The sequence below is a fragment of the Caballeronia hypogeia genome (assembly GCF_001544875.2).
In the GTDB taxonomy this organism is placed as follows: domain Bacteria; phylum Pseudomonadota; class Gammaproteobacteria; order Burkholderiales; family Burkholderiaceae; genus Caballeronia; species Caballeronia hypogeia.
In genome coordinates this window covers 1-56,976 of sequence record NZ_FCOA02000017.1, presented here as the reverse complement: position 1 = coordinate 56,976, position 56,976 = coordinate 1, and the positions used below count along the sequence as shown (strand labels likewise).

Sequence of the window (56,976 nt, the reverse complement as noted above, 5' to 3'; positions counted from 1 at the left end):
GGCACGCCCACGTGCGGCGAGCGGCGCATGCCGCCCCAGCTCACGAAGGCCCACACGGCGAGCGGCCACGCGGGCCACGTGAAGAGCGGCAGGTTCTTGACCGCGTAACCGAAGATCGAGCCGGGCGTGCCGGAGAAGAACGAGAAGCTGTTGCGCCACCATTGGCGCAGCCACCATTGGCCGTCGTCGGGGAAGTAGTGCAGCGTCGGCAGTACCCACGCGGCGATCAGCAGGACGGCGACCGGCAGACCGTAGATCAGGAGCGGCGCGGCGCGCACCTGCTTGACGATGATCGTCATCGCGAGCGTGCACAGCAGCAGCGCGAACACCAGCACCGGCGAGCTGGACAACCCGACCACGCCGATCGCCGCGCCCCACACGAGGCCGCCGTGGATCGGCTTGTCCAGGCTGCGCACGAGTCCGTAGATGAGCATCGCGGTGCCGGCGAACTGTGCGAGCTGCGGTGTGGTTTCGTGGCCGCGCTCCGCGAGGCCGAAGCACGCGAGCAGGATCAGCAGGGCGCCGTCAGCCAGCGTGCGGCCGTAGTCGCGCGGCTCGGGCTCGCCGCCGAATGCGTACTTGAACGGTTGCGCTTCGTCGCGACGGCCGAGCAGATAGGTCGAATACCAGACGAACGCGCAGGCGAGGCAGAAGAGCAGGCCCGTGACCACGCGCGAGGCATTGCTCGCATCGACCCAAGGACTCAGGATTCGAATCGCCGATGCGCCGAGCCAGTACATCAGCGGGCCGTCTGCGGTCGGCGCCTTGCCGACGAGATTCGGCAGCAGCCAGTCGCGGGCGTCGCCGTTGGCCATCGTCCACATGACGCCGAAGCCCGCCGCATCCTCGTTCTTCCACGGATCGCGGCCGAACAGGCCGAACGACGCGTAGGTAATGCAGATGGCGAGCAGCAGCCAGCGCGGCAGGGCGCTGGTGGCGGAGGCGGTCAGACGAACGACAGATCGCATGCGTTAGGACTTGATGGAAAAACGGTCCGCTGATTCGCGCCGGATGCGCGGCGGGGCCGGAGCAACCGGCATTGTAGTCGCGTCGCGACGATCGGGCGCGTCCGGCAGCGCCCGCTGTAACAGTGCGCTACAACCCTTACCAGATTGAGCAAGGGCGATGCCGGTGCGCTTGTTAGCGCGGACAAACGAACGGCGACAAAAAAGGGCAGCCAAAGCTGCCCTTTTTTCATGAAGCCTGAAGCCCGACTTACTTCTTGGTGGAGAAGCGTGCGAACTTGTTGTTGAACTTCTCGACGCGGCCGGCCGTGTCCATGATCTTCTGCTGGCCGGTGTAGAACGGGTGCGATTCCGACGACACTTCGATCTTTGCGAGCGGGTAGGTCTTGCCTTCGAATTCGGCCGTTTCGCGCGTCTGGATGGTCGAGCGGGTCACGAACTTGAAGTCGTTCGACATGTCGATGAACAGAACTTCGCGGTAATCCGGGTGAATGCCTTGTTTCATGGTCTTTCCTGAGATCTGGCGGTAGCCAACCCGTTGCACTTGTTTGCAGTGCCGCGCGAGTCACTTGCCTAGGGTCGAAAAGCGGCGATTATGCCAGAAAATCAGTCGGTTGACATCTTTTTTGGAGGTTCCGGCGCAGCTTACGCGCGGAGCGCGCCGACGCCCGCCGGGTCCTGCCGGTAATAGCGCGCGAGCAGCCGGTACAGCTCTGGATATTCCGCCTCGAACGGCTTTGGCGTGACGAACAGCGCCTCGCTGCATACCGCGAAAAACTCCGACGGATGATCGGTCGCGTAAGGATCGATCAGCGATTCGCGCTCGAAACGGCGAAAGCGCGACTGCGGCACCGCGTCCACGCGCGCGCAGAACTGGTCGTAGGCGTTGTCGAAAATATCGGCCCACGCGGTCGAATCGAGCGGTGCGTGCCAGCGGCGATAAAGCGGCGGATGGCCGTCGGCTTCGCCCGTCACCATGTCGATCTTGTGCGCGAACTCGTGGATCACGACGTTGTAGGCGTCGGAGCCGTCTGCCATCTGGGCATCTTCCCACGAAAGCACCACCGGACCGCCTTCCCACGCTTCGCCGCTTGCGTCGTGTTCGACTTCGTGCACGATGCCGTCCTCGTCTTCCACGGTTTTCCTGATGATGAACTCGCCCGGATAGACGATCACGCCGACCCAGCCGCGATACAGATCGAGATCCAGATTGAGCACCGGCAGACAGGCCTGCGCGGCGATGGACACAATCATCTGGTTGGTCAGTTCGAGATCGTGCGCGGTCGAGAATTCCTTTTGCGCGATGAACAGGCTCGCGCTCTCGCGCAGCCGCAGCAGGTCTTCCGCGCTCAGATGACCGAAGCACGGATACGCGCCGAGCGTGCGCTGCCAGAGCGCGTCGTCGATCGCGTATTTGCGCAGCGCGCGCTCGCGGCGTTGCGCGCCGAACCAGCGGGAGAAGAGGTTGGCCATGCGTCGAATCGGAAGACGGGAACAGTTGCGGATTGTACGCACGGCGCCAACAAAAAACCGCCTGACGAAGCAGACGGTTTTTTGTGTTCAGGCAACGAAGCGGGATCAGCCTCCGCCGCGACGCATCATGTCGAAGAACTCGGCGTTGTTCTTCGTCTGACGGATCTTGTCGAGCAGGAATTCCATGGCTTCGACCTCATCCATGTCGTGGATGAATTTGCGCAGCACCCAGACCTTTTGCAGCAGATCCGGCTTGATGAGCAGTTCTTCGCGACGCGTACCCGACTTGTTCAGATTGATCGACGGATAGACGCGCTTTTCCGCGAGACGGCGCTCGAGGTGCACTTCCATATTGCCGGTGCCCTTGAACTCTTCGTAGATCACGTCGTCCATGCGGCTGCCGGTTTCGATCAGCGCCGTGCCGATGATGGTGAGCGACCCGCCTTCCTCGATGTTCCGTGCCGCGCCGAAGAAGCGCTTCGGACGTTGCAGCGCGTTGGCGTCGACGCCGCCCGTCAGCACCTTGCCCGAGGCCGGCACCACCGTGTTGTAGGCGCGTGCGAGACGCGTGATGGAGTCGAGCAGAATCACGACGTCGTGCTTCATTTCGACCAGACGCTTCGCCTTTTCGATGACCATTTCGGCCACCTGCACGTGACGCGCGGCGGGTTCGTCGAAGGTCGAAGCGATGACTTCGCCGCGCACCGAGCGCTGCATTTCCGTCACTTCTTCCGGACGCTCGTCGATGAGCAGCACGAACAGGATGACGTCCGGGTGATTCGCTTTCACCGCATGCGCGATGTGCTGGAGCATCACGGTTTTACCCGACTTCGGCGACGCGACCAGCAGACCGCGCTGACCTTTGCCGATCGGCGAGATCATGTCGATGATCCGGCCCGTGACGTTTTCCTCGCCGCGCATTTCGCGCTCGAGCGGCAGCGGCTTGTTCGGATGCAGCGGCGTGAGGTTCTCGAACATGATCTTGTGTTTCGAGGCCTCGGGCGGCTGCCCGTTGACTTTATCGACTTTTACCAGCGCGAAATAACGCTCGCCGTCCTTCGGCGTGCGCACTTCGCCTTCGATCGTGTCGCCGGTGTGCAGATTGAAGCGGCGGATTTGCGACGGGCTGATATAGATATCGTCCGTGCTCGCGAGATACGAGGTCTCGGGCGAGCGCAAAAAGCCGAAGCCATCGGGCAGCACTTCGAGGGTGCCGTCGCCGAAAATCGTGTCGCCAGCCTTGGCGCGCTTTTTAAGAATCGCGAACATCAATTCCTGCTTGCGCAGGCGGTTCGCATTTTCGATCTCGAGGCCATTGGCCATCTCGATCAGTGCAGACACGTGCTGAGACTTGAGCTCGGATAAATGCATACGGATTTCCCGCCAGGGAGAGAGGTGCGACAGAAAGATTTGGGAGAAGAGGTGAGCGGAACCGCTCGAGACTTAATACTTCTTGAACTCTTGTGATTCTAGCATAGCACACGCCGCAGCAGCCTCGGGTGGGCTTTGGGCGGGGCTTTTCGGCCGATGTTGTCGCGCGACAACATCGGATGCATCGCGTGACGCCTGTATGCGCTGGGGATGCTAGAAGCGGGCGCCGGGGATGCCGGCGCCCGCCGATCATGCAGTTACAGGTTGCTGTCGAGGAACGCGGTCAGTTGCGACTTGGACAACGCGCCGACTTTCTGCGCGGCGACGGCGCCGTTCTTGAACAGGATCAGCGTGGGAATGCCGCGCACGCCGAACTTCACTGGCGTGGACTGATGCTCGTCCACGTTGATCTTCGCGATCTGCAGACGATCGCCGTAATCCTTCGCGACTTCGTCGAGGATCGGGGCAATCATCTTGCACGGACCGCACCACTCGGCCCAGAAGTCGAGCAGGACAGGTTTATCCGACTTGACCACATCCTGTTCGAAAGAAGCGTCGCTGATGTGCTTGATTGATTCGCTCATTGTCTGAATACCTCTATTGATTCGAGGCCCGCGTTTGAATGCTCGCCACGATACACGAAAACTGAAAAAAAGATTCGTCGCCTACGGCCGCAAGAAGGCTTGCACACCGTGCGCCGGAATGCCCCGCGCGCGGCGGCGAATGAACCGCGAGAGGGCGAAATGCACCGCCTTCGGGTAATTCACTTGTCATCTTAGCCTACTTTGCTATCCGTTGCCGGATACCGATAGAGGCAATCTGAGGGCGAAAACACCAAGCACAAGAGGCGATGTCGACGTCGCGGAGATGGCCCGCGAGTCCGGCGCTGGCGTTTTCACTGAAGCCTTCCGGGCATGTCGAGGGCCGTGGTACAATTCGACGTGACGGGCCTCCTCGCATGGTGGCGCGGTCAACCTGGTCAGGTCGGGAACGAAGCAGCCACAGCCGCTTTCCACCAGTGCCGAGGGTCGGGCTCGTCACCTTCCGCTTTTCTCTGCTTTGTCTCCGTAGCTTCTGCTGCAGCATTCCCTGATTTACTCGTCGGATTCGCGCCATTTGCATGCGGTGCGCTCGTGCATTTTCGTCGCGCGAAAGTGCCTGCTTTGCGCGGGCTTGCGGGCCTCTGGGGCGGAGTTTGCGCGCGGGCGTTGCTGATACAATTTCGCGCATGACCTATCAAGTTCTCGCACGCAAGTGGCGGCCGAAATCGTTCGAGTCGCTCGTCGGCCAGGAGCACGTCGTCCGTGCGCTCACGCACGCGCTCGACGGCGGCCGCCTGCATCACGCCTATCTGTTCACGGGCACGCGCGGCGTCGGCAAAACGACGCTCTCGCGCATCTTCGCGAAGGCGCTCAATTGTGAAACCGGCGTGACCTCTAAGCCGTGCGGCGTGTGCCGTGCGTGCCGGGAAATCGACGAAGGGCGTTTCGTCGACTACGTCGAAATGGATGCGGCGAGCAACCGCGGCATCGACGACATGCGCACGCTGCTGGAACGCGCGGTGTATGCGCCCGTCGATGCGCGCTTCAAGGTCTATATGATCGACGAAGTGCACATGCTCACGAAAGAAGCGTTCAACGCAATGTTGAAAACGCTCGAAGAGCCGCCGCCGCACATGAAGTTCATTCTCGCGACGACCGATCCGCAGAAGATTCCGGTCACCGTGCTCTCGCGCTGCCTGCAGTTCAATATGAAGCAGATGCCGGCGGGGCATATCGTGTCGCATCTGGAGAATATTCTTCAGCAGGAGAGCATCGCGTTCGAGTCACAGGCGCTGCGGCTTTTGTCGCGCGCAGCGGATGGCTCCATGCGCGACGCGCTTTCGCTGACCGATCAGGCGATCGCTTATTCGTCGAGCGAAGTCACCGAGGAGGCCGTGCGCGGCATGCTGGGCGCGCTCGATCAAAGCTATCTTATCCGTCTCATCGACGCTCTCGCCACGAGCGATGGCGCGAGCCTGCTTGCGATCGCCGACGAAATGGCGCTGCGCAGCCTGTCGTTTTCCACCGCGCTGCAGGATCTCGCGAGCCTTCTGCACCGGATCGCGTGGGCGCAGTTCGCGCCTTCGTCGGTACTGGATGAATGGCCCGAGGCCGCCGATATCCGCCGCTTCGCCGATACCCTCGCCGCCGAGCAAGTCCAGCTCTTCTATCAGATCGCAACCGTGGGCCGTAGCGAGCTCGGCCTCGCGCCCGACGAATACGCCGGCTTCACGATGACGCTGCTGCGCATGCTCGCATTCGAGCCAGCGGGCGGCCCCGGCGGAGGCGGCGGTGGCGTCGCGGTGAGCGCGCCTTCGGGCGCCAAGCCGGCGCGTGGCGCCGCGCTCGCGGGCGCGATGGCGGAGCGCGCGGTCGCGCCCGCGCCCGTAGCGAAAGCGCCGGTGCCGATGCCGGCAGCGGAACCCGATGCTGTCGAGACGAAACCGGCGCCTGCAAAGGAAGTCGCCGCTGAAACGGCGCAAGCTGAGGCGACCGTCGAGACGAGCGAGCCCGTACCCGCGAAACCCGCACCCGTTCCGAAGGCCGCGCGGCAAGCCGCCGACGAGGCTGCGGCGCCTGCCGCACGCGCGCTGGAGGAGCAAGCCACGAACGCCCCCCGCGCAGCAGGCGGCGCGAGCGCTGCGCTGGACGTGCTGCGCAGCGCGGGCATGCGCATTTCTTCGGACCGAGGCGCGCGCGGGGCGCCGGCAGCGCAAGCGGCCGCGCCCGCGATGCCGAAGCCTGCCGCGAAACCGACCGTGCAGGTTCAGGTTCCGACGCCCCGACGTGCGCCACCCGCGCCGTCCGCACCCGAACCCAGGCCCGCCGCGAGCAACGCCGGCAAGGCGAATGTGGTTCCGCCCTGGGAAGATATGCCGGCGGATGATTACCCGCCGCCGGGATCGGAAGCCGAGTACTTCATGCCGCCGGACGACGGTTTCGTGCCCGCGTTCGACAGCGGCCCGGACGACATGCGCTTCGGCAACAGCGAGCCCGCGCCGAAATCGGCGCCGCCGCCCAGAATCGACGCTACGCAGTTGCCGCCCGCCGTGCCGCTCGACGCGCTCGGCGTCAACGTCGAATGGCCCGCGCTCGCCGTCGATCTGCCGTTGAAGGGCGTCGCGTATCAGCTCGCGTTCAACAGCGAACTGACTGCGTGCGCCGCGAATTCCGTCACGCTCGCGGTCGCGGTGCAGATGTACACCGACGCCTCGCACGTGACGAAACTCACGGCCGCGCTCACCGAAAGGCTCGGCCGCGCGATCGAAGTCACCGTGAACGTCGGGCCGGCGCGCCGCACCGCCGCCGCGCTCGACGCAGCCGAACGCGCGAAGCGTCAGCACGAAGCCGAGCAGGAGATCCAGCAGGACCCGTTCGTGCGATCGCTCATCCGCGATTTCGGCGCCAGCATTGTGCAGGGTTCGATCAGGCCGATTTCCGCATCGGGCGCGAATCCGTGGTGAATCGAAGGGCGCGGCGCGTGAATCGACGCCGCGCATCATCAACGAATGCCGAGCGTGCGCGTGAACCGCGCGCTCACCCGTCACACGTTTTCCAGGAAGGAGCCGCACCATGATGAAGAACCAACTCGCCGGGCTGATGAAACAGGCTCAGCAGATGCAGGAAAACATGAAGAAGATGCAGGATCAGCTCGCGCTGATCGAGGTCGAGGGCCAGTCCGGCGCCGGTCTCGTGAAGGTGACGATGACCTGCAAGAACGACGTCAAGCGCGTGTCGATCGACCCGAGCCTGCTCGCCGACGACAAGGACATGCTCGAGGACCTGGTCGCGGCCGCGTTCAACGACGCAGTGCGCAAGGCCGAGGCCACCACGCAAGAGAAAATGAGCGGCATGACCGCCGGCATGCCGATGCCGCCGGGCTTCAAGCTGCCGTTCTAAACCGCGCGCCGGAGCGATCCCGGCGCGTCACGAGGAAACATGAAACAACCTTCCGCCCTGTCGGCGCTCGTGGAAGCGCTGCGCGCGCTGCCCGGCGTCGGACCGAAGTCGGCGCAGCGCATGGCGTATCACCTGATGCAGCATGACCGCGCGGGCGCCGAAAAGCTCGGGGCGTCGCTCCTGTTCGCGACCGAGCATCTGAAGCATTGCGAGAAGTGCAATACCTTCACCGAAGCGCAGATTTGCGAAGTCTGCCTCGACGAAGAGCGCGATCCGGCCTTGCTATGCGTGGTCGAAACGCCGGCCGATCAGATCATGCTCGAACAGACGCTCACGTATCGCGGGCTCTACTTCGTGCTGATGGGGCGGCTGAGCCCGCTCGACGGCATTGGTCCGAAGGAAATCCACTTCGAGCGCCTCATCAACCGCGCGCTCGACGGCGTGGTGCAGGAAGTGGTGCTCGCGACCAACTTCACGAACGAAGGCGAAGCGACCGCGCACTATCTCGCGCAGGCGCTCAAGTCGAAGGGGCTGAAGGTGACGCGGCTCGCACGCGGGGTGCCGGTCGGCGGCGAGCTCGAATATGTCGATGCGGGCACCATCGCGCGCGCGGTGCTCGACCGGCGCTCCGTATGAAAGGATCTCAGTCAATGACAGAAACCGAAGCCCTCGCGCTTGCGACGCATCGTCACTACAAGGGCGGGCTGTATCGCGTGATCGGCGTGGCGCGTCACTCGGAAACCGAGGAGGCGATGATCGTCTACGAACATCTCTGGCCGCACGAGCGCGGTCTGTGGGTGCGCCCCGCGGCGATGTTCAACGAGACGCTAGCCGACGGCACGCCTCGTTTCAAGCCGCTCGATATTCCGCTCTAACAAAAAACACCCAGGAGACAAGGCCATGAGCGCAACGATGGGGACCGGGCCGCTCGCCGGCGTCAAGGTGCTGGAGTTGGGCACGCTCATCGCCGGACCGTTCGCCGCGCGCTTCATGGGCGAATTCGGCGCCGAAGTCATCAAGATCGAAGATCCGAATGGCGGCGATCCGTTGCGCAAGTGGCGCAAGCTCTATCCCGAAGTCGGCGGCACGTCGCTGTGGTGGGCGGTGCAGGCGCGCAACAAGAAATCCGTGACGGTGAATCTCAAGTCCGGCGAGGGCAAGGAGATCGTGCGCCGCCTCGCTAAGGAAGCCGATGTCGTCATCGAAAATTTCCGGCCCGGTTTGCTGGAGAAGCTCGGGCTCGGTTACGAGGTGCTGTCCGCCGACAATCCCGGTCTCGTGATGGTGCGGCTTTCGGGCTACGGTCAGACCGGGCCGTATCGCGACCGGCCGGGTTTCGGCGCGATCGCCGAATCCATGGGCGGGCTGCGTCACATCACGGGTTATCCGGAGTTGCCGCCGCCGCGCATCGGCATTTCCATCGGCGATTCGATTGCCGCACTGCACGGCGTGATCGGCGCGCTCATGGCGCTGCATCACAAGCAGGTCAACGGCGGCAAAGGGCAGGTGGTCGATGTCGCGCTATACGAAGCCGTCTTCAACATGATGGAAAGCGTCGTGCCCGAATACGGCGTGTATGGCATGGTGCGCGAGCGCACCGGTGCGTCGCTGCCGGGCATCGTGCCGTCGAACACATATCCGTGCCGCGATGGCAGCATCGTGATCGGCGGCAACAGCGATCCGATCTTCAAGCGCCTGATGAACGCGATTGATCGCGCGGACCTGGCCGACGATCCCGCGCTCGCCTCGAACGACGGCCGCGTGCCTCGCACGCAGGAAATCGACGACGCCATCGCCGCGTGGCTCTCGACGCGCAGCATCGACGAGGCGCTCGCGGTGCTCAATGCCGCAGACGTTCCGGCCGGCCGCATCTACAGCGTCGCGGACATGTTCACCGATCCGCAATTCATCGCGCGGCAAATGCTGCAATGCTTTCCGTGGCAGGACGGACACGAGATCACGCTGCCGAACGTCACGCCGAAGCTGTCGGAAACGCCGGGCGAAACGCGCTGGCTCGGACCGCAACTCGGTGAACACACGGATGAAGTACTTCAAACGCTCGGGTATGATGCCGACGATATTGCGAGGCTGCGCGCGGCCAAGGTGATCTGATCCCTCAGGCGGACGCGCAGATAACAAGAAAATTCAGGAGACTCAAGACGATGAAACGTAGAACGTTCATCGCGAGCGGCGCCGTGCTCGCGAGTGGTGCATTTTCGGGCATGCCGCTCGCATTCGCGCAGGGCAAGCCGGAACAGACCAAGGTGTCGGTCGCGGTCGGCGGCAAGAACCTTTTCTACTATCTGCCGCTCACCATCGCGGAGCGCCGCAATTACTTCAAGGACGAAGGGCTCGACGTCGAGATCTCCGATTTTGCCGGCGGCGCGAAGGCGTTGCAGGCGGCGGTCGGCGGCAGTGCGGATGTCGTGTCGGGCGCGTTCGAGCACACGCTCCTGCTGCAGGCGAAGAATCAGTACTTCCGCGAGTTCGTGCTGCAGGGCCGCGCGCCGCAGATCGTGCTGGCCGTGTCGAAGAAAACGATGCCGAACTACAAGTCGGTCGCGGATCTGAAGGGCAAGAAGATCGGCGTGACGGCGCCGGGTTCGTCGACATCCATCATGGCGAGCTTCGTGCTCGCGCAAGCCGGACTCAAGGCGACCGACGTGTCGTTCATCGGCGTGGGCGCCGGCGCGGGCGCGATCGCCGCGCTGGAATCCGGGCAGATCGACGCCATCGCCAATCTCGATCCGGTCATGACCAAGCTCGATCGCGCGGGCGAAATCCGCATCGTCTCCGACACGCGCACGCTCGCCGATACCGTCAAGGTGTTCGGCGGCAACATGCCGGCGGGCTGCCTGTACGCATCGCAGAGCTTCATCACGAAGAATCCGAACACGACGCAGGCGCTCACCAACGCGATGGTGCGCGCGCTGAAGTGGCTCCAGACCGCATCGGGCAAGGACCTGATCGCGACCGTGCCGGAAAGCTTCCTGCTGGGCGACCGCGCGCTGTATCTCGATTCCTGGCAGCACGTGAAGGAAGCGCTCTCGCCGGACGGCCTGATGCCCGCCGACGGTCCCGCGACCTCGCTCAAGACGCTGCAGGTCTTCGACGAAACCGTCAAAGGCAAGCCGATCGATCTGTCGAAGACGTGGACCAACGACTTCGCCAAGAAGGCGCTCGCGAGCGTGAAGGTCTGATCGATGTCGTCGCTTATCGAACCGGCGCTCGCGCTGCAGGACGTCACCTGCACCTTCGCCTCGCGGGAGAATCGCCGTGACCGCTACACGGCGGTCCGCGATACGAATCTGACCATCGCGCCGGGCGAATTCGTGTCCGTCGTCGGGCCGACCGGCTGCGGCAAGTCCACCTTGCTCAACGTGTCGGCGGGGTTGCTGGAGCCATCGTCGGGCACGGTAAGCGTGTTCGGCGAGAAGCTGAAGGGCATCAACCGGCGCGCGGGCTACATGTTCCAGGCCGACGGCCTGATGCCGTGGCGTTCCGCGCTCGACAACGTGACGGCCGGCCTCGCGTTCCACGGCGTGCCGAAAAAGGAAGCCGACGCGCGCGGCGAGGAGTGGCTGAAGCGCGTGGGTCTCGGCGGCTTCGGCGACCGCTATCCGCATCAGTTGTCGGGTGGCATGAGAAAGCGCGTCGCGATGGCGCAGACGCTGATTCTCGATCCCGACATCATCCTGATGGACGAGCCGTTCTCCGCGCTGGACATCCAGACGCGCCAGCTCATGGAAAACGAGCTGCTCGATCTGTGGGCCGCGAAGCGCAAGGCCGTGCTCTTCATCACGCACGATCTCGACGAGGCGATTTCGATGTCCGATCGCGTCGTGGTGCTCGCAGCGGGACCGGGCACGCATCCGATCGGTGAATTCACGATCGATCTGCCGCGTCCGCGCGATGTCGCCGAAATCCGCTCGCATCCCCGCTTCGTCGAATTGCATGCGCAGATCTGGGGCGTGCTGCGCGAGGAAGTGCTGAAGGGCTATCAACAGCAGCTCAAGCCCGCTGTCACCGAATAAAACATCATGTGGAACAAGTTGCGCCCGAACCGGGCGAATCTCATTGCGTGGCAATGGCTGCTGCTGCTCGCGTGCTTTGTCTTGTGGTACGTGCTGACGAGCCCGACGCTCCTGCCGCCTTTCTATTTCGACGACGCCAATAAAGCCGCGTTCTTCTTCGGCGAGCCGCAGAAGGTGCTGGTGCGCATCTGGGAGTGGTTCACGACCGGCGAGATCTACATCCATCTCTGGGTGACGCTGATCGAAACCGTGCTGGCATTCGTGATCGGCACGGTGTCCGGACTGGGCGTCGGCCTCTGGCTCGCGCTCGCGCCCATGACCAGCGCGCTGCTCGATCCCTACATCAAGGCCGCCAATTCGATGCCGCGCGTGATTCTCGCGCCGATCTTCGCGGTGTGGTTCGGTCTCGGCATCTGGTCGAAGGTCGCGCTCGGCGTGACGCTGGTTTTTTTCATCGTGTTCTTCAACGTCTATCAGGGCGTGAAGGAAGTGAGTCCGGTCGTGCTGGCCAATGCGCGCATGCTGGGCGCGAACCGCAAGCAACTGCTGCGTCACGTCTATCTGCCGAGCGCGACGAGCTGGGTGTTTTCGAGCCTGCATACCTCGGTGGGGCTGGCGTTCGTCGGTTCGGTGGTGGGCGAGTATCTCGGCTCGGCGCGCGGCGTCGGCTATCTGATCCTGCAGGCCGAAGGCACCTTCGACATCAACACGGTCTTCGCCGGCATTCTCGTGCTCACGGCCTTCGCGCTCGTGCTCGACGGGCTCGTGGCGCTGGTCGAGCGGCGGCTCATGAAATGGCAGCCGAAAAGCGGCGAGACCGAGAAGCTTTGACCGCTGGACGACGGCTCCCGGACGCAAGAGACGCTGTCACCAAATATGTAAGAATTCGTTATGGTCATGCGTGGCTGACATCGCTATCATGCAGGGCGATTCAGGTGTTGCGGGCGACAGCGGCTTGCACGCACATCAAGTCGTAACGCAAACAAGGGACACTCCGCGTTCGGGTGTCATCGCGTGGCAACAAGCGCGGTGATCGTCCCCGCCATCCCGCGAGACCAAGAATGAAACTGCGAAATGACCGTTCGGTTGCGGTGGTGCTGCCGTCGCCGATCGGTGACAGCCTGATCGGGCTGGTCCTCGTCAACAACCTCATCCTCAATGGTTACAGACCTGTCGTGTTCGGCTGGGTCGCGGAGCAGCTCGCCGACTGGTTTCCGCATGTGACGGTCGGACGGCCCGGGGACTGGCAACACGCGTTCGACACGGTGCTCGAACTGAGGCCCACCGATTACGCGCGGAACCTGAGCCGAACGGGCGAGACGCTGTGTCTGTCGACCTTGTCGGCATACGGCGGCCACAAGCATATGGTGGATCGGGTCGTCGAAATCGCGACGAACGTGCTGGGTCTGCGCGATGTCACCCGCTCGAACGGATTGGTCGTGCCGGCGGACATCGGATGCGGTCGTTTCGCGGATCGCGTCGTCATTCATCCGACGGGCAGTCATCCGGAAAAGATGTGGGGGCGCGAAAAGTTTCTCGCGCTCGCGCGCGTGCTGACGCGCCGTCAGTTGCAGCCGAGCTTCCTCGTCGCGCCGACGGAGTTGGGCGCATGGGGCGATATCGGCGAGGACGGGCATGAGGTCAATGCGCTCGTGCGTCTTGACGAGGTCGCGAAGTGGATCGCCGAATCGGCCTGGTTCATCGGCAACGATTCGGGGCTCGGGCATCTCGCGTCCTGCATCGGCGTGCCGACGCTCACGCTGTTCATGCGTCAGGGGCTCGCTCGCTCCTGGCGCCCGGATTGGGGACCGGGCGCGATCGTGCTGCCGCCTTCGCTCTTGCCGTTCGGCGGACTTCGCGAGCGTCTGTGGCAGAGGTTGCTCACCGTGCGTCGCGTGACGACGGCTTTCGAAACGCTGCGCGGCAAGCATGCGCGCGTGATCCGTCAGCATGCGGCAGCCGATTTCGGCGACGCCAACGCGACGCGCATGGGCATGCTGCCGGGCGCGCAATCGCGTCGCATGTGAAGCGGCGATCGGCCTAGGCCGCGAAGCGCGAATACATGCGCCAGCAACGCACCGCGCGCCAGAACTCGCTGGCGTTCGTCGCACCTTTCAGCATGACGCGGATATAACCGGATTGAAGGAACTGCTGCGCAAAGAGCTTGCGTTGCTGGTCATCGGACATGCGCTTTCTGAGGATGTGCAGGAGATTGCCGCCCTCGCGATTCGCCTGGCGCAAGAGCAGCCGGCGAAAACCCGCTTCGGCGCGCGGATCGAGTGCGGCCGTCACGAGCGCGTCGATCACGCGCAGATAACCCGCGGCGCGGCGCGCGACGTCCGCCGGCGAAGGCGAATTCGTGATCGACGCGGGATTGCGCCGGTAGCCATAGTAAAGCTCGCGCACGAAGCCGACGCGCTGCGCCTTGAGCGCGACCTGCAGCGCCCAGATGATGTCCTCGTGCACGATGCCTTCTTCGAAGCGCAGACCGTGCCGTTCGACGAAATCGCGCCGCACGCATTGCAGCCACGCGCACACCACCCAGTCGTCGTTCGGCACGGTGCGCGCCATCCATGTCTTGCCATTGCAGATTTCGCCCCACGGCTGACGCTCGTAGAGTGGCGCGGGATCGGCGGGCGCCGGCAGCGTCTCGAAGCTGAAGCCATTGCCGATCACCACTTCGAGATCGTGCTCGCGGCCGTGTCCGATCCACGCGCGCAAAGCGCCGGGCTTCATCCAGTCGTCGCCGTCGGCGAAGACGATCCATTCGCCGCGTGCGAGCGCGAGGCCGACGTTGCGCGTCGCCGACAGGCCGCGATTTTCCTGCGTCACAACGCGGATGCGCGCATCGCGCGCGGCCATCGCCTCGAGCACGGCGAGGCTGCCGTCGGTCGCGCCGTCGCAGACGGCGATGACTTCGAGCGCCACGCCCTCCTGATCGAGCACGGAAGCGAGCAGCGGCTTGAGCCAGGCTTCGCAGTTGTAGACCGGCACGATGACACTGGCGTCGATGCGTGGGCTCGTCATGTTCACTTGCGGGGTTTGCGGGAGGGAGGGGTCGATGTTAGCAGGCGAGGGTCACGGCTCGATCACGATCTTGCCGGTCACGCGGCGATGCATCATGTCGTCGAGCGCTTGCGGCGTTTCGTCGAGCGCGTAGCGTTTCGTGACGACCGGGCGCAGCTTGCCCGACTTGATCCAGTCGACCATGGTCGCGAATTCCTGATCGGCCTGCGCGTGCTCGCGCTGCATGTGCGCGCCCCAGAACACGCCGACGATGCTCGCGCCCTTCAACAGTGCGAGATTGAGCGGCAGCTTCGGAATTTCGCCGTTCGCGAAGCCGACGACGAGATACCGCCCGCGCCACGCGATGCTGCGAAACGCCGGCTCCGCATAAGCGCCACCGACCGGGTCGAAAATGACATCCGGGCCAAGACCGTCGGTCAGCGCCTTGAGGCGCTCGCGCAGATCTTCATTCGTATAGTCGATGACATCGTCGGCGCCATGCGCGCGGCAGAACGCCAGCTTCTCCGCGCTCGATGCCGCAGCGATCACGCGCGCGCCGAGAAGCTTGCCAATCTGAATCGCGGCGACGCCGACGCCGCCGGCCGCGCCGAGCACGAGCAGCGTGTCGCCGGCCTTCAACTCGCCGCGATCGACGAGCGCGTGGTACGACGTGCCATAGGCGAGCGTGAACGCGGCGGCGTCGGCGAGATCGACGTCATCGGGCAGGGCGATGACGTCGTCGGCCTTGGCGCGCGCCTGCTCCGCGAACGCGCCTTGCGCCGTATAGGCGGCCACGCGCATGCCCGGCCGAAAGCGCGTGACGCCAGCGCCCACTTCACGCACGATGCCCGCGAACTCCGCGCCCGGGGTGAACGGCAGCGGCGGCTTGAACTGGTATTTGTTCTGGATGATGAGCACGTCGGGAAAATTCACGCTCGCCGCTTTCACGTCGATGACGAGTTCGCCGGATTCGGCATGCAGATCGGGCAGCGTTTCGATGGAAAGCGTGTCGGGCAATCCATGCTGGTTGCAGCGTACGGCGCGCATAGTGTCTCCTCGTTTCGAGAGGGCTCAGTTTAGGCCAGAGAGCCGGTCTGACGCGAGCCTGCGAGTCGTCGTCGCGCCATGTTTCCTCGGTTACAATCGTCGGATGCGAATCCTACTCAGCAACGACGACGGTTATCTGGCGCGCGGCATCAATGTGCTGCACGATGTCCTGCAGCCGCTCGGCGAAGTAACCGTAATGGCGCCCGAGCAAAACTGCAGCGGCTCGTCCAACTCGCTTACGCTGTCGCGGCCCTTGAGCGTGCATCAGGCGCCGAACGGTTTCAATTTCGTGAACGGCACGCCGACCGACTCCGTGCATATCGCGCTCACGGGCATGCTCGAGCATCAGCCGGATCTCGTCGTCTCCGGCATCAACAACGGCCAGAACGTCGGCGAAGACACGCTGTACTCCGGCACCGTCGCCGCCGCCACCGAAGGTTTCATGTTCGGCATTCCGGCCATCGCGTTCTCGCTCGTCGGCCGCGACTGGCTGCATCTCGATGACGCCGCACGCGTCGCCGCCGAGATCGTCGCGCATTTCCTCGAGCATCCGATGCCGGGGCATCCGTTGCTGAACGTGAACATCCCGAGCCTGCCTTACGACCAGCTCCGCGAATGGAAAGTGACGCGTCTGGGCAAGCGTCATCCTTCGCAGCCGGTCATCCGCCAGACCGATCCGCGTGGCAATCCGATCTACTGGATCGGCCCGTCAGGCGACGCGCTGGACGCGAGCGAAGGCACCGATTTCCATGCGGTGGCCAACGGCTTCGTGTCGATCACGCCATTGCAACTCGATCTCACTCATACCAGGCTCATGGCCGAGACGCGCGAATGGGCGCGGGCCGGGAGCGGTCGCACATGACCGACGAGCGCGCCAAGCGTTTCCCGCTGGCGCTCGCGGATCTGGTTCGCGAGCCGCGCAAGCCCGCGCATCGCGCGCACGATTCTCGCGGCAAGCCGGTCGCCGCTGCCACGCTCAAGCCAGCGACGGCTCAGACGGCCAAGCCGGGTCCTTCGCGCGCGGCGAACACGGCGATGAAGAATCCGGCGACGGCAGCCGCATCGGCCACACCGGCCACATCGGTTTTTCCCGCGCGTTCCAACGCGAAGCCGGCGGCAAGCGCAACGAAACCGGTTCCGGCCGCGAACAGGAGCGCCGTACAAACCCATCGTCCCGCGCACGCGCCGCGGGCCGCCGAGCGCGACCTGAACGCCGCTTCCACCGCGACACGCAAGGGCGCGCCCAATGTCGCGCTGGCCAGCACGCAGACGCTCACCTCGGAACGGGTGCGCGAGCGCATGGTCGAACGGCTGCGCTCGAACGGCGTGACCGATCCGCGCGTCCTGAACGCGATGTCGGTCGTGCCGCGCCATATGTTCGTCGACCCGGGGCTGGCCGCGCAGGCTTATGAAGACGCCGCGCTGCCCATTGGCCATCACCAGACCATCTCGAAGCCATCGGTCGTGGCGCGCATGATCGAACTGGTGGCGACCGGGCGCGCGCTCGCCAAGGTGCTGGAGATCGGCACCGGCTGCGGCTATCAGGCGGCGGTGCTGTCGCAGGTCGCGACCGAGGTTTATTCGATCGAACGGGTGCGCCCCTTGTCGGAGCGCGCCAAGCTCAATCTCCGGCCGCTGCGCGTGCCGAACATCAGATTGCATTACGGCGACGGCCGCCTGGGCTTGCCCGCCGCTGCGCCGTTCGACGCGATCGTGATTGCCTGCGCGGGGCTCGACGTGCCGCAGGCGTTGCTCGACCAGCTGGCGGTGGGCGGCAAGCTCGTCGCGCCGGTCGGATCGCAGACCGCGCAGTCGCAGGTGCTGACGCTCGTCACGCGCGTGTCGGCGACGCAATGGCGGGAGGAACAGCTCGATCGCGTTTTCTTTGTACCCTTAAAATCCGGAGTGATTTGACACCGATGAGTATCTTGCGTGCTTTGCGAGAAGAAACTGCCGACCAACGCGCGAGCCTGGCGCAGCGCGGCGTGTGCGTGCTTGCGTTGTCCGTGCTGGCGGCCTGTTCGACGCGCATGGACATGGCGCCGGTCGTCGACAGAACGGGCGCGCCCATCGGCACGACGGCAGCCCAGACGCCGGACAACGGTCCACCGCCTCCGGGCTATTACCGCGTAAAACCGGGCGACACCCTATATCGGATCGCACTGGAAAACGGTCAGAATTATCACGACATCGCAGCGTGGAATAACCTGACCAACCCGAACCAGATCGAAGTCGGCCAGTTGATGCGCGTGGCGCCTCCGGGCGCGAACGTCGCGGCAGCAACGCCGGGCGTAGCGACCGCGCCGATCGCGGGCGGCGGCGTGCAGACGCAGCCGCTCAATGGCGCGAACGCCTACGCGAGCCCGCAGCCGGGCGCCGCGGCGCAGCCGCCGTACTACGGTCCGAATTCGGGTATGGGCGCGACCCCCGGTGTGCCGGGTGCGGCGACGGGCATGGCGCCGGGTGCGCCGGGCGTGCCCGGAGCGGATGCGAACGCGGCTGCGCCCGTGGGCCAGCCGGCGTTCATCTGGCCGGCGCGTGGTCCGATTATCGGCACGTTCGACGACGCGAAGAACAAGGGTTTGAATATTGGCGGTGCGGCGGGAGATCCGGTGAATGCCTCGGCGGATGGCCGAGTGGTTTACTCCGGAAATGGGCTGCGCGGCTACGGCAATCTCATTATCATCAAGCACGATGCGACTTTTCTCACGGCATATGCACATAACCGCGCTTTGATGGTAAAAGAAGGAGACGCGGTAACTAAAGGGCAGAAGATCGCTGAGATGGGGAACAGCGATTCGGACCGCGTGATGTTGCACTTCGAAGTTCGCCGACAGGGAAAACCTGTTGACCCACTGAAGTATTTGCCGCCGCAATAAAGCGAAACCATCATGCCAAAAACGAAGCGCCGCCTGCCGCAAGCCGAGACTGAGACGATCAGCCGACCTTTGCAAGTGTCGGTGGAAGACGGTGCTTCGAATCATGACGACGATGCCGAAAATGTCGACGTGGACATCGAGTCCGATTCCGACAGCGATGAAGAAAGCGGCAACAGCCGCGGCAAGAACAGCGACGAAGCGGGTGAGGGCGCAAACGATTCCGCGCCCGACGCCGACGACTTCCGCTCCCTCCTGCAGGCCGAACTCACGGCCGACACCATCCAGCATTACCTGAATCGCATCAGCGTAAAGCCTCTCCTCACCGTCGAGGAGGAGCAACGTTATTCGCGGCTCGCCAAGGCGGGCGAGTTCGAGGCGCGCCAGGTCATGATCGAGCGCAATTTGCGCCTCGTCGTGAGCATTGCGAAAGGTTATCTGAACCGTGGTGTGCCGTTGCTCGATCTGATCGAGGAGGGCAATCTCGGCCTGATGCACGCCATCGAGAAATTCGACCCGACGCGCGGCTTCCGCTTTTCGACCTACGCCACCTGGTGGATCCGCCAGAGCATCGAACGCGCGATCATGAACCAGGCGCGCACGGTCCGCCTGCCGGTGCACGTGATCCGCGAGCTCAACCAGGTGTTGCGCGCGAAACGCCATCTGGAAAAAAATTCCGCCAATTCGCAGGACAGCGTGGCGCCCGAGCGCCGCGACGCGAGCATCGACGACATTGCGTATCTCACCGGCAAGACGCCCGAGGAAGTCACGGATATCCTCGCGCTCAACGAACACACGGCTTCGCTCGACGCGCCGCTCGACCTCGATCCCGGCAGCAGCCTTCTCGACCTGCTTTCCGACGATCAGAGCCAGTCGCCGGACGCCGAAGTACAGCACCGCGAGCTCGAATCGCTTACGCGTCTGTGGCTGTCGCGGCTGTCCGACAAACACCGGCATGTGATAGAACGGCGTTTCGGCCTGAACCATATCGAGCCCGCGACGCTCGAAGAGCTCGCCGACGAAATGGGCCTCACGCGCGAGCGCGTGCGCCAGATCCAGCAAGAGGCGCTCGTGCGGCTCAAGCGCTTTTTCGCATCCAACGGCGTTCGCAAGGACGCCGTGCTTTGACGCTTTGACGGCGCTCTGCGGTTTGGAGCGCCGCATTCCAGGATTCAATGACACCGATTCTCGTTTTCGACATCGAGACCATTCCCGATGTCGACGGCATTCGCCGTCTCGAAGATTTGCCCGATGACCTCTCCGACCGCGAAGTCGCCGAACATGCGTTCGAAGCGCGCCGCGAGCGCGTCGGCAATGACTTTCTGCCGCATCATCTGCAACGCGTCGCCGCGATTTCCTGCGTGTTTCGCGACAACAGCGGCTTTCGCGTGCGCTCGCTCGGGACGACGGCCGACGGCGAGGCCGCGCTGATCCAGTCGTTCTACCGCGTGATCGAAAAGTACACGCCGCAGCTCGTGTCGTGGAACGGCGGCGGCTTCGATCTGCCGGTGCTGCATTACCGCGCGCTGGTGCACGGCGTCGCGGCGTCGCGATACTGGGATCTCGGCCAGGACGATCGCGAGTTCAAGTTCAACAACTACATCAGCCGCTATCACATGCGGCACATCGATCTGATGGACGTGCTCGCGATGTATCAGGCGCGCGCCAACGCGCCGCTCGATGCGCTCGCGAAGCTGTGCGGCTTCCCCGGCAAGCTCGGCATGGACGGCGGCAAGGTGTGGGACGCGTATTGCGACGGCCAGATCGACGAAATCCGCAACTATTGCGAGACCGATGTCGTCAACACCTACCTGATGTATTGCCGTTTTCAGATGATGCGCGGTGGTTTCACGCCCGACGAGTACGCGGACGAAATCAACTTCGTGAAGAACGCGCTCGCGCAGGAAACCTCGCCGCATTGGGCCGAATATCTGGCAGCGTTCGGAAAGTAGGCGTGGTGCGTCGATGACGTTCGTCTACAATCTCGCCTTTGCCAATTCGTTAGTCAGGAAGTACGCAGGTGTCTGAAGCCGCTCGAAAACCTTCTTATCGCCGCCGCGCGGCGCCGGCGAAATCCGTCACGCCCGATCCGAACTTCGTCGCGCCCGAAATCGAAATCGTTTCGCTAGACATGGAGGCGCGCGGCGTGGGCCGCACGGTCAATGACGACGGCGAACCGGGCAAGGTCATCTTCGTCGAGGGCGCGCTGCCCGGCGAGAAGGTGAGTTATGCGAGCTATCGCAAGAAACCGAGCTTCGAGCAGGCGCAAGTCGTGAAGGTGCTGCGCGAGAGCGTGATCCGCGCGAAGCCGAAGTGCCAGTTTTTCGGGATTTGCGGCGGCTGCTCCATGCAGCATCTCGACGTGCGCGCGCAGATCGCCGTGAAGCAGCGCGTGCTCGAGGACAATCTGCAACATCTTTCGAAGCTGCGTGCGGAAACCATGTTCCGGCCGATCCACGGGCCGTCGTGGGGCTATCGCTATCGCGCGCGTCTGACCGTGCGGCACGTCGAGAAGAAGGGTGGCGTGCTGGTCGGATTCCACGAACGCAAGAGCAGTTACGTCGCCGACATGACAAGCTGCGAAGTCCTGCCGCCGCACGTTTCGGCGATGCTCGTGCCGCTGCGTCATCTGGTGGGAGGGCTGTCGATCCGCGATCGCATGCCGCAGATCGAGCTGGCGGTGGGCTCGGACGTCACCGCGCTGGTGCTGCGCATTCTCGAGCCGCTGACCGAAGCCGACGAAGCGCTGCTGCGCACTTTCGCCGACGAACACAATGTTCAATGGTGGCTACAGCCCAAAGGCCCCGACACGGTCTATCCGTTCTATCCGCTCGATCGCGAACTGGCCTACACGCTGCCCGAATTCGGCATCCGCATGCCGTTCAAGCCCACCGATTTCACGCAGGTTAATCATCAGATCAATCGTGTGCTGGTGAGCCGCGCGCTCAGCCTGCTCGCGCCGGAGAAATCGGATCGCGTGCTCGACCTGTTTTGCGGGATCGGCAATTTCACGCTGCCGCTCGCGCGCGTGTCGCGCGAAGTGGTGGGAATCGAAGGCAGCGAGGCCCTGACGGCGCGGGCGCTTGAGAACGCGAAAGCGAATGGGGTCGACACTCACACGTCTTTTGCGTGCCGCAATCTGTTCGAAGTCACCGCCGACGACCTGCGCGCCCTCGGCCATTTCGATAAATTCCTGATCGATCCGCCGCGCGAAGGCGCGCTTGCCGTGTCGAAGGCGCTCGCGGATATCGCGCAGAGCGGCGACGGGCCGTTGCCGACGCGCATCGTTTACGTGTCGTGCAACCCGGCCACGCTCGCGCGCGATGCTGGCCTGCTGGTGCACGAAGCAGGTTATCGGATGAAAGGCGCCGGCGTGGTCAACATGTTCCCGCACACGTCGCACGTCGAGTCGATCGCGTTGTTCGAGCGCGATTGAACCGGATCGAGCGATTTACGCAGACGCAAAAAAACCGGCCCGAAGGCCGGTTTTTTTGCTGCAGCGCCCGAAACCGAAGATCAGTTGCGGTTGCCGCCGAAAATGCCGAGCAGCGCCAGCAGGTTCGTGAACACGTTGTACAGGTCGAGGTAGATCGCGAGCGTCGCGCTGATGTAGTTCGTCTCACCGCCATTCACCACGCGCTGCACGTCGAACAACATGTACGCCGAGAAGATCACGATGGCGAGCACCGAGATGGTCAGCATCAGTGCGGGCAACTGCAGGAAGATGTTCGCGAACGCGGCCAGCAGAATGACGATCACGCCCATGAACAGGAACTTGCCGAGACCCGAGAAATCGCGCTTGCTGACCGTTGCGATGGTCGCCATGGCCGCGAAGATCACGCCGGTGCCGCCGAACGCCATCATGATGAGCTGCGGGCCGTTCGAGAAGCCGAGGATGAAGCTCAGCAGACGCGAGAGCATCAGGCCCATGAAGAACGTGAAGCCGAGCAGCACCGCGACGCCGACGCCGCTGTTCTTCGTCTTTTCGATGGCGAACATGAAACCGAACGCGATCGCGAGGAACGCGATGAAGCTCATTGCCGGGCTGGAGGCGGCGAACAGCGAGAAGCCCGTCGCCACGCCGACCCACGCGCCTAGCACCGTCGGCACCATCGAGAGCGCGAGCAGCCAGTAGGTGTTGCGCAGCACGCGGTTGCGCGTCTCCACCGAGGTGACGCTGCCGTTACGGCCAAAGCTGTAGGGTGATTCGTTCATGGTTTCTCCTTGCTCCAATTGTCTGTCGTTCGGTCTTCCCGCGACATTCGTCACACACGAATGATAAGGTGCGCGGACTTAAACCAGTATTAGGACCGCCGGAACCGTTCTGGTGCCTTCGCCGCGTCGCGCCTTGCTGGTTGCAATGCAGCGCCTTGCTCCAATATGGCCTCGGCGCGGCCCGAATTCAATAGTTCGAACGGCTAATCCGGGTGTTCCTTGGTTCAAGTACTCGCCAGATTTGATCCTTACGGTGTCGTAAGGTTTCAATCGCAATGATACCTTGCTTCGTGCTACAATTGTCGATTCGTTTTAATCCGTAAACCGTTCATTTTTTGGAGTTTTTCATGGCGATCGAGCGCACCCTGTCGATTATCAAGCCGGACGCAGTGGCAAAGAACGTTATCGGCCAGATCTACAGCCGTTTCGAGAACGCAGGTCTGAAGATTATCGCGTCGCGCATGGTTCATCTGTCGCGCGCCGACGCAGAGAAGTTCTACGCCGTGCACGCCGCGCGTCCGTTCTTCAAGGACCTCGTGGAATTCATGATCTCCGGCCCGGTCGTGATTCAGGTGCTGGAAGGTGAGAACGCGATCGCCAAGCACCGCGACCTGATGGGCGCGACCGACCCGAAGAAGGCCGACAAGGGCACCATCCGCGCCGACTTCGCCGACAGCATCGACGCGAACGCAGTGCACGGTTCGGACGCTCCGGAAACGGCGCGCCAGGAAGTTGCCTTCTTCTTCCCGGAAGTGAACGTCTACTCGCGTTAATTTTCGCGTTGTTTCGCGCGATGGCTGTGTGGCCGTTGCGTGCATCGCGCCTCGACGCAAGAAAAGCGGTACGAAAACAAGCAGGAAATGGCGCGAACGGTCCCGGAAAACAGCTTCCGGGCTTCGCAATCTGAAATGGCAGAACTCGACATGACGAGCAGCACCAACGTCAACCTTCTCGATCTCGACGCCGCCGGGCTGGTCGCGTATTGCGGCAGCCTGGGCGAAAAGCCGTTTCGCGCCAAGCAATTGCAGCGCTGGATCCATCAGTACGGTGCCGAAGACTTCGACGGCATGACGGACCTCGCGAAATCGCTGCGCGAAAAACTCAAGGGCCGCGCCAATATGGCAATGCCCGACATCATTTCCGACCACGTTTCCGCCGACGGCACCCGCAAGTGGCTGATCGACGTCGGCAACGGCAACGCGGTCGAAACCGTGTTCATTCCGGAAGAAACGCGTGGCACGCTGTGCGTGTCGTCGCAGGCGGGCTGCGCGGTCAACTGCCGGTTCTGCTCGACCGGCAAGCAGGGCTTCTCACGCAACCTGACCACGGGCGAGATCATCGGCCAGTTGCGCATGGCGGAATTCGCGCTGCGCAAGTCGATGGGGCGCGAAGTCGGCGGCCCGGGCAAGGGCGAGCGTGTCGTGACCAACGTCGTGATGATGGGCATGGGCGAGCCGATGCTCAACTACGACGCTGTGGTTCCGGCCATGCGACTGATGCTCGACGACAACGCCTATGGCCTGTCGCGCCGGCGCGTGACGCTGTCCACCTCGGGCGTCGTGCCGATGATGGACCGTCTCGCGGCGGATCTGCCGGTGGCGCTCGCGGTGTCGCTGCACGCGCCGAACGATCCGCTGCGCGACATGCTCGTGCCGCTGAACAAGAAGTATCCGCTGCGCGAACTCATGGCGGCGTGCCAGCGCTATCTGAAGGTCGCGCCGCGCGACTTCATCACGTTCGAATACTGCATGCTCGACGGTGTGAACGACACCGAGCAGCACGCGCGCGAACTGCTCGCCGTCACGCGCGACGTGCCGTGCAAGTTCAACCTCATTCCGTTCAATCCGTTCCCCGAGTCGGGCCTGACGCGCTCGAAGAACGAGCAGATCAAGCGTTTCGCACAGGTGCTGATCGACGCGGGCGTCGTCACCACAGTACGCAAGACGCGCGGCGACGACATCGACGCGGCATGCGGCCAACTCGCCGGCGCGGTGCAGGATCGCACGCGTCTCGCCGAGCGCATGAATCGCGCGGGGAGCAAGACGATCGAGGTGCGCGCCGTCTGATGGCGCATCGCGGCGCGCAACGGCTCGGCGCGCCGTCTGCAGTCAGGCCTCAGCCCGAGGCCTGAAAAGCAGCAATCAAAAGCCATGAAAAGCGGACGCGAAGAGCGACCCGAAAGCGGCACGAAAAGCCGCACTTTTTGTTATAAAGCCGTCTGCATTGGCGCGGCAGTTGTATCGTTCACGTGGTTTTTCAACCGTACGTTGCAAACGCGCCATATAAGAGAATCGATGCGAGGAATTTGGCATGAGTGAGCCGCAGCACCCGACGCCTTTTGGCAGTCACACCGGCAACCGGCCCGGCAGTCAGCACGACGCTCCGGCCGCTGCGGAAGGGGCGGCATCGAATGCGAGCCAGGCGGGGAACCTGGACTCGATCCAAGCTGTCGGCGCGCGCCTCGCGCAGCTCCGGCAGGCGAAAGCATGGTCGATCGACGACGTTTCCGCGCGCCTGAAAGTCTCGCCGCCGAAACTGCTCGCGCTCGAAGCAGGCGACATCAGCCAGATGCCCGATCGCACTTTTGCGGCGGGCATCGTGCGCAGCTACGCGAAGATTCTGGGTGCCGATCCCGCGCCGTTCACCCAGGCGTTCCGGCGCGATGGCGGCGCTGCCATCCAAGAGAATCTGAAGGTTCCGGCGTCCGCCGGCGCGGGTCTGCCGCGCGGTCGCGTGTCGGTGCCGCTCGGCAATTCGTCGGGCCGCAAGCGTTCGTGGATGTGGGGCGTGCTCGCGGTCATCGTCGTGCTGGCGGCGCTCATCATGTGGCACACCAACGGCGATTCGGGCAACTGGCTCGCGCGGCTGAAGGCGACCACGGGGATGGGCTTGTCGTCGTCGACATCGCCATCGAACGAAACGGCCGGCGGGGCGTCCGCGCCCACGCCGGACGAAGCCGCGGCGGCGAACACCGGCGAAGCGTCGCTGCCTGAAGTGTCGACCGCGCCCGGTGAGCAGCCGATGCCGCGTCCGCTCGGCACCAACGCGCTGCCCGCCTCGTCCTCCACTTTGTCCGCGGTGCAGGGTGCGAGCACGCCGGCCGCGGCGGCGCCCGCACCGGCGGCGGCGAAACCCGCATCGGCGACCACGGCGGCGGCTTCGGCTCCGGCGGTTGCCGGCAGCGGGTCGAGCGCCATCGAATTGAGAGTGAAGGAAGATAGCTGGTTTAGCGTGCGCGGCAAGGACGGCAAGGAACTGTATTCCGGCCTCGTTCACGCGGGCAGCACGCAGCGGGTGCAGGGCGAGGCGCCTTTCAAGGTGACCGTCGGCAATGTGAAGGGCGTCGAATCGTTGTCGGTCGACGACGAACCGGTCGATGCCAAGCGTTATTCGTCCGCACGCGGCAATGTCGCGCGTCTCTCGCTCCCTTAAGGGCTTTCTCGAGGGTTCCCCGAGGCGCGAATCGAGTCGATGCCGAGCGCGAAAGACAAGTCAGGGGCGTCACGGTGCAAGCCATGACGCCCGTTTGAGGTTTCAATCACGCAACTCGCCGCCTTTGCGGCGCGAAGGTTGCCAAAGGGTTTTTCGATGCAATCCGAAGCTCAATCCCTGATCAGCAGCAAGATTTGTTCTACCGAACCCGTCTTCGGTGGTCCGTTGAAGCGCCGCTCTTCGCACGCGGTGGATGTACGCTGGGGCGGCCAGATCGTGACGATCGGCGGCGACGCGCCCGTGCGCGTGCAGTCGATGACCAACACCGACACCGCCGACGCCATCGGCACCGCCATCCAGATCAAGGAATTGGCGCAGGCGGGCTCGGAACTCGTGCGCATCACGGTGAATACGCCGGAGGCGGCGGCCGAAGTGCCGCATATCCGCGAGCAACTGGATCGCATGGGTGTGTCCGTGCCGCTCGTCGGCGATTTCCATTACAACGGCCATCTGCTGCTGCGCGACCATCCGGCGTGCGCGGAGGCGCTGTCGAAGTACCGTATCAATCCGGGCAACGTCGGTCAGGGCGCGAAGCGCGACACGCAATTCGCGCAGATGATCGAAGCCGCGATCAAATATGACAAGCCGGTGCGCATCGGCGTGAACTGGGGCAGCCTCGATCAGGACCTGCTCGCGCGCATGATGGACGAAAACGCCGCGCGTTCCACGCCGTGGGAACTGCAAAGCGTGATGTACGAGGCGCTGATTCAATCGGCGATCGGCTCCGCGGAACGCGCTGTCGAACTGGGTCTGGGCCGCGACAAGATCATCTTGTCGTGCAAGGTCAGCGGCGTGCAGGATCTGATCGCCGTGTATCGCGAGCTGGCCAGGCGCTGCAGCTTCGCGCTGCATCTGGGCCTGACCGAAGCGGGCATGGGATCGAAAGGCATCGTGGCGTCCACCGCGGCGCTTTCCGTGCTGTTGCAGGAAGGCATCGGCGACACCATCCGCATTTCGCTGACGCCGGAACCCGGCGGCGCGCGCACGGGCGAAGTCGTCGTCGGTCAGGAAATTCTGCAGACCATGGGCCTACGCTCCTTCACGCCGATGGTCATCGCGTGTCCCGGCTGCGGCCGCACGACGAGCACGCTGTTCCAGGAACTCGCGTCGCAAATTCAGGCCTATCTGCGCAACTCCATGCCCGTCTGGCGCGACCAATATGCCGGCGTCGAAAAGATGCACGTCGCGGTCATGGGCTGCATCGTCAACGGTCCGGGCGAGTCGAAGCACGCGAACATCGGCATCAGCCTGCCGGGTTCGGGCGAGAATCCGGCGGCGCCCGTGTTCATCGACGGCGTCAAGGTGAAGACGCTGCGCGGCGAGAATATCGCCGTCGAATTCCAGCAAATCGTCAGCGACTATGTCGAGCGCACTTACGGCCAAAATACCGGCAAGCGCGAAGAGACGTCCACCGCAACCCTCTGAAGACAGATGACTGAACAGAATAAACGGCTCGGGAAACTGAGCGGCGTGAAGGGCATGAACGACATCCTCCCGCAGGATGCCGCGTTGTGGGACTTCTTCGAGACCACCGTCAAGTCGATGCTGCGCGCGTACGGCTATCAGAACATCCGCACGCCGATCGTCGAGCATACGCAGTTGTTCACGCGCGGGATCGGCGAAGTGACCGACATCGTCGAGAAAGAGATGTACAGCTTCACGGATTCGCTCAACGGCGAGCATCTGACGATGCGCCCGGAGAACACCGCTGCCGTGGTGCGCGCGACCATCGAGCACAATCTGCTGTACGACGGCCCGAAGCGTCTGTGGTACATCGGGCCGATGTTCCGTCACGAGCGTCCGCAGCGCGGGCGTTATCGCCAGTTTCATCAGGTCGGCGTGGAAGCGCTCGGCTTCGCGGGCCCGGACACCGACGCCGAAATCATCATGATGTGCCAGCGCCTGTGGGACGACCTCGGCCTCACCGGCATCCGCCTCGAGCTGAATTCGCTCGGCCAGGCGGAAGAGCGCGCGGCGCATCGGCAGGAACTGATCGCTTATCTCGAGAAGCACGCCGATGCGCTCGACGAAGAAGCGAAGCGCCGTCTCTACACGAACCCGCTGCGCGTGCTCGACACGAAGAATCCGGCGATGCAGGAGATCGCGCAGAACGCGCCGAAGCTCGTCGATTTTCTGGGCGAGGAATCGCGCAAGCACTTCGAAGGCGTGCAGCGTCTGCTCAAGGCCAACAACATTCCGTTCACCGTCAATCCGCGTCTCGTGCGCGGCCTCGACTACTACAACCTGACCGTGTTCGAGTGGGTCACCGACAAGCTCGGCGCGCAGGGCACGGTCGCGGGCGGCGGCCGCTACGATCCGCTGATCGAGCAGCTCGGCGGCAAGCCGACGGCCGCGTGCGGCTGGGCGATGGGCGTCGAGCGCATCCTCGAACTGCTGAAGGAAGAGCAGCTCGTGCCGGAAGCGGAAGGCACCGACGTCTATGTCGTGCATCAGGGCGAGAAGGCTGCCGAGCATGCGTTCATCGTCGCCGAGCGTTTGCGCGACACCGGCCTCGATGTCATTTTGCATTGCAGCCCGGACGGCGCAGCCGCGAGTTTCAAGTCGCAGATGAAGAAGGCCGATGCGAGCGGCGCGGCCTTTGCGGTCGTGCTGGGCGAAGACGAACTCGCGCAGGGCATGATCGGCGTCAAGGCGCTGCGTCGTTCGGGCGGCGAAACGCCCGAGGCGCAAAAGAACGAGCAAGTAAACGTTCCGGCGGAAGACTTGACCGAATATCTAATCAATGCGATGGTTGCAACCGCCGATGACGAGGCTGCCTAATATTTAGGCGCGTTGCCGCGCGCATCGAACGGGATCGTCACGATCCCAGGCATCGCGCGCGGCGCTCGTAGAGGGTAACGAAACGCAGGAAGGAATAGCTGGACGATGAGCTATCACGACGAACAAGAATCACTGGAAAGCGTAAAGGCCTGGTGGGCCAAATGGGGTAACTCCACGACGTGGATCGTCCTCGTGGCGCTCGTCATTGCCGCCGGGTACAACGGCTGGAATTTCTGGCAGCGCCGTCAGGCGGCCGAGGCATCGGTGCTTTACGACCATCTGCAGCAGGCTGTGAACGGTAACGATCAGGCACTGGTCGCGCGAGTCGCATCGGACATGGAGGACAAGTTCAGCGGCACGGGTTACGCGCAGATGACCGCGCTCGCGGCGGCGAAATCGTTCTACATGGCCGGCAACGCGGCGGGCGCGAAGGCGCAGCTGCAGTGGGCCATCGATCACGCGAAGGACGACGAGTACAAGCAGATCGCGAAGCTGCGCCTCGCGCTCGTCCTGCTCGACGAGAAGAATTACGACGCGGGTCTGAAGCTGCTCGCGGATGCGCCGCTCGACGCGTTCAAGGGCGTGATCGCGGATCGCCGTGGCGACCTGCTCGCCGCGCAAGGCAAGCGTGACGATGCGCGCGCGGCCTACAAACTGGCGCTCGACACGCTGCCGGCCAACGACACGTCCGCACGCCAGCTGGTCCAGTTCAAGCTCGATGCGCTCGGCGGCTGATCCGCTTCGTATCCGTCGACCCGGGCTTTGACCCATCAAGCCGCCGCGTCGCCATCGAGCGATGCGGGCGGCGCCGATCAACCGAATTCACCAATCCATGTTGCGTCCACCGATGACTTTTTTGAAACGCTACGCCGTGCCGCTCGCCTGTGCGATGACCGCCTTGTTGGCTGCTTGCTCGTCGACCAAGGATGAACGCCGCGTGCCGACACCGCTCGTGGACTTCAAGCCGGTGCTGAACGTCAATCAGGCCTGGAAAGCGAGCGTCGGCAAGGCTGGCCGCTATCTGTTCTCGCCGGTCGCGGTGGGCGATCACGTCTACGCTGCGGGCACGAACGGCACGGTCGCCAAGATCGATGCGAAGACCGGCCAGGACGTCTGGCGCACCAAGCTCAAGGACGATCTGTCGGCGGGCGTCGGCAGCGACGGCAATCTCACCGCGGTGGGCGGCCTGAAGGGCAAGGTCGACGTGCTCGGCGCCGACGGCAAGTTGCTGTGGACGGCCACGGCGCCGGGCGAAATCGTTTCGCCGCCGCTCGTCGGCAATGATCTCGTGATCGTGCGCACGATCGACGGCAAGGTGATCGCGTTCAACGCGCAGACCGGCGAGCAGAAGTGGGTGTTCCAGCTTCGCGCCGTGCCGCTGAACCTGCGCGTCTCGGCGGGCATGACCTTCGCCGGCAATCAGGCGGTGCTCGCGGGTTTCCCGGGTGGCGCGTTCGCGGCGATCAACCTGCAGACGGGTGATGCCTACTGGCAGGCGCCGGTGTCGTATCCGAAGGGCGTGACCGAAGTCGAGCGCATCAACGACGTGACCGGCGCGCCGGGTCTCGTCGGGGCGCAGACGTGCGCGGTGACGTTCCAGGGCCGCATTGGCTGCTTCGATGCGAACTCGGGTCGCCCGGTGTGGGAGAAGAGTTTCTCGAGCGACAGCGGTCTCGCGCAGACGGACAACGTCGTCGCGGCAGGCGACGATTGGTCGGTCGTCAACGCGTTCCGCGCGGCGGATGGCACGCCGCTCTGGAAGACGGAGGCGCTCAAGAACCGCAACGTCAGTGTGCCGTACATTCTCGGACGTGCGGTCGTGGTGGGTGACTATCAGGGTTTCGTGCACTTCCTGAATACGGAAAACGGCGAACTGATCGGCCGCGCGCCGACCGATGGCAGCGCGATCACCGCGGCGCCCGTGCTGGCGGGCGATACGCTCGTCGTGCAGACGCATGACGGCGATCTCTACGGTTTCCGTCCGGGTAGCTGAAGTCGCAGCGAGCCGCGAGGGACTTGAATCCCTCGCGCTCGTCGAGTAGCAAGCGCGCCGCGCGGCAGGCCCGGCAACCCCGGGCCGCACGAGAAAGAAGGTGATGCGCCGCGCGCGCATCGCGACACAACCTGCATGCAAAAGCAGGGACGTAATAACGAAGCGTGCGCGAACTCGCCGCGCAAGAAACGGCCTCGAGATGAGGCAAAGCCGGCGATCGACCGCCGAAGGCTTGATTCACCGGCGCGCCTCGCGTGCGGCAAGCCCAATCCATGCTAATTTTGACAAGCGCAGCCATTGCGCGGCGTAGCGGAACGCAACGAGACGTTTGAACCGCGCGTACCGCGTCCGCCTTGCGTTCAACCTTGAACAACATCAGATGAAACCCGTGATTGCCCTCGTCGGGCGCCCCAATGTGGGGAAATCGACTCTCTTCAACCGGCTCACGCGCTCGCGCGACGCACTCGTCGCGGACCTGCCGGGCCTCACGCGCGACCGTCACTACGGCGAAGGCCGCCTGGGCGGCGAGCGCCCGTATCTCGTGGTGGACACGGGCGGCTTCGAGCCGGTCGCGAAGGACGGCATTCTGCACGAAATGGCGCGTCAGACGCGTCAGGCCGTGGAGGAAGCGGACATCGTCGTGTTCATCGTCGACGGGCGCAACGGCCTGGCGCCGCAGGACAAGTCCATCGCGGACTACCTGCGCAAGACCGGCCGGCCGCTCTTTCTCGTCGTGAACAAGGCCGAGGGCATGAAGTACACGGCGGTCGCGTCGGACTTCTATGAGCTGGGTCTCGGCGATCCGCGCGCGATTTCGGCGGCGCACGGCGACGGCGTGCTGGAGATGATCAACGACGCGCTCGACATCGCGTACACGGATCAGCCGGAAGAAACCGAGGAAGAGAAGGCGCAGCATGGCGTGAAAATCGCGATCGTCGGGCGGCCGAACGTCGGCAAGTCGACGCTCGTGAACACGCTGATCGGCGAGGAGCGCGTGATCGCGTTCGACATGCCGGGCACCACGCGCGATTCGATCTACGTTGATTTCGAGCGACAAGGCCGCAAATACACCTTGATCGACACGGCGGGTTTGCGCCGTCGCGGCAAGGTGTTCGAAGCCATCGAGAAGTTCTCGGTGGTCAAGACGCTGCAGTCGATCGCGGACGCGAACGTCGTGATCCTGCTGCTCGACGCCCAACAGGACATTTCGGAGCAGGACGCGCATATCGCCGGATTCGTGGTCGAGCAGGGCCGCGCGCTGGTGGTCGGCGTGAACAAGTGGGACGGGCTCGACTCGCATGTGCGCGAGCGCACCAAGGCCGACCTTACCCGCAAGCTCAAGTTTCTGGACTTTGCTAAATTCCACTACGTCTCGGCGCTTGAGAAGACTGGCATCGGCGCATTGATGAAATCGGTCGACGACGCTTACGCCGCCGCGATGGCCAAGCTGCCCACGCCGAAGCTCACGCGCGCGCTCATCGAAGCGGTGGAATTCCAGCAGCCGCGCCGCCGCGGTCCGGTACGCCCGAAGTTGCGTTATGCGCACCAGGGCGGGCAAAATCCGCCGATTATCGTCGTGCACGGCAATGCGCTCGACGCGGTCACGGACACGTACAAGCGTTATCTGGAAGGGCGCTTTCGCGAAACTTTTGGACTCGCCGGCACTCCACTTCGCATAGAGTTTCGGTCGAGCCGAAACCCTTACGCGGACAAGGAATGAGAACCGCGTGAAGCCTTGCGCCACGGCGCCTTAGGCCATTTGGCCGATCTGGTGCCGAAAACGTGATTTAGCGAAAATCGGCTATAGTGTAGCGATTGTCGGCGGATCTCTTTTTCTTCGTCCACAATACTTCCAACCTGCAAAAAAACACGGAGTTTGCTATGAGCAACAAAGGGCAATTGTTACAAGACCCGTTTTTGAACGCACTGCGTAAAGAGCACGTGCCGGTGTCGATCTATTTGGTCAACGGCATCAAGCTTCAAGGAAACATCGAATCTTTCGACCAGTACGTCGTGTTGCTCCGAAATACGGTCACCCAGATGGTCTATAAGCACGCCATTTCCACGGTTGTGCCCGCCCGTCCGGTGAATTTCCACCCGGACGCTGAATCGTCCTAAACCATGCTTGCGACCGGCGCCTATTTGCCATTCCAAAGCGAACATTAAGCAACTCGCCGGTCGCTTCAAAAACTTAATACCATTAATTTGATCAACGCAGCGCTTGTAGGCATCGACTTCGGCAAGATCGATTTCGAAGCCAGTCTGGAAGAACTCAGCCTGCTCGCACAGAGTGCGGGCGCCCATCCCGCCGTCACGCTCACCGGCCGCCGTTCGAGCCCCGATGCCAAAATGTTCATCGGCTCCGGCAAGGTCGAGGAACTGCGCCTGCAGTGCGACGCGAACGACGTCGAACTCGTCATCTTCAATCACGCGCTCGCACCTGCGCAGCAGCGCAATCTCGAAGTCGCGCTGAATCGTCGCGTAGTCGACCGTACGAGTCTCATTCTCGATATCTTCGCGCAGCGCGCCCGCAGTCACGAAGGCAAGCTGCAGGTCGAACTCGCGCAACTGCAATATTTGTCCACGCGCCTGATTCGCGCATGGACCCACCTCGAACGTCAGAAGGGCGGTATCGGCTTGCGCGGACCTGGCGAAACGCAGCTCGAAACGGACCGCCGGCTGATCGGCGAGCGCATCAAGGCGCTCAAGTCGCGGCTTGAAAAGCTGCGCCGTCAGCATGGCACGCAGCGTCGTCAGCGCGTGCGTAACCGGACGATGTCGGTGTCGCTCGTCGGCTATACGAACGCGGGCAAGTCCACGCTCTTCAACGCGTTGACGAAGGCGCAGGCGTATGCCGCCAATCAGCTTTTCGCGACGCTCGACACCACCTCCCGCCGCGTGTTCTTGGGCGAGGAAGCGGGGCACGTGGTGGTATCGGACACGGTCGGGTTCATCCGCGAACTGCCGCACCAGCTCGTCGCCGCATTCCGCGCGACGCTGGAGGAAACCATTCACGCGGACGTGCTGCTGCATGTCGTCGATGCATCGAGCGCGGTGCGCCTGGATCAGATCGATCAGGTGAACGAGGTGTTGCGCGGCATCGGCGCGGACAACATTCGCCAGATCCTCGTCTTCAACAAGATCGATGCGGTGCCTGAGCTCGAAGCCCGTGGCGAGGCGGTTGAAAGGGACGAGTATGGTAATATTTCGCGCGTCTTTCTGAGCGCGCGCACGGGTCAGGGGCTCGATGCGCTGCGCGCTGCCATCGCTGAAATCGCCATGGCGGAATCCGGGGAAGCGGAAGCGGGCCTGCCCAGCGTGCTCGCGGAAACGTCGGAACCGCACGAGGCGCCCGAGGCCGAGGAATCCACGCAGTCCGGGTCAAACGCCACACACGACACGAACGCGCCGCCGGAGGACCACCGGCCGGCCGAAACACGTGACGATCACAAGGTTCCCGCGAACGGAGACTGATCCGTGTCGGAACGATATCGACCCCGCTGTCCAATGGTGAATCACCGAGTGAACGACTACAAAGAGCGGACTAACCGGCACGCCGAACATGCCGTCTTTTCGATCAACGATCCGCGCTGGGGGCGGGGCGACGGCAATGGCGTGAAGAACGACACGAAGCGCCCGCAGGACGGCAAGCGTCCGAATGGCAAGGACGAAGGTCCGCCCGATCTCGACGAAATGTGGCGTGAGTTCAATCGCCGCATCGCCGGCATGTTCGGACGCAAGCCCGGCAACGGCAACGGCGCGCCGCGCGACAACGGCCGCGGCACGAAGATCGGCGTGGGCGTCGTCATCGGCGTGCTGATCGCCATCTATCTCGGCAGCGGCGTGTTCGTTGTGCAGGACGGCCATGTCGGCGTCGTCTCGCAGTTCGGCAAGTACCGTCAGACGGTCTCGCAGGGCATTCACTGGCGCCTGCCGTATCCGTTCCAGTCGAACGAAATCGTTGATACCTCGCAGGTCCGCTCGGTCGAAGTGGGGCGCGGCACCGCGCTCTCGCAGAGCAACGTGCGCGACGCGTCGCTCCTGACGAACGACGCCGATATCGTAGACGTGCGGTTCGCCGTGCAGTACCAGATCAAGTCGCCCACGGATTTCCTGTACCGCAGCGTCAATGCGGACGACAGCGTCACGCAGGCCGCGCAGTCGGCGATCCGCGAGATCGCGGGCGGCCTCAAGACCGACGACATCCTGTACAAGGATCGCGAGTCGCTGCGCACGCGCCTGATCGAAACCATTCAGCGTTCGCTCGATACGTACCGCACGGGCCTGCAGGTGACGGGTGTAGCGGTGCAGAGCGTGCAGGTGCCGCAGCAGGTTCAGTCGGCGTTCGAGGAGGCGGCGCGCGTGCGCCAGGACAACGAACGCGCCCGCGACACGGCGCAAGCGTACGCGGACCAGTTGCTGCCGCGCGCCAAGGCCGACGCGGCCAAGCTGATCGACGAGGCGCGCGCCTACAGCAATCGCGAAGTCACGCAGGCGCAGGGCGACGCGGAGCGCTTCAAGGAGGTCTACGCCGAATACTCAAAGGCGCCCGCGGTCATCCGTCAACGCATGTACCTGGACACGATGCAGCAGATCTACTCGCGTACCACCAAGGTGTTCGTCGACAGCAAGGCAGGCAACAACGTCGTCTATCTGCCGCTCGACAAGCTCGTCGAGGCCAATCGTCAGCAGGCGAAGGAAACGGCAGAGGGCGCGAGCGGCGCCACCGCGGCGAACGTCCCGGCCGCCGACGGACAGCAGGCGCGCGCGCAGAACGCGGCGCCGGCGTCGACACCCGCTTCCGCCGCGCCGGCCATCCCGGCAAGCGCCGCCAGCGGCGCGAGCGCGAATGCCGGCTCCGACTCGATGCGCTCGCGCGATGCGTTCCGCTCGCGCAGCCGATCCGAAGACCTGCAGTAAGGAGCGCGAACATGAATCGAATCATTGCGCTCGTCGTCGCGGTCGTCATCGTGCTGTTCATCGGCTCGTCGATGATCTTCACCGTCGACGAAAGACATGCCGGCGTGGTCGCCGCGCATGGCGAAGGCAATCCGCGTCTCGAAGGTCCCGGCCTGCATTTCAAGCTGCCGCCTCCGTTCCAGACGCTCACGCTCATTGACACGCGCACGCTCACCATCGACGAATCCGGCGCCGACCGCTTCTCGACCGAGGACAAGAACGAAGTGCTGGTGAACACGGTGATCAAGTATCGCGTCGCCGATCCCCTGAAGCTCTTCGAGAGCAACGAGAAGAACACGCAGACGGCGCAGGAACGCATCGTCGCGCTCGCGCGCACGGCGCTCGCGAGCGCCTTCGCGAAGCGCTCGCTCACCGACGCGCTCGCCAGCCAGCAGGCGCTCGAAAGCGAGGCGCAGAAGAGCGTGGAAGGCGCGGCCGCGGCGTTCGGCGTGCAGCTCGTCGATCTGCAGATGACGCGCATCGACTTTCCGTCGGCAGTGGCGGACGCGGTCTACAAGCGCATGATCGCGGCGCGCCAGCAGGCGGCGTCGAACGAACGCGCCAAGGGTACGGCCGAGGCGGACCGCATCAAGGCCGACGCCGAGCGCGAGCAGCAGCAGATTCTCGCGGACGCCTACAGCCAGGCGCAGTCGATCAAGGGCGAAGGAGATAGTAAGGCGGCGGCCATAGCGGCCGATGCCTACGGGCGCGATCCGCAGTTCTACCAGTTCTATCAGAGCCTCGAAGCGTATAAGAAGACGTTCAAGCCGGGCGACGTGATCGTCGTCGATCCGAGCAGCGATTTCTTCCGCTTCATGAAGAGCCCGACGGGCGGCGCGCCGGATGCATCGGCGGCTGCCTCGGCGAAACGCTGATCCCGCTCGCGCCGCGCGCCGGATGTTTCCGGTCGCGCGGCTTTTCATTTTCCAGGACATGGCCGAGACGTTACTGCTCGCGATTGCGTTGATGCTGATCATCGAAGGCATGTTTCCCTTCGTTTTTCCGACCGCGTGGCGCGACACTTTTCGCCGCATCGCGGAGCGGCCGATTCACCACATCCGCATCGGCGGGCTGATCGCTATGGTGCTCGGCCTGATCCTGCTGCTCATCGCGACATGAGCGCGACAATGAGTCTCGCCCGGCAGGGCGCGGCCGGATCGCCTATCTTGTCCTTATCCTTTCGTCCTTGACCGTTGAAGTCCGCGAGCGCCGCGTGCCGTTACGCCAAACCTCGCGCCCCGTAGGAAAGCTATCGATGTCCACCTGGTTACTGCCCGAGAATATCGCCGACGTCCTGCCGTCGGAAGCCCGCAAGATCGAAGAGCTGCGCCGCAGCATGCTCGACCGGTTCCGCTCGTACGGCTATGAGCTCATCATGCCGCCGATGCTCGAATACATCGAGTCGCTGCTGACTAGCGGCGGAGGCGACCTGGATTTGCGCACCTTCAAGCTCGTCGATCAGTTGTCGGGCCGCACGCTCGGCCTGCGCGCCGACATCACGCCGCAGGTGTCGCGCATCGACGCGCACTTGCTGAACCGCCAGGGCGTGACGCGCCTGTGCTATGCGGGCGTCGTGCTGCATACGCGGCCGCGCGGCCTTCATGCGACGCGCGAGCAGATTCAGGTCGGCGCGGAAATCTACGGTCACGCGGGTCTCGAAGCCGATCTCGAGATCCAGCAACTGATGCTCGACTCGCTGCATCTCGCAGGTCTGAGCAAAGTGCGTCTGGACCTGTGTCACGCGGGCGTGCTGCAGGCGCTGCTGGAACTGGAGCCGGCGGCGGTGTCGCTCGGCCAGTCGCTTTATGACGCGCTCGCGAGCAAGGACGTGCCGCGTCTGCACGAACTGACGGCGCATCTCGGGCAAGTGCCGCGCGAGGCGTTGCGGGCGCTGCCGACGCTGTACGGCGACGCGTCGGTGCTGCAGATCGCCCGTGGCCGTCTGCCGAATCTGCCGGTGATCGCGCGTGCGCTCGACGACCTCGCATTTCTCGCGGGCCAGGTCGAAGGCGCGGAACTGATGATCGATCTGGCGGACCTGCGCGGTTACGACTATCACAGCGGCGTGATGTTCTCCGCGTATATCGACGGCGTGCCGAACGCGGTCGCGCGGGGCGGCCGGTATGACGATGTCGGCCTTGCGTACGGCCGTGCGCGGCCCGCGACGGGCTTTTCGCTGGACCTGCGCGAAGTGGCGCGCATCTCGCCGATGGACGCACGCGGCAGCGCGATTCTCGCGCCGTGGAAGCACGACGAACCGTTGCGTGCGGCCGTGCTGGCCCTGCGCGCGGCGGGCGAGGTGGTGATTCAGGCGCTGCCCGGCCACGACCACGATCTGGACGAATTCGCGTTCGACCGCGTGCTCGTCGAGCGTGACGGCAACTGGGTGGTCGAGGCGCGCTCCTGAAGCGGGCGATGAATACAATTGGTTGATCGGCAAGGCATTTCGCTTAGCCGATGCCAATCACGCGCGCGTGTCAAATTCGCGAAACGCGTCCCGAAAAACTCGGAAGCTTTCGCGAACATAGGTAAAATACGTTTTTAACCAGCTAACGAATCAACATGTCTGCCAGTGCAGTGAATGTGAACCCGGGACGCAATGTCGTTGTGGTGGGCACCCAGTGGGGTGATGAGGGCAAGGGCAAGATCGTCGACTGGCTGACGGACCACGCCCAGGGCGTCGTGCGCTTCCAGGGCGGTCATAACGCCGGCCACACGCTCATCATCGGCGGCAAGAAAACCATTCTCCGCCTCATCCCGTCGGGCATCATGCGCGCGGGCACGGCCTGTTACATCGGCAATGGCGTCGTGTTGTCGCCGGAAGCGCTCTTCAAAGAGATCGACGAACTCGAAGCCGCGGGCATTGACGTTCAGAAGCGCCTCTTCATCTCCGAAGCCGCCACACTCGTTCTCCCGTACCACGTCGCCATCGACCAGGCGCGCGAAGCCAAGCGCGGCGCCGGCAAGATCGGCACGACCGGCCGTGGCATCGGCCCGGCGTACGAAGACAAGGTGGCGCGTCGCGGCCTGCGCGTGCAGGATCTCTTCGACCGCGTCGTGTTCGAAGAACGCCTGCGCGAAGCGCTCGACTTCCACAACTTCGTGCTGACGCAGTATCTCGGCGCGAAGGCCGTCGACTTCCAGGAGACGCTCGACACGATGCTCGGCTACGCCGACCGTCTCGCGCCGATGGTGACCGACGTCTCCCGCCGTCTCTACGACGCGAACCACGCCGGCAGCAATCTGCTGTTCGAAGGCGCGCAAGGCACGCTGCTCGATATCGATCACGGCACGTATCCGTTCGTCACGTCGAGCAACTGCGTGGCGGGTGCGGCAACGGCGGGCGCGGGCATCGGACCTCAGCGTCTGAACTACATTCTCGGCATCACCAAGGCGTATTGCACGCGCGTCGGTTCGGGCCCGTTCCCGAGCGAACTGTACGACGCCGACAATCCGCAGCGTCAGGACAAGGTCGGTCTGGATCTCGCGACCGTCGGCAAGGAATTCGGTTCGGTCACGGGCCGTCCGCGCCGCACCGGCTGGCTGGATGCCGCGGCGCTGCGCCGTTCCATTCAGATCAACGGTATATCGGGCCTGTGCATGACCAAGCTCGACGTGCTCGACGGCCTCGACGAAGTGAAGCTGTGCACGGGCTATACGCTCGACGGCAAGCTGGTCGACATCCTGCCGCGTGGCGCGTCGGAAGTCGCGCGTTGCGAGCCGGTGTACGAAACCTTCGGTGGCTGGAAGGAAAGCACCATCGGCATCACGCAATGGGACGGTCTGCCGGAAAACGCGCGCAAGTACCTCACGCGCGTGCAGGAAGTCGCAGGCGTGCCGATCGACATGGTGTCGACCGGACCGGACCGCGACGAAACCATCCTGCTTCGTCATCCGTTCAAGGTCTGAGCTCGTTTCCCGAGCCTGACCCGAACCGGACGCAGTAAAGAATGTGGCCGCATGAGCGGCCACATTTCGTATATAACCTAAGCATTTGAAAGAGCCTCACATGATTGCGATGACGGACCCGCGCAACGACGACAAGAACCTCTGGGTCGGCTGGGACGAATACCACCGGCTGATCGAACTCCTCGCGCTGAACGTGCACGAGTCGGGCTGGAAGTTCGACAAGATCCTGTGTCTCGCGCGCGGCGGCCTGCGCGTCGGCGATCAGCTTTCGCGCATCTACGATCTGCCGCTCGCGATTCTGGCGACGAGCTCGTACCGCGAAGCCGCGGGCACGGAGCAGGGCGAACTCGACATCGCGCAGTACATCACGATGACGCGCGGCGACCTCTCCGGCAATGTGCTGCTGGTCGACGATCTGGTCGATTCGGGCGTCACGCTCGCACGCGTGCAGGAGCATCTGAAGGAACGTTACCCGGCTATCACCGCAGTGCGCTCGGCGGTGCTCTGGTACAAGGGATGCTCCAAGGTCAAGCCCGACTACCACGTTCAGTATCTTGAAACGAACCCGTGGATTCATCAGCCGTTTGAGGAGTGGGACACGGTGCGCCCGCATAACCTCGGCGCCTGGATCAAGCGCGGCATGCAAGCGTCGCGTGGATGATCCTCGAGGATTGACCGTCTCGAACGACGAACGCCGTTCGCCCGCGCACGATGCGCGGGCGCAACGGCGTTTTTGCTTTTTCGCCGGGCGCAACGACGCGACCGAAAGTGACGCGCATGCCCGCCGACGCACGCGGGGCACGATGCTAAACTCTCACTCGCGTATTCCGTGGTGTTCGGGCAACAGGCGGGAAGGCGTTTTCGCGTGCGACGTTAGATAGAATGGCGTTCGTTTCTTTCCGCCCTGGACGGATATTTCGCTTTTATGACTAACACGACTCACGCGCACGAGCACAAACAACCCTTGCCCTCGCTTGCGCTCGCGGCCATCGGCGTCGTATTCGGCGACATCGGCACGAGTCCTCTCTATTCGTTGAAGGAAGCCTTCAGTCCGTCGCACGGCATCGGTCTTTCCGAGGCGTCGATTCTGGGCGTCATCTCCTTGTTGTTCTGGGCCATCGTCATGGTGGTCGCCGTCAAGTACGTGCTGTTCGTCATGCGCGCCGACAACAACGGCGAAGGCGGCGTGTTCGCGATGACCACGCTCGCGCTGCGCAGCGTGAAGGAGTCGGGCAAGGTTTCGGGCGTGCTGATGATGCTCGGCATCTTCGGCGCATGCATGTTCTATGGCGATGCGGTCATCACGCCGGCCATGTCCGTGATCTCGGCAGTCGAAGGTCTGGAACTCGCCGCGCCCAAGCTCTCGGGCTATGTGATTCCGATCACCATCGTCATTCTGATCGCGCTGTTCTGGATTCAGCGGCACGGCACCGCGGTGGTCGGCAAGCTCTTCGGCCCGATCATGCTCGTTTGGTTCGTGACGCTCGCGGTGCTCGGCGCCGCGCATATCGTGATCGAGCCGCGCATCATCGCCGCGCTCAATCCGTACTACGCGATTTCCTTCATGGCGCAGCACGTGCTGCAAGCGTATATCGTGCTCGGTTCCGTCGTGCTGGTGCTGACCGGCGCGGAGGCGCTGTACGCCGACATGGGCCACTTCGGCGCGAAGCCGATTCGCTACGGCTGGTACGGTCTCGTGATGCCGTCGCTGCTGCTCAATTACTTCGGCCAGGGCGCGTTGCTGATGCACGACCCGAAGGCCATCGAAAGCCCGTTCTTCCTGCTGGCGCCCGACTGGGCCCTGCTGCCGCTCGTGATCCTCTCGACGGTCGCGACCGTGATTGCATCGCAGGCGGTGATCTCGGGCGCGTATTCGTTGACGAGCCAGGCCATTCAGCTCGGCTACGTGCCGCGCATGAAGATCCTGCACACGTCCGAGCTCGCGATCGGCCAGATCTATATTCCGCTCGTCAACTGGATGCTGCTGTTCATCATCCTGTGCATCGTGATCGGCTTCAAAAGCTCCGAGAATCTTGCGGCCGCTTACGGCCTGGCCGTCACCGCGACCATGCTCACGACCACCATTCTCGTGTCGGTGGTGATGGTGAATCTGTGGGGCTGGAATCGCTGGCTCGTCGGCGGAATGATCACGGTGTTCCTGACGATCGACATCGGCTTCTTCGGCGCGAGCCTTCTGAAGATCGAGCAGGGCGGCTGGCTGCCGTTGTGCATCGGTGGAGCGCTCTTCTTCCTGCTGATGACGTGGTACAAGGGCCGCATGATCGTGAAGGACCGCACGGCGGCAGACGGTATTCCGCTGATGCCGTTCCTGCAGGGCCTGCTTGCGCATCCGCCGCATCGCGTGTCGGGCACGGCGATCTATCTCACCGGCAGCGATTCGCTCGTGCCCGTGAGTCTCCTGCACAACCTGAAGCACAACAAGGTGCTGCACGAGCGCACCATCTTCCTGAATTTCCAGACGCGCGACATTCCTTATGTGGACGACGCGCACCGGCTGGAGGTGAAGGACATCGGCGGCGGTCTGTTCCTCGTGAAGGCCGCGTACGGCTTCAACGAGACGCCGGACGTGAAAGCCGTGCTCGAGCAGATCACTCGCACGCACGCGATGACTTTCGAGCTGATGGACACATCGTTCTTCATGGCGCGCGAAACAGTTGTGCCGACTGAGCTGCCGGGTATGTCGGTGTGGCGCGAGCGCGTGTTCGCCTGGATGCATCAGAACGCCGCGAAGCCGACCGACTTCTTCAGTATTCCGGCGAATCGCGTGGTCGAACTCGGGACGAAGATCGAGATCTGACGCGTTCCTTGCAGAAGCGCCCAAGAAAACCCCACGTTGCATAACGTGGGGTTTTTTGTTGACGGATCGAGCGTTCGACTTTTCGGCCAGCGTTCGCGACGCCGTCGAACCGGGATGCCGGCGGCACGGTAAATAAATGCTTAAATCCACACGCAAGGGCGGTGATGTGAGGTATCGTCGCGGCCCAATCGGGCCTCGTGGCGCGGCAACTCTCATTCGTCGCGCATACCGGCGCTCGACGGACCATCCCGCCCTCCGGCGTCACCAAGCCTGAATTGCCTCACCGCCCGGCATGCCGAGGCGGCGCTGCCATGTCGTTACCTTTCGTTCAAGAGAATTCACACGCGTCCCAGCCATATCGCGCGGACATCGACGGTCTTCGTGCCTTTGCCGTATTGGCGGTAGCTTTCTGCCACGCGGGATTCGCTGCGTTCCCGGGCGGATTCATCGGTGTCGATATCTTCTTCACCATTTCCGGCTACGTCGTCACGACCTCCATTGCCGGCGATCTCAATAACGGCACTTTCTCACTGCGGGCGTTTTACGCAAGACGCGCGAAGCGGTTGGCCCCCGCGCTCTGTCTCATGCTGGTTGCCGTTCTGGGCTTCAGCGTGTTGTTCTATTAACCGCGTGACACGTTTCAACTGGCGAAGAACATCCTCGCGGTTGCGACCATCACGTCGAACATATTTCTTTCGAAGCAGACCGGGTACTTCGATGCGGCCGCGGCCGATCAGCCTCTTCTTCATACATGGTCGCTGTCGGTCGAGGAGCAGTTCTATCTCCTTCTGCCGATACTGCTCATCGTCCTGCACGCGAAGGCGAAGAAATGGCTGATGCACGTATTGATCGCCGTTTCGATCGTGTCGTTCTGTGCTGCCTCGTGGGTGGCGAACCGGGACAGCGCAGGCGCTTACTATTTCGCGCAGTATCGTGCGTTCGAGTTCCTGCTCGGCGCGTTGCTCGCGCTTCGCGAGTTCGGGCGCCCCGCGCGTGCCAGCCGTGGCGCCGACCTCGTGTTCGCCATCGGTCTCGCGGTCCTCGTCGCCTGCGCGCTCGGATTCAGCTCTCAGTCGCAATTTCCTGGCTGGGGCGCGCTCGGTCCGTGCGTCGCCGCCGTGCTGGTCATTCATGCCGGGCGTCGCGCGCGCTTCTCACGATATCTCCTCGACAACCCGGTGATGGTCTTGATCGGGAAAGTATCGTATCCGTTCTATCTATGGCACTGGCCGGTGCTGGTCGCGGCGCGAAAACTGGACTTGCTCGACGGGCACGGCGCGACGCTTGCCCTCCTGATCTCGTTTTGCTTCGCTGTTCTGACTTATCTCCTCATCGAGAGCCCGATTCGCCATCGCCCCATGCCGGCGGTGAGAGCACTCGTGTGCTTCATGGGTGTGCCGCTGCTGTGCGCCGGAGCCATCGCGGGATGTGCCCGGATGACGGACGGATTTCTGTTCGCCTATCCGGCAAAGATTCAAAACGACGTCAGATGGTCGGGCACCGCGCTGTTCGACATGCCGCGGGCAAAGCGATGCTGGTCGAAGGTCGAGGTCGCGGATGAGCGTTCGTGTGTCCTCGGCGATGCGTCAGCAGGCGATAAGGCGATTCTTTGGGGCGATTCGCACGCCTACCACCTGATCTACTTCTTCGATCAGTTGGGCCGATCGGAGAAGCTGGCCATCCACGATGTCGGCTTCACCTTGTGTCCGCCCATTGCGAAGATGCCGCCGCTTCCGGGCGAGCCGAGCTACAAGGAAGATCATCTGAGGTGTGTCGCGCACGACAGGGCAGTCATGGCTCATGTGATGTCGCGCCCCGACATTCGCACGGTGTTTCTGGCGGCTGCGTGGCAGAACTATCAAAACCTGGCAAGCGCGGGACAGAATGGTCACGGATTTCAGCCGGGCGAGCTGGAGGCGGAACTGACCGCGACCATTTCACAACTTCGAGCGGCGGGCAAGCGTGTGATCCTCGTGGACGACGTGCCCATGATCCCGATGGAGCTGGTCAATTGTGACTTCAACAACGACCTGTTCTTTCCGGTGCGGCGGCGAAACTGTGAATTCGACGCGAGCATCGCGCGCACGCAGCATGCGCCGATCGGAGCAATGCTCGAACGTCTGGCCAACACGCACGGCGCCCGCATCATGCACACGTTCGATGTGCCGTGCACGGACGCCATCTGCCGTCTCGACTTCGACGGCCTGCCCATCTATCGTTTCGACGACTACCATCATCTGAGCGTGGCGGGCAGCACGCTGCTGTACGACCGATACATGGCACGGCATCCCGGCGAGGTGCCCGCGCTGCTGGGACGCAAGCTGGTCGATGAAGCGCGCGGCGACATTCGACCAGATCAGATCCACTGACACATCCGCCGTCGGGTCACACTGGTCGCGAGGCCATGAAAAACGCCGCTCGGTGCGAATTACTGAGCGGCGTTGAAAAACGAAAGCGTCCGTCTGTTTTCGAGGGCAGCGCTCAGCGTTTCAGCTTGGCAAACGCAGCAGCCATTGCACCCGCCGGTTCCGACTCGCGACGCTGCTGCGGACGCTGACCGGATCGGCGATCCTGCCCGCCGCGCGACGGCGCCCCCGCCGCGTTGCCAGATGAAGGCGGCGCGAGGTCGTCGGCCAGACGCATGGTGAGCGAGATGCGCTGGCGCTTCACATCGGTCTCCAGCACCTTCACCTTGACGACCTGACCGGCCTTCACGACTTCGTGCGGGTCCTTGATGAACTTCGTCGACAGCGCCGAGACGTGCACGAGGCCGTCCTGATGCACGCCGATATCGACGAACGCGCCGAAGGCCGCCACGTTCGTCACGACGCCTTCGAGAATCATGCCCGGCACGAGGTCGGAAATCTTCTCGATGCCTTCCTTGAACGTCGCCGTCTTGAACTCGGGGCGCGGGTCGCGGCCCGGCTTTTCCAGCTCGGTGAGAATGTCGCGCACGGTCGGCAGGCCGAAGCGATCATCGACGAATTCGGTGGGCGAGAGACCCGTCAACGCTTCACGCTTGCCGAGCACGTCGCCGATATGCTTGCTGATTTTCGCGAGAATGCGCTGCACGACCGGATACGCTTCCGGGTGCACTGACGAGCGATCGAGCGGATTCTCGCCGTTGTTGATGCGCAGGAAGCCCGCAGCCTGCTCGAAGGTCTTGTCGCCGAGACGCGGCACCTTCTTCAGATGCTCGCGCGACGGGAACGGCCCGTTGGCATCGCGGAAATCGACGATATTGCGCGCGAGCGTCGAATTCAGTCCCGAGACGCGCGCGAGCAGCGCGACCGAAGCGGTATTCGCATCGACGCCGACGGCGTTCACGCAATCCTCGACGACCGCATCGAGCGAACGCGCCAGCTCACGCTGATTCACATCATGCTGATACTGTCCGACGCCGATCGCTTTCGGCTCGATCTTGACGAGCTCCGCGAGCGGGTCCTGCAAACGGCGCGCGATGGACACCGCGCCGCGCAGCGACACGTCGAGGTCCGGAAACTCCTTCGCCGCCAGTTCCGACGCCGAATACACCGAAGCGCCGGCTTCCGACACGACGATCTTCTGCAGCTTCAGATCCGGATGCTTCGCGATGAGCTCGCTCGCGAGCTTGTCGGTTTCGCGCGACGCAGTGCCGTTGCCGATGGAAACGAGCTCGGCCTGCGTCTCGCGCGCGATACGTGCGAGCTTCGCGATGGACCCGTCCCAGTCGCGGCGCGGCTCGTGCGGAAAAATGGTGTCCGTTGCGAGCAGCTTGCCGGTGCGATCGACGACCGCGACCTTCACGCCCGTGCGCAGACCCGGATCGAGACCGATCACGGCCTTCGGACCCGCCGGTGCGGCGAGCAGCAGGTCTTTCAGGTTACGCGCGAACACGCGGATCGCTTCGTGCTCGGCCTCTTCCCGCAATTGCGTGAGCAATTCGGTTTCGATATGCGGCTGCACCTTCACGCGCCAGCACCAGCGGCACACGTCGGAGAGCCATTTGTCGGCGGCGCGGCCACGATTGGCGATGCGGAAATGGCCCGCGATCATGGCTTCGCACGGATGGGGAATCTGCGCGTCGAGTTCTTCGCCGAGTCCGAGCTTCACGCTCAGCACGCCGGCATTGCGGCCACGGAATAGCGCCAGCGCGCGGTGCGACGGCACCGTGCGGATGGTTTCGCTGTAGTCGTAGTAATCGCGGAATTTCTCGCCTTCCTCACCTTGCTTGCCGTCGACCACGCTCGACATGACGAGCCCCTGGTTGAACAGATGCTCGCGCAGCTTGCCGAGGATTTCCGCGGTTTCGCCGAACTGCTCGGAGAGAATGTCGCGCGCGCCGTCGAGCGCTGCTTTGGTGTCGGCGACGCCTTTTTCGGCATCGACGAATTTCGCGGCTTCGGTTTGCGGATCGAGTGTCGGGTCGGCGAGCAGTGCCTGCGCGAGCGGCTCCAGCCCGGCTTCGCGGGCGATCTGCGCGCGCGTGCGGCGCTTGGGCTTGTACGGCAGATAAAGGTCTTCGAGCACCTGCTTGCTGTCCGCGCCTTCGATGGCGCCGCGCAGCTCGTCGGTGAGCTTGCCTTGCTCGTCGATGCTCGACAGGATCGCGGCGCGACGGTCCTCGAGTTCGCGCAGATAGAGCAGGCGTTCTTCGAGCGTGCGCAGTTGCGTATCGTCGAGATTGCCGGTCACTTCCTTGCGATACCGGGCGATGAACGGGACAGTCGAGCCTTCGTCGAGAAGCTGCACGGCGGCGGCGACCTGGCGCGGCTGCACGGTGAGTTCGGTGGCAATGCGCTGTACGATCTTGAGTGCTACGGTTTCCGTCATGTTTCTGCGCTGTCTGCGCTCGCCGGCGAGCTGCGCGCCGCGTGCGCCCGCTCGCGGGAGCGAGGCGCCGCGCGCCGCGTGGCCGCGTGGCGAGCCGGGTTCGGGCCGGGTTGCCTGAGCGGGGCATTTTGCCATAAATGGCGGAGCGCTCCGGCCTGCGGTGATAGAATTTGGGCATCGCTCAAGCCGCTTCGCACCTGATTCTTTATCACGTTGCCGTTCATCCATTTGCCCAACTTTCGCCTTTCCAACGTGCCGGCCGCAGCGGCTGTTTCGCTGCTGTGCGTGCTGTGCGCAATCGGCGCGGGCGCGCCGGAACGCGCGCTGGCCCAGTCCGCCAAACCGATCGATCCCGGCACGTCCGTGACCGCGCGTCCGCTGGACGCCGCATCCGCTCCGGCGAACGCCGACGACGCGCTGAAAGCCGGTTTCGCGCAACGTCAAAAGGTGCTCGACCGGCGCACAGAGGAAAACAATTACCGCTACGGCGTCAAGCAGCACGACTGCTACGGCAAGTTCTTCGTGAATCACTGCCTCGACAACGCGCGTAACGAAATGCGCGAGACCCGTCAGCAGATCCGCCAGGAACAACTCGCCCTCGACGACGAGCAGCGCGCCGAACGCGCCCAGCAACGCGACCAGCAGGCGGCGATCAAGCAGGCGCAGTACGACGCGGAAGCGCCGCAGCGCGCGGCGAACGAGAAGGCGAGCCAGCAGTCCTTCGAGGAAAAGCAGCGTCAGAACGCGCTCGCCGCGGCCCAGCGCAACGCCGAGGCGCCGCAGCGCGCGGCCAACCAGAAGGCCTACGACCAGAAGCAGGCGGACTACCAGAAGAAGCTCGACGAAGCCCGCGCCCGTGGCGTGCAGGACGCGCAGGAACGCGACCAAAAAGCCCAGCGCTACGAGCAGAAGCAGCAGGAAGCCGAGCAGCATCGGGTGGAAGTCGAGGCGCGTCAGAAAGAAGCCGCGAGAAAGGCGCAGGAAAAGGCGCAGCAGCAGGAGCAGGAGCGCCAGGAACAACTGAAGATCCAGCAGCAACAGCAACAACAGCAGCAAGGTAAATAGGGCCGTCGGGCTTGCCGCCTGAGCGCGGGCGAGTCCGGGCGAAGAGGATGAAAGGAGGCGAGCATGCAGCAGCGCTTGAGTGAATCCCCGCACGCACCCCGACAACCCGCCATGGATGCCGCTGTGCTTCGCGATCGCATCGCGCAGTTGCAGGAAGAGCATCACGGGCTGGACACGCTCATCGGCAAGATGTCCGGCAGCGACGACCTGGAGCTGAGGCGCCTCAAGAAGCGCAAGCTCAAGGTGAAGGACACCATTCTCCTGCTGCAGTTGCAGCTGGACACGGACGCGCATTGAGAGCCGCGCGCGCCGGGCGCGGCTTCAGGCTGGCGACGGCGCACAGCTCCCGTGTTCGCGCCGAAACCCGCAGGATTTAGCACGCCTTGAACTCACCCGCACAACCCGGCGGCGACGCCCGAGCGGCGCTTGCGCTGACCGACAAGCGCAGCGCCGAACTCGAAGCCATTTTTGCCGCGCAAGGACTGCTCGCGCGCGCGATCGACGGTTATCGGTCGCGCGCCTCGCAGATCGAAATGGCGCGCTCGGTCGCGGCCGCGATGGAAGCATCCGGTCGCGCGATGCCCGAGCCCGCCATGTTCGAGGCGCAGCGCCGCCCCGCGCGCAAGCTCGGGCCCTCCGACAAGCCGTACGCGCCCGAAGAACAGCCGGCAGAAGACATCGGCATCGCGACGGCGAAGGCGGCCATCGACGGCGGCGAGAACACGCTCATCGTCGAGGCCGGCACGGGCACCGGCAAGACCTACGCCTATCTCGTCCCGGCCATGCTGTGGGGCGGGAAGGTCATCGTTTCGACAGGCACGAAGCATCTGCAGGACCAGCTCTTTCAACGCGACATCCCGACCGTGCGCGACGCGCTCGCGGTGCCGGTATCGGTCGCGATGCTGAAGGGGCGGGCCAACTATCTGTGCCATTACTACCTCGAGCGCACCGCCGACAACGGCCGTCTGCCGACGCGTCAGGACACGTCGCATCTGCAGGAGATCATCCGTTTCGCGAAGATCACGCGCACCGGCGACAAGGCCGAGCTCGCGAGCGTGCCGGAGAATTCGCCCGTCTGGCCGATGGTCACGTCCACGCGCGACAACTGTCTGGGCCAGGACTGCCCGCACTACAAGGAATGTTTCGTCATGCAGGCGCGCAAGGAGGCGCAGCAGGCGGACATCGTCGTGGTGAATCATCATCTGTTCTTCGCGGATGTGATGCTGCGCGACACCGGCATGGCCGAACTCCTGCCGATGGCGAACACCATCATCTTCGACGAAGCGCATCAGTTGCCCGAGACGGCCACGCTCTTCTTCGGCGAGACGCTTTCGACCACGCAGTTCCTCGAACTCGCGCGCGATACGGTCGCCGAAGGTCTCTCCCACGCGCGCGACGCCGCCGACTGGACCAAGCTGGGCGCGGCGCTGGAGCGCGCGGCGCGCGATCTGCGGCTCGCGTTCAAGGAAGATTCGGTGCGTCTGTCGCTCGGCCAGCTGCCGGACGGTCATCCGCTCTTCGAGGCGCTCGACACGCTCGAAACCCATCTCGACGCACTCGCCGACGCGCTCTCCAAACATGCCGAGCGCGCGGAATCGCTGCAGGCGCTGGTGCGCCGCGCGCGCGAGCTTCAGGATTTGCTGTCCGGCTGGACCACGCCGCCTACGCCGCTGGAGCGCGCCGTCGTCAGTGACGAGCACACCGCGGCCGAAGCCGCGAAGGAAGAGCCGAACGAGATGGTGCGCTGGATCGAAGTGTTCTCGCACACGGTCCAGTTGCACGAGACGCCGCTTTCCGTCGCGCCGATCTTCGCCAAGCAGCGCGCCGGCGTGCCGCGCGCGTGGATCTTCACGTCGGCGACGCTCTCGGTGCGCGGCGACTTCACGCATTACGCGGCGCAAATGGGCCTGAACGCGCGCCGATCGATGACGCTGCCGAGCCCGTTCGACTATCCGACGCAAGGGCTTTTGTACGTGCCGCGCAATCTGCCGCAGCCGTCCTCGCCGCAATTCACCGATGCCGTGTTCGAAGCGGCGCTGCCGGTGATCGAAGCGGCGGGCGGCGGCGTGTTCGTGCTGTGCACGACCTTGCGCGCGGTCGAGCGCATCGCCAATCGCATGCGCGACATCATCGAGCGGCGCGGCTGGGAAAATCCGCTACTGGTGCAGGGCGATGCGAGCCGCACCGAACTGCTCGATCGTTTTCGCGCGTACGGCAACGCGATCCTGGTGGGCAGCCAGAGCTTCTGGGAAGGCGTCGATGTGCGTGGCGATGCGCTCTCGCTCGTCGTCATCGACAAGCTGCCGTTCGCGCCGCCCGACGATCCGGTGCTCGCCGCGCGCCTCGACGCGCTCACGAAAAAAGGTCTGAGCCCGTTCGCGGTGCATCAGTTGCCACAGGCGGTTATTACGCTCAAGCAGGGCGCGGGGCGGCTGATTCGCGCGGAGACGGATCGCGGCGTGCTGATGATCTGCGACACGCGCCTCGTCGACAAACCGTACGGCCGCCGCATATGGCAAAGCCTGCCGCCGTTCAAGCGCACGCGCGAACTCGACGTGGTGCGCGAGTTCTTCAGCGATGCCGCGAAGTGGAAGGCTGAACTGGCCGAATGACGCCCGGATTCCTGCGTTTCCGCGGGTACAAAAAAACGGCCGGTTATCAACCGGCCGTTTTGCTTTACTGCTCGTCTTACCAGATCTGATACCACGGCTTTTCCGCGCTCGCGCGGCGCTTGCCGGTGACATACGGGCTGTCCGGGAACGTCGCGGCGAGCACGCGCTTGGTGTCGTCGGCGAGTTGCGGCTGATCGAGCTTCTCGTACGACAGCATCATGATATGCAGCGCGTCTTCGGTGGCGGGCGCGTTCTTGTACTCGCGGATGGCGAGCTGCGCGCGGTTGATCGCCGCCACGTACGCGCCACGCCGATAGTAGTAGTCGGCCGCGTGGACTTCGTGCGAAGCGAGCGCGTTCACGATGTAGCGCATGCGTTGTGCTGCGTCGGGCGCGTACTTGCTCTGCGGATATTTGTCGACGACGACCTTGAACGCGTCATAGGACTCGCGCAGCGACTTCGGATCGCGCTCGCTCATGTCCTGACCGGAGAAACGGCCGAAGAGGCCGAGGTCGTCGTTGAAGTGAATCATGCCCTTGAGATAGTACGCATAAGCGATCTCGGGATGATCCGGGTGCAGCTTGATGAAACGGTCGATGGCCTGGTCGGCGTTGGCGGTCTCGCTGTCCTTCCAGTTACAGTACGCGACGTTGATCTGCGCCTGCTGCGCGAAATGGCCGAACGGATCGCGGCCTTCGAGCGCCTCGAAGTACTTGGCGCACTTGCCCCAGTCGCTGCCGGATAGCGCGTCCTGAGCCTCCGTATATAATTTGTTGTTATTCCACGTTGCCGTTTCGTCGGTCTTCTCGGGCAGGCCGTGACAGGCTGCGACAATGGCGACGCTCGCGGCCAGCGCCACGTACTTGATCGTTTGACGCATCGATTGATGAATGGTGTTGAAGGCTCGCATCAGTGCTTGCTGTTCCTGGCTGATTCTCGCTGTTCTAGCTTTGTTTCCGGCGCGGCTTCCGGTTTCTGCCGCTCAGTTTCGCGGAGCGTGACGGTTGAGTGCGGTGAATCGCGCATCGTCGTAGTGTCGCCCGTGAGCCTGCTCGTCATCCTGCTCATCTTGTGCAGCAGATGGATAACCCGCCGAATCTCGTTCAAATGACCCGCTCAAGTACTCGTAGTACCAAAGACCAACTCAAAGATTATAGCCCATGCGCCATCGGCGACGACTCAGCTTCCGCCGAATCGACCGCCGGCGCGGGCCCTCAGGCCGAGCGCGAAGCGCCGCGCGAGGCGCGCGTGCCCGACGATCTCGCGGGCGACCGCCTCGACAAGGTGCTCGCGAAGGTGTTCCCCGAATTCTCGCGCAGCCGCTTGCAGGGCTGGATCGAGGAGGGCCGCGTGCTCGTCGACGGCGCGGGCGCGAAAGTCCGCCAGCCGGTGCCGCTCGGCGCAACGATCACGCTCGTGCCCGACCTGCTGCCCGAGCAGCTAGCGTTCACGCCGGAGCCGGTGCCGCTGCACATCGTCTATGAGGACGAGACGCTCGTCGTCATCAACAAGCCGGCGGGCATGGTGGTCCATCCGGCGGCAGGCAACTGGAGCGGCACGCTGCTCAACGGCCTGCTGCATCGTTATGGCGATTCGGCCGCGGGCCTGCCGCGCGCCGGCATCGTGCACAGGCTGGACAAGGAAACGTCCGGGCTGATGGTCGTCGCGCGCACGCTGGAGGCGCAGACCGACCTCGTGCGCCAGTTGCAGGCGCGCACGGTGAAGCGCCGTTACGTCGCGTTCGTGTGGGGCTACATGCCGGACGACGGCACGATTGACGCGCCGATCGGCCGCGATCCGCGCGAGCGCACCCGCATGGCGGTCGTGCGCAGCGCCTCCGGAAAACCGGCGCGCACGCACTTCCGGACCATTCATCGCACGACCTGGCACGGCCAGCCCGTCAGCGCGATCCATTGCGATCTCGAAACCGGCCGCACGCATCAGATTCGCGTGCATTTCGCGGACGCGGGGCATCCGCTTTTGGGCGACCCCGTGTACGGACGCGCGCGCGGCAAGCGCTCGGTGACGCCGCTGCCCAATGGCTTCGCACGCCAGGCGCTGCACGCGTGGCGCCTCGGACTGATTCATCCCGCCACGGGCAAGGATGTCCACTGGCGCGCCGACGTGCCCGAGGATATCGCGACGCTGGCGGCCGAGCTCGGCCTGGGTCAGGATGAGGAACTCGAATTCGACGAGGACGAAGACTTCGCCGATGTCTACGAAATGGGCGAAGACGAGGACTGGGACGAAGATGGCGAGGATGACGAAGCATGACGAACCCGACCGCCGTACTGCAAGCTAGTAATTGTCTCTGGCCGCATTGGAAAGTATCGCCACGCGTGCGGGCTTTCGTCACGACGCGCGCCGGCGGCGTGAGCGAAGCGCCGTTCGACGGCGGCGCGCCCGGCGCGGGCGGGCTGAATCTCGGTTTTTCGACGGGCGATTCGCCGGAGGCCGTCGCCGAGAATCGCCGTCGCGCGCTCGGGTTGACGCCGTCGCATCATGCGGCCTGGCTCGAGCAGATTCACGGCACGCAGGTCGAAGACGCGCGCGCGGTCATCGACCGGCTCGTGCTGGGCGAGCGCACGCGCGCCGACGCGAGCGTGACGGATCGCGCGGGCGTCGTGTGCGTCGCGATGACGGCCGACTGCCTGCCCGTGCTCTTCTGCGACGACGACGGCCGCGCGGTCGGCGCAGCGCACGCGGGCTGGCGCGGTCTCGCGGGCGGCGTTATCGAAACGACGGGTGAGCGGGTCGCGCGGCTCGCGGGCGTGAGCACCTCGAATCTCAATGCGTTTCTCGGACCCGCGATCGGTCCGGCCGCGTTCGAAGTCGGAGAGGACGTGCTCGATGCTTTCGTCGCCGTCGCACAGCCCGCACGACGCGATGCGACGCGAGCCGCATTCAAGGCCGCGGGCGGTGCGCCAGCCAAGTACTTCGCGGACATCTACGCCCTCGCGCGTCTTCGACTCGCGGATCTTGGCTTGGACAACACGCGAATTCATGGCGGCACGCATTGCACGGTCACGGAAAAGACGCGCTTTTATTCTTATCGGCGCGATCGCGTGACTGGCCGCATGGCCGCAATGATCTGGCTAAATCCATGACGTTCAGCAGCAGTGTTGGAGCGTATCCAACTATCATTTCTTGCCTATGACGAAAGCCCATGCGAATGACCCTATGTTGCATGGGGGAAAACGATAATTAAAAAAATATCGCACTGCGGCAAAATCGGGACGAAGCATTGACATGCCTGACGTCCTAGAGCAAGAATGTTCCCGGAATTCATTCAATCGGGCACGGCGTAGCGAGGGTTATTCTTGCCGCGCGCATAAGGCGCACCAACACTTGCGCGCTGGTCGAGGAAAGCCCGGCGATGCCTGCGTTAGCAATCAAGTCTTGCGAGACTCACAGGTCAATAGCGGGTATGGCTTCCAAATCTACTTCCTCATCTTCCCGCTCCCGTACGGCCGACAGCACTTCGGCTCAGGCGTCATCCGCCGATACGACTGGCGTACAGCAGGCGTTCGATCAATGGTTGAACGCGTGGCGTTCCGTCGCGGATCCAGCGCAATGGTCTAACTTTACTCAAGCGGCGAATGCCGCGAAGGATGCGGCCGGCAGCACCGCCGCCGCGTCACCGTTCGCGGCGTTTGGCGCATTCGCCAACGCGTTTCCGAACGGATTTCCGTCGGCATTCCCGAATGCATTTCCGACGCTGGGCGCGATTCCGCAGATGCCGGACTTCACCACGATGAACGGCATGGCGGAATTCGCGAAGCTCGCGAGCAGCATGCCGGGTTTCGGCGCGGCAATGCAGGGCCTGCCCACGCTGCCGAAGATTCCGACGGCCGCGATTCCGCCCGAGCGCCTCCAGCAATTGCAGAGCGACTACTCGCGCGATGCGGCCGAGCTGCTCAAGCAGGCCGGCGCGCAGAGCATCGATCCGTCGTCGCTCAAGGATCGGCGCTTCATCGACACCGCCTGGCAGTCCACGCCCGCGTACGCGTTCACCGCCGCGTGGTATCTGCTGAATGCGCGCTATCTGCAGGAACTCGCGGACGCCATCCAGAGCGATCCGAAGACGCGCGAGCGCATCCGCTTCACGGTGCAGCAATGGGCCGCGGCCGCCGCGCCGAGCAACTTTCTCGCGCTCAATCCGGATGCGCAGAAGACGCTCATCGAAAGCAAGGGCGAGAGCCTGCGCCAGGGCATGCTGAACCTGCTCGGCGACATGCAGCGCGGCAAGATTTCGCAGTCGGACGAATCGCGCTTCGCGGTCGGAAAGAACATCGCGTCGACGGAAGGCTCGGTCGTCTACGAGAACGATCTCGTGCAGCTGATCCAGTACAAGCCGCGCACGCCGAAGGTCTACGCGCGCCCGCTCCTGATCGTGCCGCCGTGCATCAACAAGTTCTACATTCTCGACCTCTCGCCGGAAAGCTCCCTCGTGCGCTATGCGCTCGAAGAAGGCCATCAGGTGTTCATCCTGTCGTGGCGCAACGCGGATCAGTCGATCGCGCACAAGACGTGGGACGACTACGTCGAGCAGGGCGTGCTGGAGACGATCGGCGTCGTGCAGGAAATCACGGGCGAAGAGCAGATCAACACGCTCGGGTTCTGCATCGGCGGGACGATTCTCGCGACCGCGCTCGCGGTGGCGGGGGCGCGCGGCGAGGAGCCGGCCGCGTCGATGACGCTGCTCACCTCGATGCTCGATTTCTCCGACACCGGCCTGCTCGACATCTTCGTCGACGAGGCGCACGTGCAGATGCGCGAGCAGTCGATCGGCGGCAAGAGCGGCGCGCCTGCGGGCCTCATGCGCGGCATCGAGTTTGCCAACACGTTCTCGTATCTGCGCCCGAACGATCTGGTGTGGAACTACGTCGTCGACAATTATCTGAAGGGCCGTACGCCGCAGGCCTTCGATCTGCTGTTCTGGAACAGCGATTCGACCAACCTGCCGGGTCCGATGTGCGTCTGGTATCTGCGCAACACGTATCTCGAGAACAAGCTGAAGAGCCCGAACGCGCTGACCGTGTGCGGCGAGAAGATCGACCTGTCGCGCCTCACGGTGCCGACTTTCATCTACGGTTCGCGCGAAGATCACATCGTGCCGTGGAAGTCGGCGTATGCGTCCGCGCCGGTGCTGTCCGGGCCGCAGAAGTTCGTGCTCGGCGCATCGGGCCATATTGCGGGCGTGATCAATCCGCCGTCGAAGAACAAGCGCAGCTTCTGGATGATCGACAGCGACGCCAAGCGTCTGCCCGACGACGCCGACGCATGGTTCGAAGCAGCGGCGGAGCATCCCGGAAGCTGGTGGCCGACCTGGTCGAAGTGGCTCGCGGAGAGCGCGGGCGAGCAGGTCAAGCCGAGTGCGGCGCAGGGCTCGAAGGCGTATCCGGCGATCGAGGCCGCGCCTGGCCGTTACGTATTGGAACGCGATTTCTGATCGGCGCGCGTGAAACTGCGCGAGAGCGCATGGCGTCGTCGGGAACCGCATCAACATTCGATACCAAAAAGGAAACTGAAATGACTGACGTAGTGATCGTATCGGCCGCGCGTACGGCGGTAGGCAAGTTTGGCGGTTCGCTCGCGAAGATCGCG

Annotated in this window: 50 protein-coding genes, 1 other RNA gene and 1 pseudogene (1 of these 52 only partly in view); 41 read left to right on the top strand and 11 right to left on the bottom strand. The window is 63.8% G+C overall.

Annotation, left to right across the window (positions count from 1 at the left end; genetic code table 11):
* From AWB79_RS23025 to trxA, 5 genes are all read right to left on the bottom strand, one after another.
* Window positions 1–968, bottom strand: partial view of an ArnT family glycosyltransferase gene (locus AWB79_RS23025; protein WP_061169748.1) — the 5' portion only. It extends 796 nt beyond the left edge of the window; only the first 968 of its 1,764 coding nucleotides appear in the window; it begins with the start codon at window positions 966–968; its stop codon lies beyond the left edge, outside the window.
* A gap of 247 nt (window positions 969–1,215) precedes the next feature.
* Window positions 1,216–1,470, bottom strand: coding sequence for a type B 50S ribosomal protein L31 (locus AWB79_RS23020; protein ID WP_061169747.1), 255 nt, complete (start codon window positions 1,468–1,470; stop codon window positions 1,216–1,218).
* 140 nt (window positions 1,471–1,610) lie between these two features.
* Complete coding sequence (locus AWB79_RS23015) at window positions 1,611–2,438, bottom strand: M90 family metallopeptidase (protein ID WP_061169746.1); 828 nt, start codon at window positions 2,436–2,438, stop codon at window positions 1,611–1,613.
* 105 nt (window positions 2,439–2,543) lie between these two features.
* The gene (rho, locus tag AWB79_RS23010) at window positions 2,544–3,809 is read right to left on the bottom strand and encodes a transcription termination factor Rho (RefSeq protein WP_035501035.1); all 1,266 of its coding nucleotides are present in this window, start codon (window positions 3,807–3,809) and stop codon (window positions 2,544–2,546) included.
* A gap of 257 nt (window positions 3,810–4,066) precedes the next feature.
* Window positions 4,067–4,393: a thioredoxin TrxA gene (gene trxA / locus AWB79_RS23005; RefSeq protein WP_008349330.1), complete on the bottom strand. Its 327-nt coding sequence runs from the start codon at window positions 4,391–4,393 to the stop codon at window positions 4,067–4,069.
* A 359-nt stretch (window positions 4,394–4,752) separates the two neighbouring features.
* Between trxA and ffs the strand changes: the two genes are divergently transcribed.
* The 10 genes from ffs to AWB79_RS22955 all read left to right on the top strand — a co-directional run bounded on the left by ffs (window position 4,753) and on the right by AWB79_RS22955 (window position 13,811).
* Window positions 4,753–4,851: signal recognition particle sRNA small type (gene ffs, locus AWB79_RS23000), an RNA gene on the top strand.
* 186 nt (window positions 4,852–5,037) lie between these two features.
* Window positions 5,038–7,314, top strand: a complete 2,277-nt coding sequence (gene dnaX / locus AWB79_RS22995; RefSeq protein ID WP_061169745.1) for a DNA polymerase III subunit gamma/tau — start codon at window positions 5,038–5,040, stop codon at window positions 7,312–7,314.
* A gap of 109 nt (window positions 7,315–7,423) precedes the next feature.
* Window positions 7,424–7,750, top strand: coding sequence for a YbaB/EbfC family nucleoid-associated protein (locus tag AWB79_RS22990; protein ID WP_014191628.1), 327 nt, complete (start codon window positions 7,424–7,426; stop codon window positions 7,748–7,750).
* Window positions 7,751–7,789: 39 nt separating this feature from the next.
* The gene (recR, locus tag AWB79_RS22985) at window positions 7,790–8,386 is read left to right on the top strand and encodes a recombination mediator RecR (protein WP_061169744.1); all 597 of its coding nucleotides are present in this window, start codon (window positions 7,790–7,792) and stop codon (window positions 8,384–8,386) included.
* A 14-nt stretch (window positions 8,387–8,400) separates the two neighbouring features.
* Complete coding sequence (locus AWB79_RS22980; protein WP_034473750.1) at window positions 8,401–8,625, top strand: DUF1653 domain-containing protein; 225 nt, start codon at window positions 8,401–8,403, stop codon at window positions 8,623–8,625.
* A gap of 25 nt (window positions 8,626–8,650) precedes the next feature.
* Complete coding sequence (locus AWB79_RS22975) at window positions 8,651–9,862, top strand: CaiB/BaiF CoA transferase family protein (RefSeq protein ID WP_061169743.1); 1,212 nt, start codon at window positions 8,651–8,653, stop codon at window positions 9,860–9,862.
* A gap of 50 nt (window positions 9,863–9,912) precedes the next feature.
* Entirely contained in the window at window positions 9,913–10,950 is a 1,038-nt protein-coding gene (locus AWB79_RS22970) for an ABC transporter substrate-binding protein (protein WP_061169742.1), read from the top strand.
* Window positions 10,951–10,953: 3 nt separating this feature from the next.
* Complete coding sequence (locus AWB79_RS22965; RefSeq protein WP_061169741.1) at window positions 10,954–11,784, top strand: ABC transporter ATP-binding protein; 831 nt, start codon at window positions 10,954–10,956, stop codon at window positions 11,782–11,784.
* A gap of 6 nt (window positions 11,785–11,790) precedes the next feature.
* Entirely contained in the window at window positions 11,791–12,615 is an 825-nt protein-coding gene (locus AWB79_RS22960) for an ABC transporter permease (protein WP_061169740.1), read from the top strand.
* A 230-nt stretch (window positions 12,616–12,845) separates the two neighbouring features.
* A complete protein-coding gene (locus tag AWB79_RS22955) occupies window positions 12,846–13,811 on the top strand; it encodes a glycosyltransferase family 9 protein (RefSeq protein ID WP_061169739.1) in 966 nt (321 codons plus the stop codon).
* 13 nt (window positions 13,812–13,824) lie between these two features.
* On the opposite strand, the gene AWB79_RS22950 is transcribed toward AWB79_RS22955, so the two are convergent.
* Window positions 13,825–14,811 (bottom strand): glycosyltransferase, encoded by a 987-nt coding sequence (locus tag AWB79_RS22950; RefSeq protein WP_061169738.1) that lies wholly within the window; start codon window positions 14,809–14,811, stop codon window positions 13,825–13,827.
* Between the two features lie 51 nt (window positions 14,812–14,862).
* Window positions 14,863–15,837 (bottom strand): NADPH:quinone oxidoreductase family protein, encoded by a 975-nt coding sequence (locus AWB79_RS22945; RefSeq protein ID WP_061169737.1) that lies wholly within the window; start codon window positions 15,835–15,837, stop codon window positions 14,863–14,865.
* A gap of 103 nt (window positions 15,838–15,940) precedes the next feature.
* On the opposite strand from AWB79_RS22945, the gene surE reads away from it, so the two are divergent.
* From surE to rlmD, 6 genes are all read left to right on the top strand, one after another.
* Entirely contained in the window at window positions 15,941–16,699 is a 759-nt protein-coding gene (surE, locus tag AWB79_RS22940; RefSeq protein WP_061169736.1) for a 5'/3'-nucleotidase SurE, read from the top strand.
* On the top strand, window positions 16,696–17,751 hold the full coding sequence (locus AWB79_RS22935) for a protein-L-isoaspartate(D-aspartate) O-methyltransferase (RefSeq protein WP_061169835.1): 1,056 nt from the start codon (window positions 16,696–16,698) through the stop codon (window positions 17,749–17,751). Before surE ends, AWB79_RS22935 begins: the two co-directional genes overlap by 4 nt.
* A gap of 5 nt (window positions 17,752–17,756) precedes the next feature.
* Window positions 17,757–18,716, top strand: coding sequence for a peptidoglycan DD-metalloendopeptidase family protein (locus tag AWB79_RS22930; RefSeq protein ID WP_061169735.1), 960 nt, complete (start codon window positions 17,757–17,759; stop codon window positions 18,714–18,716).
* Between the two features lie 12 nt (window positions 18,717–18,728).
* A complete protein-coding gene (gene rpoS / locus AWB79_RS22925) occupies window positions 18,729–19,841 on the top strand; it encodes an RNA polymerase sigma factor RpoS (RefSeq protein WP_061169734.1) in 1,113 nt (370 codons plus the stop codon).
* 47 nt (window positions 19,842–19,888) lie between these two features.
* The gene (locus AWB79_RS22920) at window positions 19,889–20,665 is read left to right on the top strand and encodes a 3'-5' exonuclease (RefSeq protein ID WP_061169733.1); all 777 of its coding nucleotides are present in this window, start codon (window positions 19,889–19,891) and stop codon (window positions 20,663–20,665) included.
* A gap of 179 nt (window positions 20,666–20,844) precedes the next feature.
* Window positions 20,845–22,149, top strand: coding sequence for a 23S rRNA (uracil(1939)-C(5))-methyltransferase RlmD (gene rlmD / locus AWB79_RS22915; RefSeq protein ID WP_232470983.1), 1,305 nt, complete (start codon window positions 20,845–20,847; stop codon window positions 22,147–22,149).
* A gap of 80 nt (window positions 22,150–22,229) precedes the next feature.
* Here rlmD and AWB79_RS22910 read toward each other — a convergent pair whose 3' ends face one another.
* Window positions 22,230–22,928, bottom strand: coding sequence for a Bax inhibitor-1/YccA family protein (locus AWB79_RS22910; RefSeq protein ID WP_061169731.1), 699 nt, complete (start codon window positions 22,926–22,928; stop codon window positions 22,230–22,232).
* Window positions 22,929–23,275: 347 nt separating this feature from the next.
* Between AWB79_RS22910 and ndk the strand changes: the two genes are divergently transcribed.
* The 19 genes and pseudogenes from ndk (at window position 23,276) to AWB79_RS40560 (ending at window position 45,249) form a co-directional block, all read left to right on the top strand.
* Window positions 23,276–23,701, top strand: a complete 426-nt coding sequence (gene ndk / locus AWB79_RS22905) for a nucleoside-diphosphate kinase (protein WP_061169730.1) — start codon at window positions 23,276–23,278, stop codon at window positions 23,699–23,701.
* Between the two features lie 150 nt (window positions 23,702–23,851).
* Window positions 23,852–24,994 (top strand): dual-specificity RNA methyltransferase RlmN, encoded by a 1,143-nt coding sequence (gene rlmN / locus AWB79_RS22900; protein ID WP_061169834.1) that lies wholly within the window; start codon window positions 23,852–23,854, stop codon window positions 24,992–24,994.
* A 244-nt stretch (window positions 24,995–25,238) separates the two neighbouring features.
* Window positions 25,239–26,360: a RodZ domain-containing protein gene (locus tag AWB79_RS22895; protein ID WP_061169729.1), complete on the top strand. Its 1,122-nt coding sequence runs from the start codon at window positions 25,239–25,241 to the stop codon at window positions 26,358–26,360.
* Between the two features lie 156 nt (window positions 26,361–26,516).
* Window positions 26,517–27,845, top strand: a complete 1,329-nt coding sequence (gene ispG, locus AWB79_RS22890) for a flavodoxin-dependent (E)-4-hydroxy-3-methylbut-2-enyl-diphosphate synthase (protein WP_061169833.1) — start codon at window positions 26,517–26,519, stop codon at window positions 27,843–27,845.
* Window positions 27,846–27,851: 6 nt separating this feature from the next.
* Window positions 27,852–29,201 (top strand): histidine--tRNA ligase, encoded by a 1,350-nt coding sequence (gene hisS, locus AWB79_RS22885; RefSeq protein WP_061169728.1) that lies wholly within the window; start codon window positions 27,852–27,854, stop codon window positions 29,199–29,201.
* Window positions 29,202–29,306: 105 nt separating this feature from the next.
* Window positions 29,307–29,936: a tetratricopeptide repeat protein gene (locus AWB79_RS22880; RefSeq protein WP_061169727.1), complete on the top strand. Its 630-nt coding sequence runs from the start codon at window positions 29,307–29,309 to the stop codon at window positions 29,934–29,936.
* A 112-nt stretch (window positions 29,937–30,048) separates the two neighbouring features.
* Complete coding sequence (gene bamB, locus AWB79_RS22875; RefSeq protein WP_061169726.1) at window positions 30,049–31,194, top strand: outer membrane protein assembly factor BamB; 1,146 nt, start codon at window positions 30,049–30,051, stop codon at window positions 31,192–31,194.
* Window positions 31,195–31,573: 379 nt separating this feature from the next.
* A complete protein-coding gene (gene der / locus AWB79_RS22870; protein WP_061169725.1) occupies window positions 31,574–32,914 on the top strand; it encodes a ribosome biogenesis GTPase Der in 1,341 nt (446 codons plus the stop codon).
* A gap of 161 nt (window positions 32,915–33,075) precedes the next feature.
* Entirely contained in the window at window positions 33,076–33,312 is a 237-nt protein-coding gene (gene hfq / locus AWB79_RS22865; RefSeq protein WP_006999489.1) for an RNA chaperone Hfq, read from the top strand.
* Between the two features lie 87 nt (window positions 33,313–33,399).
* A complete protein-coding gene (hflX, locus tag AWB79_RS22860) occupies window positions 33,400–34,668 on the top strand; it encodes a GTPase HflX (protein WP_061169724.1) in 1,269 nt (422 codons plus the stop codon).
* A gap of 48 nt (window positions 34,669–34,716) precedes the next feature.
* Entirely contained in the window at window positions 34,717–36,114 is a 1,398-nt protein-coding gene (hflK, locus tag AWB79_RS22855; protein WP_061169832.1) for an FtsH protease activity modulator HflK, read from the top strand.
* A gap of 11 nt (window positions 36,115–36,125) precedes the next feature.
* Entirely contained in the window at window positions 36,126–37,028 is a 903-nt protein-coding gene (hflC, locus tag AWB79_RS22850; RefSeq protein ID WP_061169723.1) for a protease modulator HflC, read from the top strand.
* A gap of 22 nt (window positions 37,029–37,050) precedes the next feature.
* Window positions 37,051–37,272: a DUF2065 domain-containing protein gene (locus AWB79_RS22845; RefSeq protein ID WP_061169722.1), complete on the top strand. Its 222-nt coding sequence runs from the start codon at window positions 37,051–37,053 to the stop codon at window positions 37,270–37,272.
* Window positions 37,273–37,408: 136 nt separating this feature from the next.
* Window positions 37,409–38,560: an ATP phosphoribosyltransferase regulatory subunit gene (locus AWB79_RS22840; protein WP_061169721.1), complete on the top strand. Its 1,152-nt coding sequence runs from the start codon at window positions 37,409–37,411 to the stop codon at window positions 38,558–38,560.
* Between the two features lie 155 nt (window positions 38,561–38,715).
* The gene (locus tag AWB79_RS22835; protein WP_061169720.1) at window positions 38,716–40,062 is read left to right on the top strand and encodes an adenylosuccinate synthase; all 1,347 of its coding nucleotides are present in this window, start codon (window positions 38,716–38,718) and stop codon (window positions 40,060–40,062) included.
* Between the two features lie 100 nt (window positions 40,063–40,162).
* Window positions 40,163–40,723, top strand: a complete 561-nt coding sequence (locus tag AWB79_RS22830; protein ID WP_061169719.1) for a phosphoribosyltransferase — start codon at window positions 40,163–40,165, stop codon at window positions 40,721–40,723.
* A 264-nt stretch (window positions 40,724–40,987) separates the two neighbouring features.
* Window positions 40,988–42,880, top strand: coding sequence for a potassium transporter Kup (locus AWB79_RS22825; protein WP_061169718.1), 1,893 nt, complete (start codon window positions 40,988–40,990; stop codon window positions 42,878–42,880).
* Between the two features lie 311 nt (window positions 42,881–43,191).
* Window positions 43,192–44,190 (top strand): annotated as a pseudogene (locus tag AWB79_RS40565) (acyltransferase family protein); the annotation flags it as partial.
* A gap of 48 nt (window positions 44,191–44,238) precedes the next feature.
* Window positions 44,239–45,249, top strand: coding sequence for an SGNH hydrolase domain-containing protein (locus AWB79_RS40560; RefSeq protein WP_332459672.1), 1,011 nt, complete (start codon window positions 44,239–44,241; stop codon window positions 45,247–45,249).
* A 112-nt stretch (window positions 45,250–45,361) separates the two neighbouring features.
* On the opposite strand, the gene AWB79_RS22810 is transcribed toward AWB79_RS40560, so the two are convergent.
* The gene (locus AWB79_RS22810; protein WP_061169831.1) at window positions 45,362–47,692 is read right to left on the bottom strand and encodes a Tex family protein; all 2,331 of its coding nucleotides are present in this window, start codon (window positions 47,690–47,692) and stop codon (window positions 45,362–45,364) included.
* A 228-nt stretch (window positions 47,693–47,920) separates the two neighbouring features.
* Here AWB79_RS22810 and AWB79_RS22805 point away from each other — a divergent pair, with 228 nt between their 5' ends.
* The 3 genes from AWB79_RS22805 (at window position 47,921) to yoaA (ending at window position 51,369) form a co-directional block, all read left to right on the top strand.
* Window positions 47,921–48,757 (top strand): flotillin family protein, encoded by an 837-nt coding sequence (locus tag AWB79_RS22805; protein WP_074169418.1) that lies wholly within the window; start codon window positions 47,921–47,923, stop codon window positions 48,755–48,757.
* A gap of 111 nt (window positions 48,758–48,868) precedes the next feature.
* Entirely contained in the window at window positions 48,869–49,054 is a 186-nt protein-coding gene (locus AWB79_RS22800) for a DUF465 domain-containing protein (RefSeq protein ID WP_061169714.1), read from the top strand.
* 86 nt (window positions 49,055–49,140) lie between these two features.
* On the top strand, window positions 49,141–51,369 hold the full coding sequence (yoaA, locus tag AWB79_RS22795) for a DNA repair helicase YoaA (protein WP_061169713.1): 2,229 nt from the start codon (window positions 49,141–49,143) through the stop codon (window positions 51,367–51,369).
* A gap of 76 nt (window positions 51,370–51,445) precedes the next feature.
* Here yoaA and AWB79_RS22790 read toward each other — a convergent pair whose 3' ends face one another.
* Window positions 51,446–52,279, bottom strand: coding sequence for an outer membrane protein assembly factor BamD (locus tag AWB79_RS22790; RefSeq protein ID WP_061169712.1), 834 nt, complete (start codon window positions 52,277–52,279; stop codon window positions 51,446–51,448).
* A 197-nt stretch (window positions 52,280–52,476) separates the two neighbouring features.
* Between AWB79_RS22790 and AWB79_RS22785 the strand changes: the two genes are divergently transcribed.
* Together AWB79_RS22785 and pgeF are read left to right on the top strand one after the other, a co-directional pair.
* The gene (locus AWB79_RS22785; protein WP_061169830.1) at window positions 52,477–53,643 is read left to right on the top strand and encodes an RluA family pseudouridine synthase; all 1,167 of its coding nucleotides are present in this window, start codon (window positions 52,477–52,479) and stop codon (window positions 53,641–53,643) included.
* Window positions 53,640–54,476: a peptidoglycan editing factor PgeF gene (gene pgeF / locus AWB79_RS22780; RefSeq protein WP_061169711.1), complete on the top strand. Its 837-nt coding sequence runs from the start codon at window positions 53,640–53,642 to the stop codon at window positions 54,474–54,476. The genes AWB79_RS22785 and pgeF overlap by 4 nt, the downstream gene beginning before the upstream one ends.
* A gap of 481 nt (window positions 54,477–54,957) precedes the next feature.
* Here pgeF and AWB79_RS40555 read toward each other — a convergent pair whose 3' ends face one another.
* On the bottom strand, window positions 54,958–55,164 hold the full coding sequence (locus AWB79_RS40555) for a hypothetical protein (RefSeq protein ID WP_232470978.1): 207 nt from the start codon (window positions 55,162–55,164) through the stop codon (window positions 54,958–54,960).
* On the opposite strand from AWB79_RS40555, the gene phaC reads away from it, so the two are divergent.
* Entirely contained in the window at window positions 55,133–56,821 is a 1,689-nt protein-coding gene (gene phaC / locus AWB79_RS22775; protein WP_232470977.1) for a class I poly(R)-hydroxyalkanoic acid synthase, read from the top strand. The genes AWB79_RS40555 and phaC overlap by 32 nt on opposite strands.
* Window positions 56,822–56,976: the final 155 nt, after the last annotated feature.

What these genes read in the sequence shown, in the direction of transcription:
- AWB79_RS23020 (WP_061169747.1), bottom strand. Translation starts at nt 1,470, where the DNA reads ATGAAACAAGGCATTCACCCGGATTACCGCGAAGTTCTGTTCATCGAC.
- AWB79_RS23015 (WP_061169746.1), bottom strand. Translation starts at nt 2,438, where the DNA reads ATGGCCAACCTCTTCTCCCGCTGGTTCGGCGCGCAACGCCGCGAGCGC.
- rho (WP_035501035.1), bottom strand. Translation starts at nt 3,809, where the DNA reads ATGCATTTATCCGAGCTCAAGTCTCAGCACGTGTCTGCACTGATCGAG.
- trxA (WP_008349330.1), bottom strand. Translation starts at nt 4,393, where the DNA reads ATGAGCGAATCAATCAAGCACATCAGCGACGCTTCTTTCGAACAGGAT.
- dnaX (WP_061169745.1), top strand. Translation starts at nt 5,038, where the DNA reads ATGACCTATCAAGTTCTCGCACGCAAGTGGCGGCCGAAATCGTTCGAG.
- AWB79_RS22990 (WP_014191628.1), top strand. Translation starts at nt 7,424, where the DNA reads ATGATGAAGAACCAACTCGCCGGGCTGATGAAACAGGCTCAGCAGATG.
- recR (WP_061169744.1), top strand. Translation starts at nt 7,790, where the DNA reads ATGAAACAACCTTCCGCCCTGTCGGCGCTCGTGGAAGCGCTGCGCGCG.
- AWB79_RS22980 (WP_034473750.1), top strand. Translation starts at nt 8,401, where the DNA reads ATGACAGAAACCGAAGCCCTCGCGCTTGCGACGCATCGTCACTACAAG.
- AWB79_RS22975 (WP_061169743.1), top strand. Translation starts at nt 8,651, where the DNA reads ATGAGCGCAACGATGGGGACCGGGCCGCTCGCCGGCGTCAAGGTGCTG.
- AWB79_RS22970 (WP_061169742.1), top strand. Translation starts at nt 9,913, where the DNA reads ATGAAACGTAGAACGTTCATCGCGAGCGGCGCCGTGCTCGCGAGTGGT.
- AWB79_RS22965 (WP_061169741.1), top strand. Translation starts at nt 10,954, where the DNA reads ATGTCGTCGCTTATCGAACCGGCGCTCGCGCTGCAGGACGTCACCTGC.
- AWB79_RS22960 (WP_061169740.1), top strand. Translation starts at nt 11,791, where the DNA reads ATGTGGAACAAGTTGCGCCCGAACCGGGCGAATCTCATTGCGTGGCAA.
- AWB79_RS22955 (WP_061169739.1), top strand. Translation starts at nt 12,846, where the DNA reads ATGAAACTGCGAAATGACCGTTCGGTTGCGGTGGTGCTGCCGTCGCCG.
- AWB79_RS22950 (WP_061169738.1), bottom strand. Translation starts at nt 14,811, where the DNA reads ATGACGAGCCCACGCATCGACGCCAGTGTCATCGTGCCGGTCTACAAC.
- AWB79_RS22945 (WP_061169737.1), bottom strand. Translation starts at nt 15,837, where the DNA reads ATGCGCGCCGTACGCTGCAACCAGCATGGATTGCCCGACACGCTTTCC.
- surE (WP_061169736.1), top strand. Translation starts at nt 15,941, where the DNA reads ATGCGAATCCTACTCAGCAACGACGACGGTTATCTGGCGCGCGGCATC.
- AWB79_RS22935 (WP_061169835.1), top strand. Translation starts at nt 16,696, where the DNA reads ATGACCGACGAGCGCGCCAAGCGTTTCCCGCTGGCGCTCGCGGATCTG.
- AWB79_RS22930 (WP_061169735.1), top strand. Translation starts at nt 17,757, where the DNA reads ATGAGTATCTTGCGTGCTTTGCGAGAAGAAACTGCCGACCAACGCGCG.
- rpoS (WP_061169734.1), top strand. Translation starts at nt 18,729, where the DNA reads ATGCCAAAAACGAAGCGCCGCCTGCCGCAAGCCGAGACTGAGACGATC.
- AWB79_RS22920 (WP_061169733.1), top strand. Translation starts at nt 19,889, where the DNA reads ATGACACCGATTCTCGTTTTCGACATCGAGACCATTCCCGATGTCGAC.
- rlmD (WP_232470983.1), top strand. Translation starts at nt 20,845, where the DNA reads ATGGAGGCGCGCGGCGTGGGCCGCACGGTCAATGACGACGGCGAACCG.
- AWB79_RS22910 (WP_061169731.1), bottom strand. Translation starts at nt 22,928, where the DNA reads ATGAACGAATCACCCTACAGCTTTGGCCGTAACGGCAGCGTCACCTCG.
- ndk (WP_061169730.1), top strand. Translation starts at nt 23,276, where the DNA reads ATGGCGATCGAGCGCACCCTGTCGATTATCAAGCCGGACGCAGTGGCA.
- rlmN (WP_061169834.1), top strand. Translation starts at nt 23,852, where the DNA reads ATGACGAGCAGCACCAACGTCAACCTTCTCGATCTCGACGCCGCCGGG.
- AWB79_RS22895 (WP_061169729.1), top strand. Translation starts at nt 25,239, where the DNA reads ATGAGTGAGCCGCAGCACCCGACGCCTTTTGGCAGTCACACCGGCAAC.
- ispG (WP_061169833.1), top strand. Translation starts at nt 26,517, where the DNA reads ATGCAATCCGAAGCTCAATCCCTGATCAGCAGCAAGATTTGTTCTACC.
- hisS (WP_061169728.1), top strand. Translation starts at nt 27,852, where the DNA reads ATGACTGAACAGAATAAACGGCTCGGGAAACTGAGCGGCGTGAAGGGC.
- AWB79_RS22880 (WP_061169727.1), top strand. Translation starts at nt 29,307, where the DNA reads ATGAGCTATCACGACGAACAAGAATCACTGGAAAGCGTAAAGGCCTGG.
- bamB (WP_061169726.1), top strand. Translation starts at nt 30,049, where the DNA reads ATGACTTTTTTGAAACGCTACGCCGTGCCGCTCGCCTGTGCGATGACC.
- der (WP_061169725.1), top strand. Translation starts at nt 31,574, where the DNA reads ATGAAACCCGTGATTGCCCTCGTCGGGCGCCCCAATGTGGGGAAATCG.
- hfq (WP_006999489.1), top strand. Translation starts at nt 33,076, where the DNA reads ATGAGCAACAAAGGGCAATTGTTACAAGACCCGTTTTTGAACGCACTG.
- hflC (WP_061169723.1), top strand. Translation starts at nt 36,126, where the DNA reads ATGAATCGAATCATTGCGCTCGTCGTCGCGGTCGTCATCGTGCTGTTC.
- AWB79_RS22845 (WP_061169722.1), top strand. Translation starts at nt 37,051, where the DNA reads ATGTTTCCGGTCGCGCGGCTTTTCATTTTCCAGGACATGGCCGAGACG.
- AWB79_RS22840 (WP_061169721.1), top strand. Translation starts at nt 37,409, where the DNA reads ATGTCCACCTGGTTACTGCCCGAGAATATCGCCGACGTCCTGCCGTCG.
- AWB79_RS22835 (WP_061169720.1), top strand. Translation starts at nt 38,716, where the DNA reads ATGTCTGCCAGTGCAGTGAATGTGAACCCGGGACGCAATGTCGTTGTG.
- AWB79_RS22830 (WP_061169719.1), top strand. Translation starts at nt 40,163, where the DNA reads ATGATTGCGATGACGGACCCGCGCAACGACGACAAGAACCTCTGGGTC.
- AWB79_RS22825 (WP_061169718.1), top strand. Translation starts at nt 40,988, where the DNA reads ATGACTAACACGACTCACGCGCACGAGCACAAACAACCCTTGCCCTCG.
- AWB79_RS40560 (WP_332459672.1), top strand. Translation starts at nt 44,239, where the DNA reads ATGCCGGCGGTGAGAGCACTCGTGTGCTTCATGGGTGTGCCGCTGCTG.
- AWB79_RS22810 (WP_061169831.1), bottom strand. Translation starts at nt 47,692, where the DNA reads ATGACGGAAACCGTAGCACTCAAGATCGTACAGCGCATTGCCACCGAA.
- AWB79_RS22800 (WP_061169714.1), top strand. Translation starts at nt 48,869, where the DNA reads ATGGATGCCGCTGTGCTTCGCGATCGCATCGCGCAGTTGCAGGAAGAG.
- AWB79_RS22790 (WP_061169712.1), bottom strand. Translation starts at nt 52,279, where the DNA reads ATGCGAGCCTTCAACACCATTCATCAATCGATGCGTCAAACGATCAAG.
- AWB79_RS22785 (WP_061169830.1), top strand. Translation starts at nt 52,477, where the DNA reads ATGACCCGCTCAAGTACTCGTAGTACCAAAGACCAACTCAAAGATTAT.
- pgeF (WP_061169711.1), top strand. Translation starts at nt 53,640, where the DNA reads ATGACGAACCCGACCGCCGTACTGCAAGCTAGTAATTGTCTCTGGCCG.
- phaC (WP_232470977.1), top strand. Translation starts at nt 55,133, where the DNA reads ATGGCGGAATTCGCGAAGCTCGCGAGCAGCATGCCGGGTTTCGGCGCG.
- AWB79_RS40555 (WP_232470978.1), bottom strand. Translation starts at nt 55,164, where the DNA reads ATGCTGCTCGCGAGCTTCGCGAATTCCGCCATGCCGTTCATCGTGGTG.